This is a genomic window from Stenotrophomonas sp. HMSC10F06 (genome assembly GCF_001807865.1).
GTDB lineage: Bacteria > Pseudomonadota > Gammaproteobacteria > Xanthomonadales > Xanthomonadaceae > Stenotrophomonas > Stenotrophomonas bentonitica_A.
This window is the reverse complement of the sequence record NZ_KV791279.1, coordinates 56,348-111,416: the sequence shown is the minus strand read 5'-3', so window position 1 is coordinate 111,416 and position 55,069 is coordinate 56,348. Positions and strand designations below refer to the sequence as shown.

The 55,069-nt window shown below is 66.6% G+C and carries 53 protein-coding genes (2 of these 53 cut by a window edge); 22 read left to right on the top strand and 31 right to left on the bottom strand.

From position 1 onward, the window contains the following. Both HMPREF3113_RS09935 and HMPREF3113_RS09930 read right to left on the bottom strand, forming a co-directional pair. Positions 1–545: the 5' portion of a hypothetical protein gene (locus tag HMPREF3113_RS09935; RefSeq protein ID WP_070471939.1), read on the bottom strand. The gene continues 187 nt to the left of window position 1, outside the view; 545 of the gene's 732 nt are visible here — the first part of the coding sequence; it begins with the start codon at positions 543–545; the stop codon falls past the left edge of the window. Between the two features lie 94 nt (positions 546–639). Beyond that, positions 640–1,686, bottom strand: coding sequence for an MBL fold metallo-hydrolase (locus tag HMPREF3113_RS09930; RefSeq protein WP_217628702.1), 1,047 nt, complete (start codon positions 1,684–1,686; stop codon positions 640–642). A 131-nt stretch (positions 1,687–1,817) separates the two neighbouring features. Here HMPREF3113_RS09930 and HMPREF3113_RS09925 point away from each other — a divergent pair, with 131 nt between their 5' ends. After that, positions 1,818–2,438 carry a TetR/AcrR family transcriptional regulator gene (locus HMPREF3113_RS09925; RefSeq protein WP_070471935.1) on the top strand — a complete coding sequence of 207 codons (621 nt, stop codon included), beginning with the start codon at positions 1,818–1,820 and terminating at the stop codon, positions 2,436–2,438. 71 nt (positions 2,439–2,509) lie between these two features. On the opposite strand, the gene HMPREF3113_RS09920 is transcribed toward HMPREF3113_RS09925, so the two are convergent. The 3 genes from HMPREF3113_RS09920 to ubiE all read right to left on the bottom strand — a co-directional run bounded on the left by HMPREF3113_RS09920 (position 2,510) and on the right by ubiE (position 6,230). Continuing rightward, on the bottom strand, positions 2,510–4,450 hold the full coding sequence (locus HMPREF3113_RS09920; RefSeq protein ID WP_070471933.1) for a M1 family metallopeptidase: 1,941 nt from the start codon (positions 4,448–4,450) through the stop codon (positions 2,510–2,512). An 83-nt stretch (positions 4,451–4,533) separates the two neighbouring features. After that, positions 4,534–5,400 carry a GGDEF domain-containing protein gene (locus HMPREF3113_RS09915; RefSeq protein WP_019186051.1) on the bottom strand — a complete coding sequence of 289 codons (867 nt, stop codon included), beginning with the start codon at positions 5,398–5,400 and terminating at the stop codon, positions 4,534–4,536. 68 nt (positions 5,401–5,468) lie between these two features. Beyond that, complete coding sequence (gene ubiE, locus HMPREF3113_RS09910; RefSeq protein WP_070471930.1) at positions 5,469–6,230, bottom strand: bifunctional demethylmenaquinone methyltransferase/2-methoxy-6-polyprenyl-1,4-benzoquinol methylase UbiE; 762 nt, start codon at positions 6,228–6,230, stop codon at positions 5,469–5,471. Positions 6,231–6,309: 79 nt separating this feature from the next. On the opposite strand from ubiE, the gene HMPREF3113_RS09905 reads away from it, so the two are divergent. The 4 genes from HMPREF3113_RS09905 (at position 6,310) to HMPREF3113_RS09890 (ending at position 8,066) form a co-directional block, all read left to right on the top strand. After that, complete coding sequence (locus HMPREF3113_RS09905) at positions 6,310–6,762, top strand: nucleoside deaminase (RefSeq protein WP_019186053.1); 453 nt, start codon at positions 6,310–6,312, stop codon at positions 6,760–6,762. Between the two features lie 254 nt (positions 6,763–7,016). Beyond that, positions 7,017–7,295, top strand: a complete 279-nt coding sequence (locus HMPREF3113_RS18360; RefSeq protein WP_083298761.1) for a hypothetical protein — start codon at positions 7,017–7,019, stop codon at positions 7,293–7,295. Between the two features lie 62 nt (positions 7,296–7,357). Then, entirely contained in the window at positions 7,358–7,690 is a 333-nt protein-coding gene (locus HMPREF3113_RS09895) for a hypothetical protein (RefSeq protein WP_019186055.1), read from the top strand. Between the two features lie 76 nt (positions 7,691–7,766). Further along, positions 7,767–8,066: a low affinity iron permease family protein gene (locus tag HMPREF3113_RS09890; RefSeq protein ID WP_070471926.1), complete on the top strand. Its 300-nt coding sequence runs from the start codon at positions 7,767–7,769 to the stop codon at positions 8,064–8,066. Between the two features lie 39 nt (positions 8,067–8,105). Here HMPREF3113_RS09890 and HMPREF3113_RS09885 read toward each other — a convergent pair whose 3' ends face one another. The 3 genes from HMPREF3113_RS09885 to smeD are packed head-to-tail and all read right to left on the bottom strand — an operon-like array spanning position 8,106 to position 13,836. Next, positions 8,106–9,506 carry an efflux transporter outer membrane subunit gene (locus HMPREF3113_RS09885; RefSeq protein WP_139146337.1) on the bottom strand — a complete coding sequence of 467 codons (1,401 nt, stop codon included), beginning with the start codon at positions 9,504–9,506 and terminating at the stop codon, positions 8,106–8,108. Beyond that, positions 9,499–12,645 (bottom strand): multidrug efflux RND transporter permease subunit SmeE, encoded by a 3,147-nt coding sequence (gene smeE / locus HMPREF3113_RS09880; protein ID WP_070471923.1) that lies wholly within the window; start codon positions 12,643–12,645, stop codon positions 9,499–9,501. Before smeE ends, HMPREF3113_RS09885 begins: the two co-directional genes overlap by 8 nt. Positions 12,646–12,657: 12 nt before the next feature. Beyond that, positions 12,658–13,836, bottom strand: coding sequence for a multidrug efflux RND transporter periplasmic adaptor subunit SmeD (gene smeD, locus HMPREF3113_RS09875; RefSeq protein ID WP_070471921.1), 1,179 nt, complete (start codon positions 13,834–13,836; stop codon positions 12,658–12,660). 231 nt (positions 13,837–14,067) lie between these two features. Between smeD and HMPREF3113_RS09870 the strand changes: the two genes are divergently transcribed. Beyond that, a complete protein-coding gene (locus HMPREF3113_RS09870; protein ID WP_070471919.1) occupies positions 14,068–14,736 on the top strand; it encodes a TetR family transcriptional regulator in 669 nt (222 codons plus the stop codon). Between the two features lie 61 nt (positions 14,737–14,797). On the opposite strand, the gene hslU is transcribed toward HMPREF3113_RS09870, so the two are convergent. From hslU to HMPREF3113_RS09835, 7 genes are all read right to left on the bottom strand, one after another. Further along, a complete protein-coding gene (gene hslU / locus HMPREF3113_RS09865; RefSeq protein ID WP_019183677.1) occupies positions 14,798–16,171 on the bottom strand; it encodes an ATP-dependent protease ATPase subunit HslU in 1,374 nt (457 codons plus the stop codon). A 60-nt stretch (positions 16,172–16,231) separates the two neighbouring features. Then, positions 16,232–16,783: an ATP-dependent protease subunit HslV gene (gene hslV / locus HMPREF3113_RS09860; RefSeq protein ID WP_019183676.1), complete on the bottom strand. Its 552-nt coding sequence runs from the start codon at positions 16,781–16,783 to the stop codon at positions 16,232–16,234. Positions 16,784–16,874: 91 nt separating this feature from the next. After that, entirely contained in the window at positions 16,875–17,765 is an 891-nt protein-coding gene (xerC, locus tag HMPREF3113_RS09855) for a tyrosine recombinase XerC (protein WP_019183675.1), read from the bottom strand. A gap of 22 nt (positions 17,766–17,787) precedes the next feature. After that, the gene (locus tag HMPREF3113_RS09850) at positions 17,788–18,465 is read right to left on the bottom strand and encodes a DUF484 family protein (RefSeq protein ID WP_019183674.1); all 678 of its coding nucleotides are present in this window, start codon (positions 18,463–18,465) and stop codon (positions 17,788–17,790) included. Continuing rightward, entirely contained in the window at positions 18,462–19,316 is an 855-nt protein-coding gene (gene dapF / locus HMPREF3113_RS09845; protein WP_070471917.1) for a diaminopimelate epimerase, read from the bottom strand. Before dapF ends, HMPREF3113_RS09850 begins: the two co-directional genes overlap by 4 nt. Next, entirely contained in the window at positions 19,309–19,554 is a 246-nt protein-coding gene (locus HMPREF3113_RS09840) for an LPS translocon maturation chaperone LptM (RefSeq protein WP_019183672.1), read from the bottom strand. The genes dapF and HMPREF3113_RS09840 overlap by 8 nt, the downstream gene beginning before the upstream one ends. 232 nt (positions 19,555–19,786) lie before the next feature. Beyond that, complete coding sequence (locus tag HMPREF3113_RS09835) at positions 19,787–21,904, bottom strand: S9 family peptidase (RefSeq protein WP_070471915.1); 2,118 nt, start codon at positions 21,902–21,904, stop codon at positions 19,787–19,789. Positions 21,905–22,015: 111 nt separating this feature from the next. On the opposite strand from HMPREF3113_RS09835, the gene HMPREF3113_RS09830 reads away from it, so the two are divergent. Further along, positions 22,016–23,212 carry a pyridoxal phosphate-dependent aminotransferase gene (locus HMPREF3113_RS09830; RefSeq protein WP_019183670.1) on the top strand — a complete coding sequence of 399 codons (1,197 nt, stop codon included), beginning with the start codon at positions 22,016–22,018 and terminating at the stop codon, positions 23,210–23,212. A 167-nt stretch (positions 23,213–23,379) separates the two neighbouring features. On the opposite strand, the gene HMPREF3113_RS09825 is transcribed toward HMPREF3113_RS09830, so the two are convergent. After that, the gene (locus HMPREF3113_RS09825; RefSeq protein WP_070471911.1) at positions 23,380–25,476 is read right to left on the bottom strand and encodes a prolyl oligopeptidase family serine peptidase; all 2,097 of its coding nucleotides are present in this window, start codon (positions 25,474–25,476) and stop codon (positions 23,380–23,382) included. A gap of 34 nt (positions 25,477–25,510) precedes the next feature. Beyond that, positions 25,511–25,837, bottom strand: a complete 327-nt coding sequence (locus HMPREF3113_RS09820; RefSeq protein WP_083279926.1) for a hypothetical protein — start codon at positions 25,835–25,837, stop codon at positions 25,511–25,513. A gap of 205 nt (positions 25,838–26,042) precedes the next feature. On the opposite strand from HMPREF3113_RS09820, the gene HMPREF3113_RS09815 reads away from it, so the two are divergent. After that, entirely contained in the window at positions 26,043–26,654 is a 612-nt protein-coding gene (locus HMPREF3113_RS09815) for a lipocalin family protein (protein WP_019183667.1), read from the top strand. A gap of 9 nt (positions 26,655–26,663) precedes the next feature. Here HMPREF3113_RS09815 and HMPREF3113_RS09810 read toward each other — a convergent pair whose 3' ends face one another. The 5 genes from HMPREF3113_RS09810 to HMPREF3113_RS09790 form a co-directional block, all read right to left on the bottom strand. Continuing rightward, complete coding sequence (locus HMPREF3113_RS09810) at positions 26,664–26,966, bottom strand: HigA family addiction module antitoxin (RefSeq protein ID WP_019183666.1); 303 nt, start codon at positions 26,964–26,966, stop codon at positions 26,664–26,666. A 10-nt stretch (positions 26,967–26,976) separates the two neighbouring features. Then, the gene (locus tag HMPREF3113_RS09805; RefSeq protein WP_070471909.1) at positions 26,977–27,255 is read right to left on the bottom strand and encodes a type II toxin-antitoxin system RelE/ParE family toxin; all 279 of its coding nucleotides are present in this window, start codon (positions 27,253–27,255) and stop codon (positions 26,977–26,979) included. A 189-nt stretch (positions 27,256–27,444) separates the two neighbouring features. Beyond that, positions 27,445–28,134 carry a methionine ABC transporter permease gene (locus HMPREF3113_RS09800; protein ID WP_019183664.1) on the bottom strand — a complete coding sequence of 230 codons (690 nt, stop codon included), beginning with the start codon at positions 28,132–28,134 and terminating at the stop codon, positions 27,445–27,447. Continuing rightward, the gene (locus HMPREF3113_RS09795; RefSeq protein ID WP_070471907.1) at positions 28,131–29,138 is read right to left on the bottom strand and encodes a methionine ABC transporter ATP-binding protein; all 1,008 of its coding nucleotides are present in this window, start codon (positions 29,136–29,138) and stop codon (positions 28,131–28,133) included. The genes HMPREF3113_RS09800 and HMPREF3113_RS09795 overlap by 4 nt, the downstream gene beginning before the upstream one ends. Positions 29,139–29,282: 144 nt before the next feature. Then, a complete protein-coding gene (locus tag HMPREF3113_RS09790; protein WP_070471905.1) occupies positions 29,283–30,179 on the bottom strand; it encodes a DMT family transporter in 897 nt (298 codons plus the stop codon). Positions 30,180–30,256: 77 nt separating this feature from the next. Between HMPREF3113_RS09790 and HMPREF3113_RS09785 the strand changes: the two genes are divergently transcribed. Further along, on the top strand, positions 30,257–30,739 hold the full coding sequence (locus tag HMPREF3113_RS09785) for a YajQ family cyclic di-GMP-binding protein (protein WP_046273152.1): 483 nt from the start codon (positions 30,257–30,259) through the stop codon (positions 30,737–30,739). 204 nt (positions 30,740–30,943) lie between these two features. Here HMPREF3113_RS09785 and HMPREF3113_RS09780 read toward each other — a convergent pair whose 3' ends face one another. The 3 genes from HMPREF3113_RS09780 to HMPREF3113_RS09770 all read right to left on the bottom strand — a co-directional run bounded on the left by HMPREF3113_RS09780 (position 30,944) and on the right by HMPREF3113_RS09770 (position 34,729). After that, positions 30,944–32,035, bottom strand: a complete 1,092-nt coding sequence (locus HMPREF3113_RS09780) for a helix-turn-helix domain-containing protein (RefSeq protein ID WP_070471904.1) — start codon at positions 32,033–32,035, stop codon at positions 30,944–30,946. An 88-nt stretch (positions 32,036–32,123) separates the two neighbouring features. Next, positions 32,124–33,251, bottom strand: a complete 1,128-nt coding sequence (locus tag HMPREF3113_RS09775) for an NAD(P)-dependent alcohol dehydrogenase (protein ID WP_070471903.1) — start codon at positions 33,249–33,251, stop codon at positions 32,124–32,126. Positions 33,252–33,265: 14 nt separating this feature from the next. Further along, positions 33,266–34,729 carry a benzaldehyde dehydrogenase gene (locus HMPREF3113_RS09770; protein WP_175440345.1) on the bottom strand — a complete coding sequence of 488 codons (1,464 nt, stop codon included), beginning with the start codon at positions 34,727–34,729 and terminating at the stop codon, positions 33,266–33,268. A gap of 210 nt (positions 34,730–34,939) precedes the next feature. Between HMPREF3113_RS09770 and HMPREF3113_RS09765 the strand changes: the two genes are divergently transcribed. Then, complete coding sequence (locus tag HMPREF3113_RS09765) at positions 34,940–35,518, top strand: DUF1415 domain-containing protein (protein ID WP_026069847.1); 579 nt, start codon at positions 34,940–34,942, stop codon at positions 35,516–35,518. Further along, positions 35,509–36,309, top strand: a complete 801-nt coding sequence (locus tag HMPREF3113_RS09760) for an SDR family oxidoreductase (RefSeq protein WP_070471901.1) — start codon at positions 35,509–35,511, stop codon at positions 36,307–36,309. The genes HMPREF3113_RS09765 and HMPREF3113_RS09760 overlap by 10 nt, the downstream gene beginning before the upstream one ends. Positions 36,310–36,436: 127 nt before the next feature. Here the strand turns inward: HMPREF3113_RS09760 and HMPREF3113_RS09755 are convergent, their stop codons facing one another. Continuing rightward, positions 36,437–38,470 carry a M3 family metallopeptidase gene (locus HMPREF3113_RS09755; RefSeq protein ID WP_070471900.1) on the bottom strand — a complete coding sequence of 678 codons (2,034 nt, stop codon included), beginning with the start codon at positions 38,468–38,470 and terminating at the stop codon, positions 36,437–36,439. Between the two features lie 118 nt (positions 38,471–38,588). Beyond that, entirely contained in the window at positions 38,589–39,701 is a 1,113-nt protein-coding gene (locus HMPREF3113_RS09750; protein ID WP_070471899.1) for a PLP-dependent cysteine synthase family protein, read from the bottom strand. A gap of 111 nt (positions 39,702–39,812) precedes the next feature. Here HMPREF3113_RS09750 and gloA point away from each other — a divergent pair, with 111 nt between their 5' ends. Further along, on the top strand, positions 39,813–40,340 hold the full coding sequence (gene gloA, locus HMPREF3113_RS09745; RefSeq protein WP_070471898.1) for a lactoylglutathione lyase: 528 nt from the start codon (positions 39,813–39,815) through the stop codon (positions 40,338–40,340). A 48-nt stretch (positions 40,341–40,388) separates the two neighbouring features. Here gloA and HMPREF3113_RS18355 read toward each other — a convergent pair whose 3' ends face one another. Next, on the bottom strand, positions 40,389–40,742 hold the full coding sequence (locus HMPREF3113_RS18355; protein ID WP_175440344.1) for a hypothetical protein: 354 nt from the start codon (positions 40,740–40,742) through the stop codon (positions 40,389–40,391). 193 nt (positions 40,743–40,935) lie between these two features. Between HMPREF3113_RS18355 and HMPREF3113_RS09735 the strand changes: the two genes are divergently transcribed. The 3 genes from HMPREF3113_RS09735 to HMPREF3113_RS09725 all read left to right on the top strand — a co-directional run bounded on the left by HMPREF3113_RS09735 (position 40,936) and on the right by HMPREF3113_RS09725 (position 44,199). Further along, positions 40,936–41,370 (top strand): VOC family protein, encoded by a 435-nt coding sequence (locus HMPREF3113_RS09735; protein WP_070471897.1) that lies wholly within the window; start codon positions 40,936–40,938, stop codon positions 41,368–41,370. Between the two features lie 74 nt (positions 41,371–41,444). Continuing rightward, positions 41,445–42,746, top strand: a complete 1,302-nt coding sequence (locus HMPREF3113_RS09730; RefSeq protein ID WP_070471896.1) for a putative DNA modification/repair radical SAM protein — start codon at positions 41,445–41,447, stop codon at positions 42,744–42,746. A gap of 1 nt (position 42,747) precedes the next feature. Next, a complete protein-coding gene (locus HMPREF3113_RS09725) occupies positions 42,748–44,199 on the top strand; it encodes a UdgX family uracil-DNA binding protein (RefSeq protein ID WP_070471895.1) in 1,452 nt (483 codons plus the stop codon). Positions 44,200–44,261: 62 nt separating this feature from the next. Here HMPREF3113_RS09725 and HMPREF3113_RS09720 read toward each other — a convergent pair whose 3' ends face one another. The 3 genes from HMPREF3113_RS09720 to glmS all read right to left on the bottom strand — a co-directional run bounded on the left by HMPREF3113_RS09720 (position 44,262) and on the right by glmS (position 48,126). Continuing rightward, positions 44,262–44,693, bottom strand: a complete 432-nt coding sequence (locus HMPREF3113_RS09720) for a CBS domain-containing protein (RefSeq protein ID WP_070471894.1) — start codon at positions 44,691–44,693, stop codon at positions 44,262–44,264. A 554-nt stretch (positions 44,694–45,247) separates the two neighbouring features. Continuing rightward, positions 45,248–46,111 carry a Clp protease/crotonase-like domain-containing protein gene (locus HMPREF3113_RS18595; RefSeq protein ID WP_139146335.1) on the bottom strand — a complete coding sequence of 288 codons (864 nt, stop codon included), beginning with the start codon at positions 46,109–46,111 and terminating at the stop codon, positions 45,248–45,250. A 173-nt stretch (positions 46,112–46,284) separates the two neighbouring features. Further along, a complete protein-coding gene (gene glmS, locus HMPREF3113_RS09710; protein WP_070471892.1) occupies positions 46,285–48,126 on the bottom strand; it encodes a glutamine--fructose-6-phosphate transaminase (isomerizing) in 1,842 nt (613 codons plus the stop codon). Between the two features lie 203 nt (positions 48,127–48,329). On the opposite strand from glmS, the gene HMPREF3113_RS09705 reads away from it, so the two are divergent. From HMPREF3113_RS09705 to HMPREF3113_RS09675, 7 genes are all read left to right on the top strand, one after another. Continuing rightward, positions 48,330–49,595: an efflux RND transporter periplasmic adaptor subunit gene (locus tag HMPREF3113_RS09705; RefSeq protein WP_019183646.1), complete on the top strand. Its 1,266-nt coding sequence runs from the start codon at positions 48,330–48,332 to the stop codon at positions 49,593–49,595. Positions 49,596–49,637: 42 nt separating this feature from the next. Continuing rightward, positions 49,638–50,363 (top strand): ABC transporter ATP-binding protein, encoded by a 726-nt coding sequence (locus HMPREF3113_RS09700; RefSeq protein WP_019183645.1) that lies wholly within the window; start codon positions 49,638–49,640, stop codon positions 50,361–50,363. 8 nt (positions 50,364–50,371) lie between these two features. Further along, positions 50,372–51,676 carry an ABC transporter permease gene (locus HMPREF3113_RS09695; RefSeq protein ID WP_019183644.1) on the top strand — a complete coding sequence of 435 codons (1,305 nt, stop codon included), beginning with the start codon at positions 50,372–50,374 and terminating at the stop codon, positions 51,674–51,676. A gap of 16 nt (positions 51,677–51,692) precedes the next feature. Then, positions 51,693–52,913, top strand: coding sequence for an ABC transporter permease (locus HMPREF3113_RS09690; RefSeq protein WP_070471891.1), 1,221 nt, complete (start codon positions 51,693–51,695; stop codon positions 52,911–52,913). Between the two features lie 31 nt (positions 52,914–52,944). Next, positions 52,945–53,352, top strand: a complete 408-nt coding sequence (locus HMPREF3113_RS09685; RefSeq protein ID WP_070471988.1) for a PDZ domain-containing protein — start codon at positions 52,945–52,947, stop codon at positions 53,350–53,352. Between the two features lie 79 nt (positions 53,353–53,431). Next, positions 53,432–54,772, top strand: coding sequence for a sigma-54-dependent transcriptional regulator (locus HMPREF3113_RS09680; protein WP_019183641.1), 1,341 nt, complete (start codon positions 53,432–53,434; stop codon positions 54,770–54,772). Continuing rightward, positions 54,769–55,069: the beginning of a sensor histidine kinase gene (locus HMPREF3113_RS09675; RefSeq protein WP_070471890.1), read on the top strand. 1,067 nt of this gene lie beyond the right edge of the window; only the first 301 of its 1,368 coding nucleotides appear in the window; the start codon lies at positions 54,769–54,771; the stop codon falls past the right edge of the window. The genes HMPREF3113_RS09680 and HMPREF3113_RS09675 overlap by 4 nt, the downstream gene beginning before the upstream one ends.

Below are 55,069 nucleotides of genomic sequence, written 5' to 3'. Positions count from 1 at the left end.
GCCATCGAGACCGGCTTGCCGTCATCGACGGTCACCTTGACCTGGCATTTCGGGCAGCGGAAATCGCCGGCCTGCAGCACCAGGTAGGCATGCCGCTTCCACTCGGGATGATCGCGGAATACCAGCTGCACCGGCTTGGCGCCGCTGCCATCCACGTCCACGCGTTCCTTGCTGTAGATCTGCGCAGAGGACTGGATGCCCTTGGTACCGACCGGGATCTGGTTGTACTGCCACAGGGCCTGCAGCCGGCGCGTTTCGCGCGCGGCCTCGGCCTTGGCCTTGACCTCGGCGTAGCCCGGTTCGATCCGCGCGGCGACATCGGTGTCCTTGTACTGGTCCAGCAGCGAGCCACCGTGGATGCGGGCACGCTCCCAATCCTGCGCGGCGACGGCCATGTCGTACTGCTTGGCCACGCCTTCGGCCTTTTCTTCCTGCTGCGCCTTGGCGGCGGCCGCGGCGGCCTGCTGCGCCTGGCGTTCGGCTTCGGGGTTGCTGCAGGCGGCCAGCGCGAAGGCGCAGGCTGCTACCAGGATCAGTCGTTTCATCGCGTGCTCCCTGTTGGTCGATGGCGCACAAGGCGCCTGCGCCTACTTTATCGCCAAGCGGAGCATGCCGGCGTCGCCGCGATGGCGGCCTGCCTTACTTTGCGGTCGGCTGTCCTTCGCGCCACCAATGGGTGGACGGTGCCGGTGCGCGGATATCCAGGCGTTCTCCCATGTGTGGCGCGGTCAGCGGCACGCCCTGCGCCTGCGCCAGCGCGGTGATGCGCTCGAAGGGTTCGGTCCACGGGTGCAGCGCGAGGTCGAAGGTGCCGTTGTGGATCGGCATCAGCACCTTGCCACGCACATCCAGATGCGCCTGCAGGCTCTGCTCGGGCTGCATATGCACGTCCGGCCAATCCGCGCCGTAGGCACCGGTTTCAATCATGGTCAGGTCGAACGGGCCGTAGCGTTCGCCGATCCGGGCGAAGCCGTCGAAGTAGCCGGTGTCGCCGCTGAAGAAGATCCGGGTCTGACCCGTATCGATCACCCACGAGGCCCACAGCGTGCGGTTGCCGTCGGCCAGGGTGCGCCCGGAGAAGTGCTGGGCCGGCGTCGCGACGATCTTCAGGCCTTCCACGCGGGTGTCCTGCCACCAGTCCAGCTGCACGACCTTCGCCGCCGGCACGCCCCATGCGATCAGGCGGTCGCCCACGCCCAGCGCGGTGACGAAGTGCTGCACCTTGGGCGCGAGCGCGAGGATGGCATCGTGGTCGAGGTGATCGTAGTGGTCGTGGGAGATGATCACGCCGGTGATGGGCGGCAGTTCGGCGATGGTGAGCGGCGGCGCATGGAAGCGCTTGGGGCCCATGAACGACATCGGCGAGGCACGTTCGGCGAAGACCGGGTCGGTCAGCCAGAAATGGCCGTCCAGCTTCATCAGCATCGTCGAGTGACCCAGCCGCCACAGGCTGTCGTCCGGCGCATCGAGCAGGGCCTGGCGGGTCAGGGCCTGCACCGGGATCGGCGCCAACGGGCTGGCGTCGGCCGGCTTGTTGAACAGGAAGCGCCACATCACCCCGGCCGTGCGGAAGAAGCCGAGATCGGTCTTGCCGGTGGGGTTGTGGAAGCGCCCGTCGCCGAACTGGGGCGACTGGTCATAGGCGGCCGCCGGGCGGGCACCGCAGGTCAACAGGCCAATGGACATGGCGATCAACACCGTCAGAAGGAGGAGGATGCGAGGCAGGCGACGTTTCATGCGGGGCGTGCCCAGAAAAGTACACCGGCGAGTTTACTTGCCTTTTTCGAAAAGTAAACTGAACGGTGTAAAATGGCCGCATGAGCCCCTCCGACCGCCCCACCCGCCTGACCGACCGCAAGCGTGCGGCCATCCTGGAGGCAGCGGTGGCCGAGTTCCGCGCGTTCGGTTTCGCCGGCACCAGCATGGATCGCATCGCGGCCACGGCCGAGGTGTCCAAGCGCACCGTCTACAACCACTTCGCCAGCAAGGACGAGTTGTTCACCGCCATCCTGTGGCAGCTGTTCGAGGCCAGCCAGGCGCTGGCTGTCGTGCCCTACGACCCGGCACGGCCGCTGCGCGATCAACTGTTGCTGTTCGCGGCGCGCAAGATGCACCTGCTGGACGACCCCGGCTTCATCGATCTGTCCCGGGTCGCGATGGCCGAACTGGTCCATGCCCCCGAGCGCGCGCGCGCGATGATGGACAAGCTGGCCGAGAAGGAAGAAGGCCTGACCGGCTGGATCCGCGCGGCCCAGGCCGATGGCCGGCTGCGCACGGACATGCCGCCGGCCGAGGCCGCGCACCAGTTGCAGGCGATGCTCAAGGCCTTTGCGTTCTGGCCGCAGATCACCTTCGGGCAGCCACCGCTCACGCCGGCACAGCAGCAGCAGGTGATGCACGACTGCGTGGACATGTTCCTGGCGGTCCGCGCGGTGTGAGCGCCGGCGCCCAGGCATAAAAAAACGGCGGGTTTCCCCGCCGTTTTTCGTTCAACCGATGCGTCTGGCGATTACGGCTTGGCCGTGCCCGCCTCGGCCTTTTCCAGCATGTCCTGCACCGAGCCCGTGGTGATCGGGTGGTAGCCCGGCTTGGCCTTGGCGAAGGCGGCCTTGGCGAAGGCCAGGCCTTCCGGTGTCTTCACCAGTTCGGCGTAGATCGGCATGATCAGCTTGCGACGGCCGACGCGCTCGATGAACGCACCGGCGGCTTCGTTCGCTTCGCTGTAGCCGCTGCGGATCGTCAACGGATACCAGCGCATCGCGATCTCGCCGTTGGCGGTACCGGTGAAGTGGTAGGCCTTGTCCAGCGCGGCCAGCTTCTCCACCGGCAGGGTCTTGCCCAGGCCGTCAATGAAGTGCACCCATTCCTGGGTGCCCCACTCGCCGGTGATCTGCGCGTTGGGCAGCGTGTTGCTGCCCTGCCAGGCGATGCGGGCGGTATCGACGATGGAGAAGTTGCGCGAGCGGGCCTTGGTCGCGAACGACGGAATGCCCGGCTCGTCCAGCCATGCCTTCAGCTCGGCGTCGCTGACGGCGCCGGGCTTCTTGGACAGCAGGTTCTTCTTCAGGTACTCGACGAACTGGTCGGTGTTCGCGCTCTGGAAGGCATGGTCATCGAACCAGCCCCGCAGGAACGGATCGAAGGTTTCGCGGCCGAAGCGCTGTTCCAGGAACTGCAGGAACCAGGCGCCCTTGACGTAGGCGACCTGGCTCAATGCCTCGTCCGGGTCACGCTCGCTCAGCGGCGGCAGGGCGAGGGCCTGGTCGGCCGCGCTCATGTCCTTCACTTCGGCGAGCAGATCGTTCTGGTCGATCTCGCGCTCCATCTCGGCCATTTCCTGGCCGTACAGCGCCTCGGTGATGCGGCCCTGCACGTAGGTGGTGAAGCCCTCGTTGAGCCAGATGTCCTTCCAGCTGGCGTTGGTCACCAGGTTGCCCGACCAGCTGTGTGCCAGTTCGTGGGCCACCAGCGAGACCAGCGACTTGTCGCCGACGATCACGGTCGGGGTAGCGAAGGTCAGGCGCGGGTTTTCCATGCCACCGAACGGGAACGACGGCGGCAGCACCAGCATGTCGTAGCGGCCCCAACGGTATTCGCCGTAGAGCTTCTCGGCAGCGCCGATCATCTTCTCGGTGTCTTCGAACTCCTTGGCGGCCTTGCCGACCATGGTCGGTTCGGCCCACACGCCGGAGCGGCCGGAGATCGGCTCGAACACCAGGTCGCCGGCGGCGATGGCCAGCAGGTAGGACGGGATCGGCTGCGGCATCTTGAAGGTGTAATCACCATCACGCGCGGCCTTGGGATCGTTGTCGGCGCTCATCAGCACCATCACGTCCGGGCGCGAGGTGACATGCGCGCTGTAGGTGAAGCGCACGCTCGGCGTGTCCTGCAGCGGCACCCAGGAACGGGCGTGGATGGCCTGGGACTGGCTGAACATGAAGGGCAGCTTCTTGCCCTCTGTCATCGACGGCTCCAGCCACTGCAGGCCCGAGGCGGTCGGTGCGGTGTGATAGGTGATCACGACCTTGGCCGGCTGATCCGGCGTCTCGATGCTCAGCTTGCTGCCGAACACCTTGTCGGCCGGTGCCAGCACGAACGGCAGCGGTGCAGCCTTGCCGTCGGCGGCGATCGCCTCGACCTTCTCCACGGTCAGCTCGCGGGTGTCCAGCACCAGCTGCTTGGCGGCCTTGTCCTTCCACTCCAGCGTGTAGGTCGCGGTGCCGCCGATCTGCTTGCTGTCGAAGTCCAGCTTCAGGTCCAGCGCGATGTCCTTGACGACGACCTTGTCCGGCTCGGCGTAGGAGCTTTCATCGTGGCTGCGGCTGTCGGCTTTCATGGCAGTGCTCGCCGGGGCGTTGGCAGTGGGATCGACGGTCGGAGCCGCCGGTTCTTTGGAGCAGCCGGACGCCAGGGCGACGGCCAGGGGAATCAACAGGAACGGAGATCGCATGAATCGGGACCGATCAGGGTGAAACGACCAGTTTACCCCCTGTCTCCGGCGCCCGCGCAGGCCATGCGTGGCTGTTCGCGCATTCAGTCCTCGGCGCGCAGCAGCCGCCCGCCCCCGGCGTACTTGGCCCGGTACATGGCCGCATCGGCGCGCCGGTAGGCCTCGCGCAGGTCATCACCGGGGCGATACCGGGCGGCGCCGGCACTGGCTTTGACCGGCGGCTCGCCAGCGCGCGCCGGTGCCGCCAGCTGTGCGAGCCAGCGGGTGACCCGCTCGCCGGCCTCGTTGCTGTCGGCGTGTACCGCCAGCAGGAACTCATCGCCGCCCCAGCGCCCGATCCAGTCCGGGCCGCGCAGCCACAGCCGCGCGGTCTCCACCAGCCGCACCAGCACCTGGTCCCCGGCCAGGTGGCCGTGGGCGTCGTTGATCGGCTTGAGGTTGTCCAGGTCGACCACGAACAGGGTCAGCGGGCGGGCCTGTGCGCTCGCCCACGCTGCCGAATCGGCCAGCGCCTGTTCGCAGCCGCGCCGGTTCAGGGCCTGGGTCAGCGGATCGAGCAGCACACTGCGACGCAGATCACGCAGGCCGGCGTCCACGCCATGCAGGTTGCGGTTGATGCTGCGCAGCAGCCGGCCGATCTCGTCATGGCCGAGGTCGGGCAGGTGCGGCAGGCGCTGCTCGTCGTAGTAGGCCTCCAGCGCATCGGCCGCCTGCCGCAGCGGCGCCATCAGGCGGTACAGCGCCATCATCGCGATCGCGGTGCCGAGCAGCGTGGCCAGGAGCACCACGCCGACCACGGTCCACATCACCCCGCGCGCGTAGTGGCCCGTCGCAGCCATCCACAGCAGCAGGACCAGCAGCGGGACGTGCAGGCCGAGGAACACCACCGCCATCAGCTTGGCGGTGAATGAGCGGGGAAATACGCGGGCAAGCCCGCGGTACAGGCGCATGGCAGGCCCTCTTCGACAGCCTGCCTGCAGTGTGGCCGAGCCCCCTCAGCGGGAACCGGACCGCTGTCTCAAAGTTTGTAGCCGGAGTGAATCGAAACGATGCCGCCGGTCAGGTTCTTGTAATGGCAGCGCTCGAAACCGGCCTCGGCCATCATGGTTTTGAGCTGCTCCTGCGGCGGATGCTTGCGGATGCTCTCGGCCAGGTACTGGTAGCTGTCGCCATCACGCGCGAACAGCTGGCCCAGCTTGGGCAGGATCTTGAACGAGTGGAAATCGTAGATCGGCTTGAACCAGTCGGCGGTGACTTCCGAGAACTCCAGCACGCGCGCCTGGCCGCCCACCTTGAGCACGCGATGCATCTCGCGCAGGCCGGCTTCCTTGTCGGTGACGTTGCGCAGCCCGAAGGCGATCGTGACCAGATCGAAGCTCGCATCCGGGAACGGCAGCGCCTCGGCGTTGCACTGCACGTAGTTCAGGCCTGCGACCAGGCCGCGGTTGGTCAGCCGGTCACGGCCGACGGAGAGCATGCCGGCGTTGATATCGCCCAGCACCACTTCACCCTCGTCACCCACCCGCTCCTTGATCAGCGCGGCGATATCGCCGGTGCCGCCGGCCAGATCCAGCACGCGGTCGCCCGGCTTCACCTGCGCGGTGGCCACGTAGTAGCGCTTCCACGCCCGGTGGATGCCCAGGCTCATCAGATCGTTCATCAGGTCGTAGCTGCGCGCGACCGAGGTGAACACTTCGCCCACCAGCTTCTGCTTGTCCTTCGCAGCGACATCGCGGAAGCCGAAATGGGTGGTGCCAGTCTTGTAGGGGGATTCGCTCATGGGGACGATTATCGCACCGCCGGCGCCGTTGCGGCAGGCCGCCCACTATCATGGGGGCCTTCACGTTCCTGGATTGCGCATGATCACCACCCCCGACTACGCCGCCCTGCTCGAAACCGCCATCGCCGAAGCCCGCCAGGGCCTGGCCGAAGGCGGCATCCCGATCGGCGCCGCGCTGTACCACAACGACGGCCGCCTGCTCGGCTGCGGCCACAACCGCCGCGTCCAGGAAGGCGACCCCTCGGTGCACGGCGAAACCGATGCCTTCCGCAAGGCCGGCCGCCAGCGCCGCTACCAGGACACCATCATGGTCACCACCCTGGCCCCGTGCTGGTACTGCAGCGGGCTGGTGCGCCAGTTCAACATCGGCACCGTGGTGGTGGGCGAGTCGGTCACCTTCCAGGGCGGCATCGAGTGGCTGCGCGAGAACGGGGTCAAGGTGATCGACATGCAGAGCCAGGCATGCATCGACCTGCTTGGCGGCTTCATCAGCGCCCATCCCGAGGTCTGGAACGAAGACATCGGCGAGTAAGCGCCGCCGCTTCCGCGCGCATATGCGTGGAAGATGCCCGCGCGGGGCCGAACGGTGGCGCGCGGGCACGGCTACGTTCTGAATGCTTCAGTGAGCAGGCCGGGCCGCAGGGCCCTGTGCCGTGGGTGTCTGCGCGTGATGCCCTCACGCACCGACGACGGTCGCCGGACACGGCGAACACGCCGCACTAACAACCGCGCTGCATGAACGGCTTAAGGTGGTTGCACAGGGGGCACCATCGTCGAGGAGACGTCATGCATGCCCGAACCCGCCGCACCTCCTCCGTCGAACCCGAGCTGACCGATGCCTGGGAACGACTGCAGGTGCACTACGCACGCCACCAAAACGCCGCGCCTTTCTGGGATGCCTACCAGGCGATACAGGATGAGTTGACGCGGTCCCATCCCCAGCAACGTGTCGCCGTCTGCAACCGGCTGGCGACGCTGGCCGAGCGGCTCGGCGTGGTCCACCACGCTCATCTGCTGCGCGATCAACGTGGCGAAAGCCGCCACACCAGCTCCACATCGCCATGACACCGCTTGCACCGCGCTCTACGCCATCATCCAGATTCCCTTCTTCCCAAACTGAAGTGACCATGTCCTCCGCCCAGATCTCCATCCCTGCCGTCATCGATGTCGACGCCGAAGTCAGCTACTGGCGCCAGCGTCATGCCGACGGCAACCTCGGGACGGGCTCGTTCGGCCATTACGTGCCGTGGATCAAATTCGCCTGCGACTCGCTGATCACGCAACCGCGTGCCAGCGATGAGCAGCGCGATGAAATGTTCCAGACCCACTACGCGCTGCAGATCATGCCGCGCCTGTCCGAAGAACAGGCACGCCAGTTCGTCGACCAGTGCTGGGAACACGTCTACCATGCCGGCCGCCAGGACCTGTCCTCGCGTCCGCGGTTGCATGCTCGGGTCTGACCCGCCCCGGCTGCACAGCGCCTGCACGGCGCCCCACCAATGATGCAGGCACCTCGGACCCGGTCTGCCGTGCCTCATGAAACTGCGCAGCCTCTTCATCCTGGTCGCCAAGAAGGCGTCCTGTGCGGCGGGAACGCCGTGGACCTTCCTGGCGGCGGTCACTCAGAACGCGGATACCGCCGCGATCCAGATCAAGCTTGATGGGCTGATCCGCGCCACCAAGGGCGCCAACAACGAACTGCTCGATCTGGAAGAGCTGGACGAAGAGCGCCTGGAAGAGATCCGCCGCGAGTACGAACGCATGGCACGCGAGGCGGGCAATGCGCTGGACCGCGCGCGGCGCTGCCACGGCGATGGCCGCGCCGACTACCCATGACGGGCGCGGGTGCGGCCGGCCGGACGCACCCGCGCAGACTTACCCGCGCTCGTGCCAGCCGCCACCGAGCACCTTGTACAACGCTACCTGGTTGGACTGCTGCGCCAACTGCGTGCTGACCAGCGACTGCCGCGCGGTGTAGGCGGTACGCCGTGCGTCCAGCAAGGTCAGGAAGCTGTCCAGGCCGGCGTCGTAACGCGCCTGGGACAATCGCTGCGCCTGCTCCGCCGCGGCGACCAGCGCCTGCTGCGAAGACAACTGCGCATCCAGGCTCTCGTTGAGCGCCAGCGCATCGGCCGCCTCGCGGAACCCGGACTGGATCGCCTTCTCGTACTGCGCCAGTGCGATATCGCGATCGGCGGTGGCCATGCCCAGATTCGCGCGCAGCTTGCCGCCCTGGAAGATCGGCAGGTTGAGCTTGGGAATGAAACTCCACACGCGCGTGCCGCTGTCGAACAGACCCGACAGCTCCGAGGAGGCCGAACCGATGTTGCCGGTCAGGCTGATCGACGGGAAGAACGCCGCGCGCGCGGCACCAATGTTGGCGTTGGCCGAGAGCAGCACGTGCTCGGCGGCCATCACGTCCGGCCGACGCAGCAGCACATCGCCCGGCATGCCGGCCGGCAGCGGCCGCACACTGGCCACATCGGTCACCTCGGCCTGCGGCAGCAGGGCGGCATCGACCGGCCCGCCGGCCAGCAGCACCAGTGCATTGCGGTCCTGGGCGACCTGGCCGGCAAAGCGCGCCACATCCGTGCGCGCGGTTTCCACCAGGGTGCGGGTCTGGCTGAGTTCCAGCGCCGAGGCGCCGCCAAGCTGACGGCGTGCCTCGGTCAGGCGCAGCGAATCTTCGTACGTCGCCAGCGTCGCCTGGGCGATCCGCAGCTGTTCGCTGTCCGCGCCCAGGGTCAGCCACGCGTTGGCCACCTCGGCCACCAGCGACAGCTGCGCGCTGCGACGGTTGGCCGCTTCGGCGAAGTACTGCTGCAGCGCGGCCTGGCTGAGGTTGCGCACGCGGCCGAACAGATCCAGCTCGAACTCCACCACGCCGAGGTTGGCACTGAACTGCTCGGTCACCGGCGCATCACCGCCGCTGCGGGTCATCTGCCCCTGCACGCCGATCGCCGGCACGCGGTCGGCGCGCTGGATGCGGTACTGCGCCCGGGCACGCTCGACGTTGAGCACGGCCACGCGCAGGTCGCGGTTGTTCTCCAGCGACTGGCTGATCACTGCCTGCAGGCGCGGGTCGACGAAGAAGTCGCGCCAGCCGATGTCGGCCACTTCCATCGGTGCAGCGGTCACTGCCCCCGTGGTAGCCGTTGCCGGCCACTGCGAGGGAATCGCCGGGGCGACTTCGGTGCTGCGCGGCTCCAGCGTCGAGCAGCCGGACAGCACCAGGCTCACGGCCAGCGCCAGGCTGGCCATCATGGGCTTACGCATCGGAACCTCCAGCGTTCTTGCCGTACTTCTTGCGATTGAACACGCGCTGCACCACCACGAAGAACAGCGGGATGAAGAACACACCCAGCAGGGTGCCGACCACCATGCCGCCGAGCACGCCGGTGCCGATAGCCTGCTGCGCACCAGAGCCGGCACCGGAGGCGATAGCCAGCGGCAGCACGCCCAGACCGAAGGCCAGCGAGGTCATGATGATCGGGCGCAGACGGTCGCGCACGGCATGCATCGTCGCTTCGATCAGGCCGGCGCCCTTCTCCAGGTTCTCCTTGGCGAACTCCACGATCAGGATCGCGTTCTTGCTGGTCAGGCCCACCGTGGTCAGCATCGCCACCTGGAAGTAGATGTCGCGCTCCATGCCGCGGAAGGTGTTGGCCAGCACCGCGCCGAGGATGCCCAGCGGCGCCACCAGCAGCACCGAGGTCGGCACGCTCCAGCTTTCATACAGCGCGGCCAGGCACAGGAACACGATCAGCAGCGACAGCGTGTACAGCAGTGGCGTCTGCGAACCGGCCTGGCGTTCCTGGTAGGACAGCGCGGTCCACTCGATGTCGAAACCGGCCGGCAGCTGCTTGGCGAGCTTCTCCACTTCGTTCATCGCATCGCCCGAGGCCACGCCCGGAGCGGGCTCGCCCTGAATCTCCATCGCGGAGACGCCGTTGTAGCGCTCCAGGCGCGGCGAGCCGTAATCCCAACGCTGGCTGGCGAAGGCCGAGAACGGCACCATCTCACCGGCGGTGTTCTTCACCGACCACAGGTTGAAGTCTTCCGGGTTCATGCGGAACGGCGCATCGGACTGCACGTACACGCGCTTGACCCGGCCACGGTCGATGAAGTCATCGATGTAGCTGCTGCCCCATGCCGCCGCCAGCGTCGTGTTGACCGCCTCCAGCGACAGGCCCAGCGCGCTGGCCTTGCCGACATCGATATCGATGCGCAGCTGCGGGGTGTCTTCCTGCCCGTTCGGGCGCACGTTGGCCAGCAGCTTGCTCTGCCCGGCCATGCCGAGCAGCTGGTTGCGTGCATCCAGCAAAGCCTGGTGACCGGCACCGCTGGTGTCCTTCAGGAAGAAGGTATAGCCCGAGCCGATGCCCAGCTCCGGCATCGCCGGCGGCGGGAAGGCGAAGATGAAGGCGTCCTTGATCCCGCCCAGCGCGGCCATGGCACGTCCGGTGATCGGCATCGCACCCTGGTCGGCATCACGGTCCTTCCAGTCCTTGAGCTTGACGAAGGCCATGCCCGCGTTCTGGCCCATGCCGGCGAAGCTGAAGCCCTGTACGGAGAAGATCGACTCGATCGCGTCGGCCTCGTTCTCCATGAAGTGCTTTTCAAGCTTGTCGATCGATTCCAGGGTACGTTCCTGGGTGGCGCCGACCGGGGTCTGCACCAGCGCCATCAGGATGCCCTGGTCTTCATTGGGCAGGAACGAACTGGGCAGGCGCATGAACAGCAGGCCCATCACCAGCGCGAGCGCGGCGAACACGCCCATGAAACGCCACGGACGGCCGAGGATGCCGCGCACGCCACGCTGATACTTCGCGCTGGAGTTGTCGAAGCCGCGGTTGAACGCGTTGAAGAAACGGCCCGACCAGCCCTTGTGGGCCACGTGGTGCTCGCCCTTCTTGAGCGGCTTGAGCATGGTGGCGCACAGCGCCGGGGTCAGCACGATGGCGACCAGCACCGACAGCGCCATCGCCGAGACGATCGTGGCCGAGAACTGGCGGTAGATGACGCCGGTGGCACCGCTCATGAAGGCCATCGGCACGAACACCGCCGACAGCACCAGGCCGATGCCGACCAGCGCGCCGGTGATCTGGCTCATCGATTTGCGCGTGGCTTCCAGCGGCGAGAGGCCTTCCTCGGACATGATCCGCTCGACGTTCTCCACCACCACGATCGCGTCATCGACCAGCAGGCCGATCGCCAGCACCATCGCGAACATGGTCAACATGTTCACCGAGAAGCCCAGCGCGGCCAGGATGCCGAACGTGCCCAGCAGCACCACCGGCACCGCGATCGTCGGGATCAGGGTCGCGCGGAAGTTCTGCAGGAACAGGTACATCACCAGGAACACCAGCACGATGGCTTCGATCAGGGTCTTGATGACGCCCTTGATCGAGACCTGCACGAACGGGGTGGTGTCATACGGCACCACCGCCTTCAGGCCGGCCGGGAAGTTCGGGGCCATTTCATCCAGGGTGGCACGCACGCCGTTGGCGGTGGCCAGCGCGTTGGCGCCGGTGGCCAGGGTGATCGCGATACCTGAAGACGGCTTGCCGTTGTAGCGGGTCACGAAGTCGTACGACTCGGCCCCCAGCTCCACGCGGGCCACGTCGGCCAGGCGCAGTTCGGCACCGTCCTGCGCGCTGCGCACGATGATGTTGCGGAACTGCTCCGGGGTCTGCAGGCGGTCCTGCGCGTTGATGGTGGCGTTGAGCTGCTGGCCCTTGATCGACGGCGCACCGCCAAGCTGGCCGATGGCGACCTGCGCGTTCTGCGCGGTGATCGCCGCGATCACTTCGGCGGTGGACAGCTTGTAGGTGTGCAGCTTGTTGGGGTCCAGCCAGATGCGCATGGCGTACTTGCCACCGAACACCTGGATGTTGCCCACGCCGGGCACGCGGCTCAGCGGATCGACGATGTTGGAGCCGACGTAATCGGAGATGTCGTTGGCATCCATGCTGCCGTCTTCAGACACGAAGCCGAGCACCTGCAGGAAGCCGCTGCTCGACTTGGCCACGTTGATGCCCTGGCGCTGCACTTCCTGCGGCAGCAGCGGCATGGCCAGCTGCAGCTTGTTCTGCACCTGCACCTGGGCGATGTCCGGGTCGGTGCCGCTCTGGAAGGTCAGCGTGATCGTGGCCTGGCCATTGGAGGAACTGTTGGAGGAGAAATAGATCAGGCCGTCCAGGCCCTTCATGTTCTGCTCGATGATCTGCGTCACCGAGTCCTCGACTACCTTGGCCGATGCACCCGGGTAGCTGGCGCTGATCTCGACGGCCGGCGGTGCCACTTCCGGGTACATCGAGACCGGCAGCTTGAGCACCGCCAGGCCACCGGCGAGCATGATGATGATCGCAATCACCCACGCGAAGATGGGGCGATCAATGAAAAAACGTGCCATGGAATTCTCCGGTTACTGCTGGGCGGCGGGAGCCGCCGGCGCGGCGGCCGGCTTGGCCGGGGCCGCGCCCATTTCGGTGGCCTGCACGGGCATGCCCGGCTGGATCTTCTGCAGGCCTTCGACGATGACCTTGTCACCGGCCTTCAGCCCGTCCTCCACCAGCCACTTGTCGCCGAGCGAGCGGCTCACCTTGACCTGCCGCACTTCGACCTTGTCGTCCTTGCCGACCACCATGGCGCTGGTATCGCCCTTGGGATCGCGGGCAATGCCCTGCATCGGCACCAGGATCGCGTTCTCGCGCACGCCGCTGCCGACCTGCGCACGCACGTACATGCCCGGCATCAGCACCTGGTCCGGGTTCTCGACCTTGACCCGCAGCGCGTAGCTGCCGGTGGTCGGGTCCACGCTGACTTCGGAGAATTCCAGGGTGCCCTTGTGGTCGAACTCGGTGCCGTCGTCGAGCAGGATCGTCACCGGCAGGGTCTGGTTGTCCTGCAGGCGGCCGCTGGCCAGCTCGCGGCGCAGCTGCAGCAGCTCGCTGGCGGACTGGGTCAGATCGACATAGATCGGGTTCAACTGCTGCACGGTGGCCAGCGCTTCGGCCTGGCCGGCGCTGACCAGCGCGCCCTGGGTGACCGAGGACTTGCCGATGCGGCCGCTGATCGGCGCGGTGATGCGGGCATAGCCCAGCGTCACGTTGGCCGCATCCAGCGCGGCACGCGCAGCGCCGACATCGGCCTCGGCCTGCTTGAGCGCGGCGATCGCGTTCTCGTTGTCCTGGGTGCTGACCGCTTCGACCTTGGCCAGCTCGCCGATGCGCCTGGCGCTCAGGCGTGCGGCATTGGCGGTGGCTTCGGCGCGCGCCAGCTGGGCGCGGGCGCTGTTGGCCTGGGCCCGGTAGCTGGCGTCATCAAGCTGGTACAGCGGCTGCCCCGCGGTGACCAGGCCCCCTTCGGTGAACAGCCGCTTGGCCACGATGCCGTTGACCTGCGGGCGCACTTCGGCCACCAGGAACGCGTTGGTCCGGCCAGGCAGTTCGCGCGTCAGGCCGACCTGCTCGGCTTTCAGGGTGGCCACGGTGACCTGGCCAGGCCCGCCCTGTGGACCCTCCTGCTCACCACCGCCACAGGCGGACACGGTCAGGGCGATCGCGAGGGAAAGCGCGAGAAGACGGTACGGGGTTCTGGACATGGCGGTAGGGGCTCGCAGACGGAAAAGGGCGCGCCTGCAGCCCAACTTCCGATAAAAGCGAAGAATGACGACAAACAGGCAGCAAATGACGGCAAATATCCGAAACGAGACCCGCCGGCATTCGCGGGCAGTCCTCGCTGAGGATCAGTGGGGCGCAAATATACATACATGCATGTTTGTTTGTAAAGCGGTACAATTCAGGCCGGTTTCATCCAGCAACTGCACAGCGCAATGGCCAGAAAAACCAAAGAAGAGGCGCAGGCCACCCGCGAGGGCATCCTCGATGCGGCCCAGGTCTGTTTCCATGAATACGGGGTCGCCGGCACCAGCCTGGCGATGATCGGCGCGCGCGCCGGATTTACCCGCGGCGCGGTGTACTGGCACTTCAAGAACAAGGCCGAAGTGCTGACCGCGATGATCGACCGCGAGCGCGTGCCGTTCATCGAGCGCATGCGCCGCACCACCTCGGCCAAGCGCAACACGCCGATCCTGGACCTGCGCTCGGCGCTGCTGGTCTCCTTCCGCGAACTGGCCGAAGACGAACGCCTGCGCAACATGATGGAAATCATGCTGCGCAACGATCTGTCGGTGGAAAGCCAGGCGATGCAGGCGCTGCAGCTGGAGGCATCGCGTGAGGAGCTGGGCATTTTCGCGGCCGCGTTCCAGCGCGCGCGGGAGTTGGGACAGCTGCGCGAGGGGGTAGACGTGGACACGGTGGCGCGCATCGTGAGCACCAGCCTGACCGGCGTGCTGTATAGCGCGATGCTGGAACCGGAGCTGTTCGAGATTCAGCGCGATGGCGCGCAGACGCTGGATGCGATCCTCAGCGCATTCGTGCAGCCAGGTGTATTCACCCCGGGCGCCCCGCCCACCGCCCTGCCAACCGACGACGACGCCTGAGCAAAAAAACGGCGACACCGCAGTGCCGCCGTTCTTCCTACCACCCGATCGTTGCGTGCCGTTACAGGATGTAGCGGCTCAGGTCAGGATCCTGCACCAGCTCGCCCAGATGCGCATCGACATAGGCCTGGTCGATGCTGATGGTCTCGCCATCGCGATCCGGCGCTTCATAGCTCAGCGTATCCAGCAGGCGCTCCAGCACGGTGTGCAGGCGGCGCGCGCCGATGTTTTCCTGGCGCTCGTTGACCTGGAACGCGATCTCGGCCAGGCGGTCGACCGCATCGACGGTGAACTTCATCGAGACGCCCTCGGTCTGCAGCAGCGCTTCATACTGCTTGGTCAGCGCAGCCTTGGGCTCGGTGAGGATGCGCACGAAGTCCTGCTTGCTCAGCGCACCCAGCTCCACGCGGATCGGGAAACGACCCTGCAGCTCCGGGATCAGATCGCTGGGCTTGGCCAGGTGGAACGCACCGGAGGCGATGAACAGGATGTGGTCGGTCTTGATCGTGCCGTACTTGGTGGAGACGTTGGAGCCTTCCACCAGCGGCAGCAGATCGCGCTGCACACCCTCGCGCGACACATCGCCACCACCGACGTTGTCACCGCGCTTGGCGACCTTGTCGATCTCGTCGATGAACACGATGCCGTGCTGCTCGCAGGCCTCGATCGCCGCGCTGCGGATGTCGTCTTCGTTGACCAGCTTGCCGGCCTCCTCCTCGACCAGCAGCGGGCGCGCCGCCTTGATCGACAGCGTGCGCTTCTGCGCCTTCGCGCCGCCCATGCTGGAGAACATCTGGCGCAGCTGCTGGCCCATTTCCTCCATGCCCGGCGGGGTCATGATGTCCATGCTCACGTTGGCCGACACTTCCAGCTCGATCTCTCGCTCGTCCAGCTCACCGTTGCGCAGCATGCGGCGGAACTTGATGCGGGTCTCGTTGTCCTGCGCGGACGGCTCATTGCGCGCGGCTTCGGCGTCGAAGCCGATGCCGGTGCTGCGGCGCGGCAGCAGCGCATCCAGGATGCGGTCTTCGGCGCGTTCTTCGGCCTGCGTGCGCACGCGCACCTTGGCCTGCTCGCGGTACAGCTTGACCGCGGTGTCGGCCAGGTCGCGGATGATCTGCTCCACATCCTTGCCGACATAGCCGACCTCGGTGAAGCGGGTCGCTTCGACCTTGACGAACGGTGCATTGGCCAGCGTGGCCAGGCGACGCGCGATCTCGGTCTTGCCGACGCCGGTCGGGCCGATCATCAGGATGTTCTTGGGCATCACTTCGTTGCGCAGCTCGGTCGGCAGCTGCATGCGGCGCCAGCGGTTGCGCAGCGCGATGGCGACCGCACGCTTGGCGTCGTGCTGGCCGACGATGTGCCGGTCCAGTTCCTGCACGATTTCGCGCGGGGTCATGGTGGCGGAAGAAACTTCAATCTTGTGCGGCATGGGTGTGCTCACGGATGAATTGGGTTTTTCGAGGTTGCCGGCCAGCGGCCGGCACTATGCTTACAGTTCCTCGACCACCACGTTGCGATTGGTGTAGATGCAGATGTCGCCGGCGATGTTGATCGACTCGGTGGCGATCGTGCGGGCATCCAGTTCGGTGTGCGCCATCAGCGCGCGGGCGGCCGACAGGGCGTAGGAGCCACCGGACCCGATCGCGATGATGCCGTCTTCAGGCTCGATCACATCACCGGTGCCGCTGATGATCAGCGAGGTGTCCTTGTCGGCGACGGCGAGCAATGCCTCAAGCTTGCCCAGGCGGCGCTCGGTGCGCCAATCCTTGGCCAGTTCCACCGCAGCGCGCTGCAGCTGGCCATGCTTTTCCAGCTTGGCCTCGAACAGCTCGAACAGGGTGAAGGCATCGGCGGCGGCACCGGCGAAACCGGCCAGCACCTGGCCCTCGCGACCCAGGCGGCGCACCTTGCGGGCGTTGCCCTTCATCACCGTGTGGCCAAGCGTGACCTGGCCATCGCCGGCGACGGCGACATGCCCATTGCGGCGCACCGAGATGATGGTGGTGGCATGAAATACGTTGGGGTTCTGACTGGGGTCCATGGAGCCTCCGGGGTGACAAAGACTGAGGTGGGGTCTCTGCCCGACGCTTCAACCCGCCCTGCCCTGCGCCCGGATGCCGCAGCGGATCGATTCAGCTTTCGTTGCCGCTCTTGCGCCGCTTGGCGCGCGGGTGGGCCGCATCGTAGACCTTGGCCAGGTGCTGGAAATCCAGGTGGGTGTAGATCTGCGTGGTGGCGATGTCGGCGTGACCGAGCAGCTCCTGCACGCCGCGCAGATCACCGGAGGATTCCAGGATGTGGCTGGCGAAGCTGTGCCGCAGCATGTGCGGGTGCACGTGCTTGAACAGGCCCTGGCGCTGGGCCAGTTGGCGGATGCGGATCTGCACGGCGCGCTGGGTGATCGGCCCGCCCTTGCGCCCGGGGAACACCGGCGCGGTCGCCGCGCCGCCGCTCTCGGCCCGCCAGCCCTGCAGCGCGGTGCGTGCATGCGAGCCGAACGGCACCCGGCGCTCGCGGTTGCCCTTGCCCAGCACGTTGACCAGGCCGGTATCGAAATCCAGGTCGCGCCAGATCAGCGCGCACAGCTCGCTCAGGCGCAGCCCGGAGGAATAGAACAGCTCCAGCAGCGCGCGATCGCGCAGGCCGAGCGGTGCATCGGTGGGCAGTTCGACCAGTTGCACGGCTTCATCGGCATCGAGCACCTGCGGCAGCTTGCGCGGCGCCTTGGGGGCTTTCAGGCCGGTGGCCGGGTTGGCCGCGATGCGATGGTGCTTGAGCAGCCACGCGTAGAAGCTGCGGCACGCCGAGAGCCGGCGCTGCAGCGAGGTGGGCGACAGGCCACGCCGGTGTTCGGCCGCGATGAACTGGCGCAGCTGCGCGCTGTCGAGCGTGTCGATGATGGCGCCCTGCCCGTCCGACCACGCCGCCAGGGCGTCCAGGTCGCGACGATAGGCATCCAGCGTGTGCGCCGACATGCGGCGCTCCACCTGCAGATGCGACAGGAAGTCCTGCGCGGTACTCACGACGGCTCCGCTCAAGGGAATGTCAGGGCGACGGGAAACGCTGCAGGGCCACGACCAGCGACTCGCCCATCATGCGCAGGAACAACGTGCCCATGCCGGGGTAGAACCGGTTGCCGTCGTGGCTGCCCACCGCGATCAGGCCGACGCCCGGCAGCGGCAGCAGCGCGCTGGACTGCACTTCCTCGGCACGCCCCGCGTACAGCACGGTATTTTTTTCCGGCTGCAGGCGGCCACAGATCGGCTCGCCGTCTTTCAGGCAATCGCGGAACACCCCCAGCAACGGGCTGCTCTCCTCGATCACCTGCAGCCACGGCGCCTGCTCCAGCCCCGCAACCGGGTGCAGCACGATCAGCCGGACCAGATCGCCAGCAAAATCTTCTTCCAGCGAGGCGGCCATCGCCCGCAGGGTATCGGCCGCCGAGTCCTGTTTCATCAGTGCCAGGGTGAGCTGGTGCGTGCGGACCGCCAAGCGCTCGTTGATCTGCGCATTGGCGGCCAGATCGGCCAGCCGCCGCGACAGCTCACGGTTCTTGTCGCGCAGCACTTCCAGCTGGTAGCTGGCCAGCGACGCGGTGGGACCGTCATCACGCGGCACCACCAGGGTCAGGGCCAGGTCCGGGAACTGTTTCAGGAAGGTCGGATGCCGGCGCAGCCAGGCGGCTACTTCGTGCGATCCGATTTTCTCGGCGGTGTCGCTCATGCGTTCCACTCTCCATCAAAGACGAAGGCTGCGGGTCCGGACATCACGATCTGTGCATCATCGGCCGGCCAGCGGATGCGCAGATCGCCACCCGGAAGCGACATCGTGGCATCGCGCTGCAGGCGACCGCGCTGCATCATCACCACGGCCGCGGCGCACGCGCCGCTGCCGCACGCCAGGGTTTCGCCGGCACCGCGCTCGTACACGCGCAGGCGCGCATGCTGCGGGCCGAGCACCTGCACGAAGCCGACGTTGACCGACTTCGGGAACGAGGCGTGCTGCTGCAGCAACGGACCCAGGCGTTCGACCGGGGCGGCATCGACCAGGCCCACTTCGATGACCGCGTGCGGATTGCCCATCGACACCGCGCCGAAACGCACCGTGTCCCCCTGCAGCGGCAAGAGATACTCCTCGCGGGCGCGGGCGAAGCCGATCAGCGGCACGTTCTCCGGCTCGAAACGCGGCACGCCCATGGCCACCGCGTACTGGTCTTCACCCAGGCGCTCAACCGCGTGCGTGGTGACCGGGCTGTCGATCGCGAACGTGGTGCCAGTGGCCGCACCATCGCGCACCAGCCAGGCAGCGACGCAGCGCGCGCCGTTGCCACACTGCTCCGAACGGCTGCCGTCGGCATTCCAGATCCGGTAGGAGGCCACCGAGCCCTCGGCCTTGGGCGGTTCGATGGTCAGGATCTGGTCGCAACCCACGCCGGTATGGCGATCGGCCAGGCGCGCGGCCAGTGCGGCATCCGGCGGTACGCTGCCATCGCGCAGGTCCAACACCACGAAATCATTGCCGGCGCCATGCATCTTGGTGAAACGCAGCGCCGCGGACGTGCTTGCCTTACTCATTCCCGTCATTGGCCTTCAGCGCCGGGGCTTCAACGGGATCGGGAACCACCGGGGAATCGGTATCGGCATCGGCGGCCGGCGGCGTGGCGTCGTCGGCGGCCGGTTCGACCAGTTGTTCTTCGACCGGGACCGGCTTCTGCGGCAGGACCAGCGGGCCCTTGTTGCCACAGGCCGACAGCACCAGCAGCGCCGAGGCAGCCAGCGTCAGGGAGATGAGGGTACGGGGGGATGTCTTCATGCCCTGAGTATAGCCGCGCACTTTGGGCGCTTGGGTGCTGGCTGGATGAACAGGCCGCGCAGAAATCGCGCCCCTGGAAGCCCCCCGGCAGTGCCGGCGCTGGCCGGCAGCCCCGCCTCCTGCTGGGCCCAGGCGGTGCCGGCCAGCAGCCGGCACTACCGGAGCGGTTGACGATCCTTGGCCGGGCAGCAGCCATCGTCGTCCCTCGGCGGCCGGCGGCCGGCGGCTGCCATTACGGGGTCCGGGTCACGCCCAGCTGGTCGAGCACGAACGCATACGACTCGGCCAGCTCGTGATAGCGCTGGAAGCGGCCGGACTTTCCACCGTGGCCGGCTTCCATGTTGGTGCGGAAAACGATCGGGAAGTGACCGGTGTTGTCATCGCGCAGCTTGGCCACCCACTTGGCCGGCTCCCAGTACTGCACCTGCGAATCCCACAGCCCGGTGCCGACATACAGGGCCGGATAGGCCTGCTTGGCGACGTTGTCGTACGGCGAGTACTTCAGCATGTAGTCGTAGTACTCGCGCTGCTCGGGGTTGCCCCACTCGTCGTACTCGTTGGTCGTCAGCGGGATGCTGGCATCGAGCATGGTGGTGACCACATCCACGAACGGCACCTGGGCGACCATCACGCGGTAATCCTGCGGTGCCTGGTTGGCGACCGCGCCCATCAGCAGGCCACCGGCGCTGCCACCGGAGCCGGCGACGCGGTCCTTGGCCGCATAGCCCTGGCGGACCAGCTCACGGGTGACATCGACGAAATCGTTGAAGGTGTTCTGCTTCTTGAGCAGCTTGCCGTCCTCATACCACGCACGGCCCATTTCCTGGCCGCCGCGGATGTGGGCGATGGCATACACCACGCCGCGATCCAGCAGGCTGACCACGGTCTGGTTGAAGCCCGGATCCATCGACATGCCGTAGCTGCCGTAGGCGTACTGGTACAGCGCGCCGGTGCCGTCCTTCTTGAAACCGTTGCGGTAGACCAGCGACACCGGCACCTTGACGCCATCGCGGGCCGTCACCCATACACGCTCGGTGGTGTACTGCGACGGGTCATAGCCGATCACCGGCTGCTGCTTGAGCTGGCGACGCTCACCGGTGACGGTGTTGAGCTCGTAGGTGGTGGTCGGGGTGGTGAGCGAGGTGTAGGCGTACCGCAGCCACGGCGTATCGTGTTCGCTGTTGGCGGCCAGCCCCATCGAATAGGCCGGCTCGTCGGCCTTGACGTAGTCCTGGCGGCCATCCGGGAACAGCAGGCGCACGCGCTCCAGCCCATTGGAGCGCTCGGCGATCGCGGTGAAGCCATCGAACAGCTCGAAGCCTTCGATCAGCACCGCATCATCGTGCGCGACCCAGTCTTTCCACTGGCTGCGCGTGGTGGCATCACTGGGTGCGGTGACGATCTTGAAGTTCTTCGCATCAGCATCGTTGGTGCGGATCACCCAGCGGCCGTTGAAGTGGTCGGCGTCGTATTCCACGTCGCGTGCACGCGGTGCCAGCACCTTGAATGCCTGCGGATCGGCGGCCGGGGCGTAGCGCGTTTCCGAGCTGACCGTGCTGTGCAGTTCGATGGTCAGGAAACGATCATCGCGGGTGCGGCCGACGCCCATGTAGAAGCTGTCGTCCTTCTCTTCGTAGACCAGCACGTCACTGCTCGCCGGGGTGCCCAGCACGTGTTTTTTCACGCGCACGGTGAGCAGCGTCTCCGGATCGTTCTCGACGTAGAACAGGGTGCGGTTGTCATCGGCCCAGACCACGTTGGGCGAGACGTTCTCGATACGGTCCGGCAGCACTTCACCGGTGCGCAGGTCCTTGAAGCGGATCACGTACTGGCGGCGGCCCACATCATCTTCGGCCCAGGCCAGCAGATGGTTGTCCTGGCTGACATCGGCATCGCCCACGTTGAAGTAGCCCTTGCCCTCGGCCATCGTGTTGATGTCGAGCAGGATTTCTTCCGGCGCCTCCATGCTGCCCTTGCGGCGTGCCTGGATCGGGTAGTCCTTGCCGGTTTCAAAGCGGGTGTAATACCAGTAGCCGCGGTCACGCGAGGGCACGCTGGCATCGTCCTGCTTGATGCGGGCGACGATCTCCTTGTACAGCGTGTCTTCCAGCGGCTTGAGCGGCGCCACGACCTGGTCGGTATAGGCATTCTCCGCGTTCAGGTACGCCAGCATTTTCCTGTCTTCGCGCTTGTCGTCACGCAGCCAGTAGTAATCATCGCTGCGGGTCGCGCCAAAGGGAGCCTTCACCGTGTGCGGGTGCTTCTCGGCGTCGGGCGGGGTCAGCGCGGGGGCGGCGTGCACGTTGGAGGTCATGAGGCTGGCAACCAGTAAACAAAGGGCGGGTTTCACGAGATAAGGCTCCTGGCGGGGGAATGCAATGGCGTCCGTGTCCGTGCAGTCTGTGCCGCCGGGTGGGCCAGCAGCAAGCCTGTCGTTGGTCACTGCGCCTATCATCAGGCCATGGACACTTCCCGCACGCCCCCGACCGGCACCGGCTACAGCCGCCGCAGCCAGGAAATCGAACCCTTCCACGTGATGTCGCTGCTGGCCCGCGCGCAGGCGCTGGAGCAGGCCGGCCACGATGTGATCCACCTGGAGATCGGCGAGCCGGACTTCACCACCGCCGCCCCGATCGTGCGCGCCGGCCAGGCGGCACTGGCGGCCGGGCACACGCGCTATACCGCCGCCCGCGGGCTGCCCGCGCTGCGCGAGGCGATTGCCGGGTTCTACCAGGATCGCTACCAGGTGCAGATCGACCCCCAGCGGATCCTGGTCACCCCGGGTGGCTCGGGCGCATTGCTGCTGGCCAGCAGCCTGCTGGTCGATCCCGGCAAGCACTGGTTGCTGGCCGATCCGGGCTATCCGTGCAACCGGCACTTCCTGCGCCTGGTGGAAGGGGCCGCGCAGCTGGTACCGGTCGGCCCGGAAACGGCGTACCAGCTCACGCCGGAACTGGTGGCACGGCAATGGAATGCCGAGAGTGTCGGCGCCCTGGTCGCCTCTCCGGCCAACCCGACCGGAACCGTGCTTTCCGCTGCGCAGCTGGACGCGCTGTCGCAGTCACTGAAGTCGCGCGGCGGGCACCTGGTGGTGGATGAGATCTACCACGGCCTCACCTACGGGATGGACGCGGCCAGCGTGCTGCAGGTCGACGATGACGCCTTCGTGCTCAACAGCTTCTCCAAGTATTACGGGATGACCGGCTGGCGACTGGGCTGGCTGGTCGCGCCGCCGCAGGCGGTGAAGGAGCTGGAGAAGCTGGCGCAGAATCTGTACATCAGCGCCTCCAGCATCGCCCAGCATGCGGCGCTGGCATGTTTCGAGCCGGAGTCGATCGCGATTTTCGAGCAGCGCCGCGCGGCATTCCGCGAGCGCCGCGATTACCTGCTGCCGGCGCTGCGGGCGCTCGGCTTCCGGATCGAAGTGGAACCGGAAGGCGCGTTCTATCTCTACGCCGACGTGAGTGCGTTCACCGGGGATGCGCAGGCCTTCTGTGCGCATTTCCTGGAAACCGAGCATGTCGCGTTCACCCCGGGCCTGGACTTCGGGCACCACCGCGCCAACGCGCACGTGCGGCTGGCCTACACGCAGGAAGTGCCACGCCTGGAAGAGGCGGTGCGGCGGATCGCGCGTGGGCTGGAGACGTGGGTGCGTTGAGCGACCCCTGAAAAAAAACGCCACGCATCGCTGCGTGGCGCTGAAAATGGGGTGGAGCCAACCTGACGCCCCACCACCCGGAGTCCGCTCCAGGGGGCTACAACGTCTGCGGCAGGCTCACTCCCTGCCGGCTGCTCGACTGCCCCTGGCCGTCGAGCAACCCGAGCTTACTTGGAGAGCTGCTCCCACAGGAAGCTGTAGGCCAAAGCCGACATGTGCGCGGCCTGCGCGTTGTTCGCCGCGCCGCCGTGGCCACCTTCGATGTTCTCGTAGTAGGTCACGTCCTTGCCGGCGTCGATCATCATGGCCGCCATCTTGCGGGCGTGTGCCGGATGCACGCGGTCATCGCGCGTGGAGGTGGTGAACAGCACCGGCGGGTACGTCTTCTTCGCATCGAACAGGTGGTACGGCGAGAAGGTCTTGATGAACTCCCAATCGGCCGTGTCCGGATTGCCGTATTCGGCCATCCACGAGGCGCCGGCCAGCAGGTGGCTGTAGCGCTTCATGTCCAGCAGTGGCACCTGGATCACCACCGCCCCGAACAGTTCCGGGTACTGGGTCAGCATGTTGCCGGTGAGCAGGCCGCCGTTGCTGCCGCCCTGCACGCCCAGGTGCTTGGCCGAGGTGATCTTGCGGCTGGCCAGGTCGCGGGCGACCGCGGCCATGTCTTCATAGGCCTTGTGCCGGTTCTGCTTGAGCGCCGCCTGGTGCCAGCGCGGGCCGTACTCGCCACCGCCACGGATGTTGGCGACCACGTACACGCCGCCCTTCTCCAGCCATGCGCGGCCCATGCCACCGGAGTAGGACGGGGTCAGCGAGATCTCGAAGCCGCCATAGCCGTACAGCAGGGTCGGGTTGGAACCGTCCAGCTTCATGTCCTTGCGGTGCACCACGAAGTACGGCACGCGGGTGCCGTCCTTGCTGGTGGCGAAGTGCTGCTCGATCACCTTGCCATCGGCATCGAAGAACGCCGGCATGGTCTTGAGCACTTCAGGCTGCTTGCCGATCTCGGCGATGGCCAGGGTGGTCGGGGTCAGGTAATCGGTGACGGTCATCCACACCGCATCGCTGTCGTCGGCATCCACCGCGCTGACAGCCACGGTGCCGAACGACGGCGAGCCGGTGAAGGCACTCGTCTTCCAGCCACTGTCGGTGGGGGTCAGCACGCTCAGGCGGCTCTTGACGTCGTCCAGCACGTTCAGGACCAGGTGGTTCTTCGTCCAGCTGGTGCCGGCCAGCGAGGTGGTGTCGGTCGGTGCGAACAGCACGTCGAAGTCGCGCTTGCCGGCGAGGTAATCGTCCAGCCTGGTGGCCAGCAGCGCGCCGGCGGCGTAGGTCTTGCCGCCCACGGTCCACGGCTCGCGCAGCTCCAGGGTAAGCCACTGCTTGCGCAGGCCCTTCTCCGCCGAGTTCGGCGCATCGATCCTGGTCAGCGTGCCGTCGTCGGCGCGCAGGAAGATCTCGTTGTTGTAGAAGGCCAGCGTTCGGCTGACCAGGTTGCGCTCGTAACCGGGGGTATCGTCGTGCATGGCCGCGATGTACATGTCATCGGGCTTGCCTTCATAGACCACCGAAGCCGAAGCCATCGGCGTGCCACGCTTCCACAGCTTGGCCACCCGCGGGTAACCGGAAGTGGTCATCGTGCCGGTGCCGAAATCGGTGTAGACGAAGACCGTGTCGCGGTCGATCCAGTTCAGGCCACCTTTGGACTCGGGGCGGAAGAAACCGTCCTTGATCCAGGCCTTGTTGGCCAGGTCGAACTCGCGGGTGACGTCGGCGTCGGCGCCGCCGCGCGAGAGCGCGATCAGGCAGCGCGAATAGTCCGGGCGCAGGCAGTCGGCGCCGTGCCAGACCCAGTTTTCGCCCTCGGCCTTGTTCAGCGCATCCAGATCCAGCACGGTTTCCCACTGCGGCGAGGCCTTGCGGTACTCGGCCAGCGTGGTGCGGCGCCACAGGCCGCGCTCGTGCTGCTTGTCCTTCCAGAAGTTGTAGTAGTAATCGCCGATCTTCTGTACGCCGGGAATCTTGGCGTCCGAATCGAGCACCTCGCGGATGCTGGTCTCCATCTGCTTGAACGCCGGGGTCGAGGCCAGGCGGCCTTCGGACGTGGCGTTCTGCGCTTTGACCCAGGCCAGCGGCTTGTCGCCGGTGACATCTTCAAGCCAGGCGTACTTGTCCGCGGGGGCGTCAGCGGCCATGGCGGTTCCCGCCGCGCTGGCGGAGATCAGACCTGCCACCAGGCAGGCGGAAGCGAATCGTGACATTGCAGCTCCAGGCATTCATAGCCTTGGGACGCTATCACACCGTCTGGCTGCGGCTCACGTGTCGAAGGTCAGGCCGGGCCGGTCGCGGCAGCGGGCGACCGCGGCGCCGCGCCTGCGGCCCACGACGGCGGCGGGCGGTCCGGGTGAGCAGGCCCGGTAGCGGCAGGCGGAAGCGATGCAGGCTCCACCAGGCCACCAGGGGCATGCCGACCAGCCACAGCGGCAGCCAGCCGACCCACTCGCTGTGGCCCCGTGCGGCGGGCCAGACCAGGACCAGGGCGACCCCGGCCAGGGCGGCCTGCCTGACGCAGCGCAGCACGCGCGGATCGGGACGGTCGGACGAACGCGGGGAAGACGACAGGGTCATGACACAGCTCCGTGCGAAAGTGATGCGTCACCTTGCCGCGCGGCCATCTCACCGGCTGCGACCTTGTCGGTCGGCCGCGGCAGCAAGGACCTCCGGCGCCGAGGCTGCATGAATCGGTCACGCAACCGCCGCGCCGCCATTGACGTTCTCTGCTGTCCCACCCACCATGCCCCTGCCAGCCACTGGAGCCACCCGCCGCATGTCTTCGAACCGCCCGCTTCGCGCTGTCCTGTTGGTCTCCTCGCTGGCGTTGCTGTCAGCCTGTGCGTTCCGTCATGAGACCAAACCGGACCCCGCGCCGACGCCGGTCGCGGTCGACAGCGCCGCGGCGCCGATCGACCTGCAGCGGTTCATGGGCACCTGGTACGTGATCGGCCGCGTGCCGAACCCGATCGAGCGCGGCCACGTCGCCAGCGTCAATGAGTTCCGCCTGCGCGGAGACCAGAAGGTGTCGATCAGATACCGCTACCGCGACGGCTTCTCCGAACCGCAGCAGGAACTGACCGTCCGCGCCTCGGTGGACGAGAAGAGCGGCAACCACAACTGGCGCACCTGGTTCTACAAGATCGTGCCGACCCACACCCGCGTGCTGGAAGTCGCGCCGGACTATTCGTGGGCGATGCTGGGTTACCCGGGCCGCGAGATGGCCTGGATCTTCGCGCGCCAGCCGGACATGGACAAGGAGCTCTACAAAGAGCTCGCCACCCGCCTGCGTGACGATTACGGGGTCAACACCGACAAGCTCAAGCGCGTGCCGCAGCACCCCGAGCAGGTGGACCGGCTGGGCTTTGAAGTGCCGAACGTCCGGTAAGGGCGGCGCTCAGGCCGCCTCGCGCGGCTGCACCCTGCGCTCGATTTCCTGACGGGTCGGCAGCGTCTTCAGATCGTACTCGGCCTGGAGGGCCAGCCACGACGCGGCGTCCCCGCCGAAATGACGCGCCAGGCGCACTGCGGTATCGGCCGTTACGCCACGGGTTTCATGCACGATGGCGTGCAATCGCGTCGGCGGCACATCCAAGGCCCGTGCCAGCGCAGTAATGCTCAGCTGCAACGGCAGCAGAAACTCCTCGCGCAGGATTTCGCCCGGATGGACGGCCCTGAGGTTGTTGATGGGGCGGCTCATGGATGGCACCTCAGTGGTAATCGACGATCTCGACATCACGCGGACCGTTGTCGGTCCAGACAAAACACAACCGCCACTGCGCGTTGATGCGGATGCTGTGTTGCCCGCGTCGATCACCGCACAGCGCTTCGAGCCGATTTGCGGGCGGGCTGCGCAGGAACTGCAGGGTCTGTGCAGCATCCAGCATCTGCAGCTTGCGCTCGGCCAGTGACTGGAACGCACGGAATTGGCGCGGGCATCGCCCCGCAAACAGCGCGAGCGTGTGGCGGCATCGGAAGGACTGAATCATTCCGCACAGCGTATTACGCCAAACGGAATATAACACAGCTCCCCGTCACGCAATGGTGCGTTGGTCGATCACCTGATCAATCGAATCAGCGCGTGCTGCCGCCCCGGCACTCCCTTGGGCGGCACGACCTGAGGCCATGCCCGGTCGCCGCTGGGCATGGCGTACCGACCAACGGTCGGTACCTACCGGTTACTTCCGGCTGTAGTGCGAGACCAGCCGGTCGCCGATCATCTGCAGAATCTGCACCAGCACCAGCAGCAGCACCACGGTGACCAGGGCCACGTCGGTGTGCGAGCGCTGGTAGCCATCGCGGAACGCCAGGTCGCCCAGGCCGCCCGAGCCGATCGCACCGCCCATCGCGGTGAAGCCGATCAGCGCAATCACCGTGACGGTGGCACCGGCGATCAGGCCCGGCCGCGCTTCGGGCAGCAGCACCCGGGTGACCAGCTGCCAGGTGGTGGCGCCCATCGCCTGGGTCGCCTCGATCACGCCGCGGTCCACTTCACGCAGCGCGGTCTCGACCAGACGTGCATAGAACGGCGCTGCGCCGATCACCAGCGGCACGATCGCGCCACGGACGCCCAGCGAGGTGCCCATCATCCACAGCGTGAGCGGGATCAGCACGATCATCAGGATGATGAAGGGCACCGAGCGCAGCAGGTTCACCAGCAGCGCGAGCGAACCGTACAGCACCGGCTTGCGGTGCAGCTGCGGCGAGCCGGTCAGGAACAGCAGCACGCCCAGCGGCAGGCCGATCAGCAGCGTCAGCGGCAGCGAGCCGCCGAGCATCAGCAGGGTATCCAGCGTGGCCTGGCCGATATCGGCCCATTTGCCGGCGTCGAGGTGGCGGAAGAACCCGCCTGCGGTGGCCAGGATCATCGGCGCAGCTCCTCAAGATGGACACCGGCGGCAACGAAGCCCGCCTGGGCGGCCTGTACGTCGCCCCCGACCAGCGACACGGTCAGCTGCCCATACGGGGTGTCCTTGATCCGGTCGATACGGCCGGACAGGATGTTGTAGTCCACGCCGGTCTCGCGCGCGATGCGCCCCAGCAGCGGTTCATAGGTATCGGCGCCGAGGAAGGTCAGGCGCACGATGCGACCGGCCACCGCCTCGAAATCCTTGTGCAGCTCGCCCTCGTCGACCTGTTCGGACTCGCTGACGAAGCGGCGGGTGGTCGGGTGCTGCGGGTGCAGGAACACCTCGGTGACCGGGCCGGTTTCGACCAGGTGGCCGGCATCGAGTACGGCGACGCGGTCGCAGACACGGCGGATCACGTCCATCTCGTGGGTGATCAGCACGATGGTCAGGCCCAGCTCGCGGTTGATCCTGCCCAGCAGCTTGAGCACCGAGGCGGTGGTCTGCGGGTCCAGCGCGCTGGTGGCCTCATCGCACAGCAGGATCTGCGGGCGGGTGGCCAGCGCGCGGGCGATGCCGACGCGCTGCTTCTGGCCGCCGGAAAGCTGCGCCGGGTACTTGTTGGCGTGCGCTTCCAGGCCGACCGTGTGCAGCAGTTCGTCCACGCGTGCGTCGATCTCCGCGCGCGGCGTGCCGGCCAGCTCCAGCGGGAAGGCGACATTGGCCGCCACGGTGCGCGAGGACAGCAGGTTGAAGTGCTGGAAGATCATGCCGATCTTCCGGCGCAGCACGCGCAACCCCTCGGCGTCGAGCGCGGTGACGTCTTCGCCATTGATCAGCAGGCGGCCACCGGTGGGTTCCTCCAGCCGGTTGATCAGGCGGATCAGGGTCGATTTGCCCGCGCCGGAATGGCCGATGATGCCGAACACTTCGCCGGCCTCGATGATCAGGTCCAGCGGCTGCAGCGCGGCAATCGCGCGGCCGCCGACGGCATAGGATTTGTGCAGGCGCTGGAACTCGATCACTTCGCGGTCAACCGGGGCATCGACGGGAGGGGGCGTGCAGCCTACCAGCGCGGGGCGGCCCTGGCCCGTGCGGTTGCGCGGAATGATATTCCGTTTGGTTCTAAGGGAACGTGATCCGGTCGGCCTGGCGGGCGCCTGCCGGGCTCAGGGATGATCCAGCGGCTTGGGCGGCTCGACCCGGCGGACCCGCTCGCGGTGAAGCAGGTACAGGCCCGAGGCCACGATGATGGCTGCGCCCAGCCAGGTCACCTGGTCGGGCAGCACGCCCCAGAACAACAGGTCCCAGCCGATCACCCAGACCAGCCCGGTGTATTCCAGCGGCGCGATCATCGACGCTTCGCCCAGCTGGAAGGCCCGGGTCAGGGCGACCTGCCCCCCTGCCCCGGCCAGGCCCATGCCCGCGATCAGGACCGCGTGGCCCAACTGCAGCGGCTGCCAGTCCGGGATCGCGAGCAGGCCGGCGCCGACGGCCATGATCACCAGGAACCACACCACCATCGACTGCGGGGTATCGGTCCGGGTCAGCATGCTGACCGTGATCGCGGCCAGCGCATAGGCGGTGGCCGCGAGCAGCACCATCAGGCCGGGGAAGGAGATGATCCCGCCAACGCCGGGGCGCAGCACCACCAGCACGCCGATCAGGCCGATGCCGATGGCGATCCAGCGGCGCGGGCCGACGTGCTCGCCGAGCAGCGGTACCGAGAGCGCGGCGATCAGCAGCGGGGCGACGAAGTAGATGGTGTAGGCGGTGGACAGCGGCAGGCTGCGCAGCGCGTAGACGAAGCAGCCGATCATCGCCATGCCGAGCACGCCGCGCAGCAGGTGCAGGCCCCAGCGCCTGGGCACCAGCGAGCGCGGGCCGGCCGTGGCCAGCACCCAGACCAGCACGAACGGCAGCGACGCCGCGCCGCGCAGGAAGGTCACCTGCAGGGTGGGATAGCTGGCCGACAGCTGCTTCATGCCGGCATCCATCAGCGAGAAGCAGGCCACGGCCATGAGCATCCAGGCGACGGCGCGGGTGGGGGAGCGTTGCGTGTTCATGACCCATTATCGCCGGGTTGGCCGGGCCGTCCATGGTGGGTTGGTAGAATGGGGTATTCACCCGCTGGAGTTTTCCGATGCCCTCTTTTGACGTTGTTTCCGAAGTCGACACCCACGAGCTGACCAACGCGGTCGATCAGGCCAACCGCGAGTTGTCCACGCGCTTCGATTTCAAGGGGGTGGACGCCAAGTTCGTGCTGGAGGACGGCGTGATCAACCAGTCCGCGCCGAGCGATTTCCAGTTGCAGCAGATGACGGACATCCTGCGCCAGCGCTTGATCGCGCGGAAGATCGATGCGGCGTGCCTGGAGTTCGGGGATATCGAGACGAATCTGGCCGGTGCGCGGCAGAAGATCACGGTCAAGCAGGGCATCGAGCAGAAGGTGGCCAAGAAGATCGCGGCGAAGATCAAGGAGGCCAAGTTGAAGGTGGACAGCCAGATCAATGGCGACAAGCTGCGGGTGACGGGCAAGAAGCGCGATGATCTGCAGGATGCGATGGCGCTGCTGCGGAAGGAGACCTTCGAGGTTCCGCTGCAGTTCGATAATTTCCGCGATTGATCTTGGCCGAAGGGCTGTAGCGAAGAGCGCTGGCGATTCATTGCTGGTGTGCTGCGTCGGCGGATGGGCGGGCAAAGCGGTCGTGCCCGCCGCTTCCGGCGACCAGGCGATATCCCATCGGTAGTGCCGGCCGCTGGCCGGCAACCTCGTTGCGCAGATCGAAAAGATGCGGCTTCCGGCGTGTGTACCGCCGGGCGCGGGTCACTACGCGCGAATCAGCTTGTACAGGGTGGTGCGTGAGATGCCGAGCTGGCGCGCGGCGGCGCTGACGTTGCCCTGGTGGGCGGCCACGGCGTCGCGGACGTGCTGTGTGTTCTGCGCACGCAGCGAGGCGTTGACGGGCTGTGCGGCGAGCTTGCGGCTGGCATGCGGTGCGAGTGGTCCGCGCAGGTACTGGACATGCACGGCCGTGTCTTCGTCCAGGCGGACGCGGTGGGCCGGGCCGGTCTGCAGGAGGCGGCGGCGCTGATGGACGCTGGCGCCGGCAAAGAGGCCGTCGAGGGTGAGGACCGGCAAGGGTCCGCGGCGCGGGAGTCCGAACAGGCGGCGGGCGACGCGATTGGCGGCGCGGACATGCCCGTCTTCTTCGATGGCCAGCAGACCCTGCAGCGGTGAGTGCAGCCAGCGTGCGTCGTGCTGGACGGCCAGCAGATGACAGGGGCGGTGGTCCTGCATCAGCCGGTTTTCGGCCGAGAGGGCGGCCTGGCGGAAGTAGCCGTGCAGCAGCTCGGCATCGCGCTCGCCGGTGCCGGTGATGTCCAGGGCCCCCCGCAATTCACCATCCAGCCCATGCAGGGGCACGCTCAGGCAGAACACGGTGGCGAAGCGATCCAGGTAGTGTTCGTTGCCGCGCACAAGCGCGGGCGCGTCTTCGGCCAGGCTGCAGGCCGGTGCCGTGGTGCCGATGTCGATCTCGCGCAGGCGGCGGCCGATCTGGATCGGGCGCAGCACCGGCACGTCGGCCAGGCCATGTTCGCGCTGGGCGACGACCAGGCCGTCGGCGTTGACGCAGAACAGGGTCCATTGGCGGCCACCGAAGGCGGCCCAGAGATGGTCCATGTCCTCGCGCACACAGCGTGCGAGGCGGCGGTCGGCCGGGTCGTCCAGGCGGGTGGCGCCCGCGGCAAGGGGCGCGTAGTACGGCGCCTGCCGCGGCTGTACGCCGGCCTGGCGCGAACGCTCCCAGGAGCGCAGTACCGGCGGGCTGACCACGCTGTCCATCAGCGCGCCGCCCTCGGCAAAGCGCTGACGGGCGGCGGCCAATACCTGCTGCTGTTCCAGAACCATCGCGGCCATCGGTCGATCTCCACCTCGGACCGACAGGCTACTCCGGCAAAGCTGACTGCTGCGTCGTCGCAGGCACGCATGCCTGCGACGGAGCGTTTCACCCGCCGATGGTCAGGATCGGCTTGAGCGTGACGCCGCGGGTGCTGTCCTCGGCGGCCTGGTTGATCTGGTCCAGCGGGTAGAACTTCACCAGTTTGTCGAACGGGAAGCGGCCCTGCTGGTACAGCTGCACCAGCTGCGGGATGAACACCTTCGGCACGCTGTCGCCTTCAACGATGCCGCGGATGCTGCGCCCGCCCAGCAGCAGGTTGTTGACGTCGAACTCGGCCTTGGTGCCCAGCTTCGGCGCGCCGACCACGCCGATCACGCCCAGCCCCCCAAGCGCCTCGATGCCCTGGGCCAGCACGTCCGGGCGCCCGGTGGATTCCAGGGCGAAGTTGGCCCCGCCGCCGGTGATCTCGCGCACGGCGTCGACGACGTCGGCCTCGCGGCTGTTGATCACATGGGTGGCGCCGAGTTCCTTCGCCAGTTCCAGGCGCGACGGCACCACATCGATGGCGATGATCGTGGTCGCACCGGCCACGCGCGCGGCCATCACCGCGCTCAGGCCGACCGCGCCGGCACCGAAGCTGGCGAAGCTGCTGCCGGCGGTCACCTTGAGCGAGTTGATCACCGCACCGGCGCCGGTCTGGATGCCGCAGCCGAGCGGGCCGAGCAGTTCGATCGGCGCATCGTCGGGCACCTTGATCGCGTTGTTCTCGCGGCTCAGGGCGTAGGTGGCGAACGAAGACTGTGCGAAGAAGTGATCGTGCAGCGGCTTGCCGTCCGGGTCCTGGATCGCGGTGGAACCGTCCCGTGCACCGCCACCGAAGTTCAGGCCGAAGAAGTCCTTGCAGTACGCGCCGTGGCCGCCGCTGCAGGGATTGCAGTGGCCGCAGGCGCCGTAGGTCAGCACGACATGGTCACCGACCTTGAGGTCTTTCACGCCCGGGCCGAGTGCTTCAACGATGCCCGCACCTTCATGGCCGAGCACCGCCGGCAGCGGCACGGGATAGTACTGGTCGCGCACGATCAGGTCGGTATGGCACAGGCCGGTGGCGACTACGCGCACCAGCACTTCATCGTCCTGCGGCCCACGGATGCGCGCCTTCTCGATCGTGAAAGGCTGTTCTTTTTCGCGCACCACGGCCACGGTGATGTCGCGCAGTTCTGCTGTTGCGGTCATGAGGGTCTCCTGGATCAGATCGGGTAGGCGGGCGCTTCGCCCTTGACGGTCATCCACTGCCACTGGGTGAACTCGTCGATGTTGGACGGGCCGCCGATGCTGGTGCCATTGCCGGAGGCGCCGACGCCACCGAACGGATTGATCACCTCATCGTTCACGGTCTGGTCGTTGATGTGCAGCAGGCCGGTGCGCAACCGTTCGCCCAGCTTCAGTGCGCGGCCGACATTACTCGACACGATCGCCATCGACAGGCCGTACTCGCTGTCGTTGGCCAGCTCCACCGCCTCATCATCGGTATCGAAGGGCACGACCACCGCGACCGGTGCGAAGATCTCTTCGTGGAAGGCCGGGTTGTCGCGGCCCACATCGCTGAGCACGGTCGGTTCGAAGAACAGGTCCTTGTACCCACCGCCGGTCGCGAGCGTGGCACCAGCCGCCTGCGCTTCGGCAACGATGCGCGCGGCATGGTCACGCTGCTGGGCGTTGATCAGCGGCCCGATCGCCACCTCCCCATCGGCCGGATTGCCGACCTTGAGCGACTTGGCCTTGGCCACCAGCTTTTCCAGGAACCGCGCATGGATGCTGCGCTGGACCAGCACGCGGCCGGTGGCCATGCAGATCTGGCCCTGGTGCAGGTAGACGCCCCACGCGGTGTTGGCGATGGCCAGGTCCATGTCGGCATCGTCGAGCACGATCAGCGAGTTCTTGCCGCCCAGTTCCAGCGATACCTTCTTCAGGTGCTTGCCGGCCGCTTCGCCGACCTTGCGCCCCGCGCCGGTGGAGCCGGTGAACTGGATCATCGCGATGTTCGGGTCACTGGTCAGCGCCGCACCGGCGGCGCCATCGCCCGGCAGCACGTGCAGCAGGCCTGCCGGCAGCCCGGCCAGTTCGAACAGGCGCGCGATCACGAAGCCACCGCACACGGCGGTGCGCGGATCGGGCTTGAGCACCACCGCGTTGCCCAGCGCCAAGGCCGGGGCCACGGCACGCATGGCCAGGTACAGCGGGAAGTTGAACGGCGAGATCACGCCGACCACGCCGAGTGGGCGGCGGCGCGCCAGATTCAAACGGCCCGGTTCGGACGGCAGCACCTCGCCGATGCTGCGCGAGGGCAGTGCCGCGGCCTCATGCAGCGCCTTGGTGTTCACCTTGGCCTCGAAACCGGCCTTGAGCTGGGTGGAGCCGCTTTCGCGGACCAGCCACTGCACGATCTCGTCGTTGTGTTCTTCGGCCAACTGCGCCGCGCGGCGCAGCACCTGCGCGCGGGTGTCATACGGGGCGCTGGCCCAGTCGCGCTGCGCCTTGGCGGCGGTGGCGACGGCGCGCGCGATCTGTGCCGGGTCGGCCATCGCGATCTCGCCCAGGCGCTCGCCGGTCGCCGGCTCGACCACGTGCTGGGTGCCTGCACCCGCGGCCCACTGGCCATCGAACAGCTTGCCGGACCACGTGGCCGTCGGCAGGAATGCGTGTGTTGCCATCACTGAGAACTCCTTGCGTCGTGTACCCGGCCATTGGATACCCGCAGCCGGCCACTGCCTATTGGCCGCTGGATGGATTACTGCAAGTGATTGCCGGATAAGGAATTTCCAGCATGACCGGTGTCCAGTTAATGGACAGTGGAGCCGATCGGGCGTCCACTTCACCGGCGCGCCGTACAATCAACGGCCCCGCCAGCGACCCCGCCCGCCATGAACGATGCATTCCTCACCGCCACCCGCGACCCCATTGCCGAGACCCGGAAATGGCTGGAGCAGATCGTGATCGGCCTGAACCTGTGCCCGTTCGCCAAGGCGGTGTACGTGAAGGACCAGGTGCGGTTCGTGCTCAGTGATGCGACCACGCCGGAGGCGCTGGTCGAGGAACTGGCCGAAGAGCTGATCCTGCTGCGCGACACGCCCGCCGAGCAGATCGACACCACCCTGATCGTGCACCCGGACGTGCTGACCGATTTCCTGGAGTACAACGACTTCCTCGACAACGCCGATGCAGCGATCGAGGCACTGGATCTGCAGGGCATCCTGCAGGTGGCCAGCTTCCATCCGCAGTACCAGTTCGCCGGCGTGGCCCCGGATGACGTGAGCAATTACACCAACCGCGCGCCCTACCCGACTCTGCACCTGCTGCGCGAAGACAGCGTCGAGCGCGCGGTCGCGGCCTTCCCGGATCCGGACGTGATCGTGGAGCGCAACATCGAGACGCTGGACAAACTCGGCATCGAAGGCTGGACGCGCCTGCTGGGCCGCAACGAGATGCCGCCGTGTCACTGACCCCGACCCTCCTCGACTGGCCGGCACAGCCGCTGCGCGACCGCGTGGTGGTGATCACCGGGGGTGCGCAGGGCGTGGGGCGCGGCATCGCGCAATCGGTGCTCGGCGCGGGCGGCAGCGTGATGATCGCCGACCTGGATGCAGATGCCGGCAAGGCCTGCCTGAAGGAATGGGCATTGCCGGAGCGCGCGGCGTTCCAACGCGCGGACGTGGCCAGCGAACGCAGCGTGCAGGCGCTGATGAAGGCGACGCTGAAGCGCTTCGGGCGCATGGATGGCCTGGTCAACAATGCCGGCATTGCCAGTGCGCATGGCACGCCCCTGGCCCAGATGCCGCTGGCCGAGTGGCAACGCCGCCTCTCCAGCCTGCATGGCGCCTTCCTGTGCAGCAAGCATGCCCTGCCCGCCCTGCGCGAGCATGCCGGGGCGATCATCAACATCGCCTCCACGCGTGCCTGGCAGTCCGAACCGGACAGTGAAGCCTACGCCGCGGCCAAGGGCGGGCTGGTCGCCTTCACCCATGCATTGGCGTTGAGCGAAGGGCCGGCCGTGCGGGTCAACAGCATCAGCCCCGGCTGGATCACCACCGATGCCTGGCAGGCGCCCTCACGGCGGCGCACGCCAACGCTCTCCCGTCGCGATCATGCGCAGCACCCGGTCGGCCGCGTTGGCCAGCCGCCGGACATCGGCGCACTGGCGGTCTTCCTGCTCTCGGACCTGGCCGGCTTCATCACCGGCCAGGACCACATCGTCGACGGCGGCATGAGCCGGAAAATGATCTACGCCGAATGAGCCATGTGCCGTCCGATCCCGCTGCCCGGTAGTGCCGGCCGCTGGCCGGCTCCTCACCTTGCATGACACCCCGCCCCTGGCGACAGGATGCAGAGCCGGCCAGCGGCCGGCACTACCGTAACCGGGGTCACACCATCCCGTTATGCCGCAGCAGCGCGTCCACTGTCGGCGCGCGGCCACGGAAGGCGGCGAAGTTCTCGGCCGCACTGCGGCTGCCGCCCCGTGAGAGCACTTCATCGCGGAAGCGCTGGCCGGTCTCGGTCACTTTGTCCGGGGCCTCCTCGAACGCGGCGTAGGCATCGGCGCTGAGCACCTCGGCCCATTTGTAGCTGTAGTAGCCGGCCGCATAGCCACCGGCAAAAATGTGGCTGAACTGGTTGGGGAAGCGATTCCACGCCGGCGGCCGGTTGACGGCCACTTCATCGCGGACGCGTTCCAACAGCGCCTGCACGCTGTCCTGGGTCGGATCGAACTCGCTGTGCAGCTGCATGTCGAACAGCGCGAATTCCAGCTGGCGCACGGTGAACATGCCGCTCTGGAAATTGCGTGCGGCCAGCATGCGATCGAACAGCGCACGCGGCAGCGGCTCGCCGGTGGCCACGTGTGCGGTCATCGCCTGCACGCGGTCCCATTCCCAGCAGAAGTTCTCCATGAACTGGCTCGGCAGTTCCACCGCGTCCCACTCCACGCCGTTGATGCCGGCCACGCCCAGCTCACCGATGCGGGTCAACAACTGATGCAGGCCGTGCCCCATCTCATGGAACAGCGTGGTGACATCGCTGTGGCTGAAGGTGGCCGGCTGCCCTTGTGCACCCTTGCCGAAGTTGCAGACCAGGTACACCAGCGGCGTCTGCACGCCGGCGGCGGTCTCGCGGCGGTTGCGGCAATCGTCCATCCACGCGCCACCGCGCTTGCCTTCGCGCGCGTACAGATCCAGATAGAACTGGCCGACCAGCGCGCCCTGCGCATCGACCACGCGGAAGAAGCGCACATCCGGATGCCACACCGGCGCGCTGTCCGGCTGCACCGCCAGGCCATACAGGCTGCGGATCACACTGAACAGGCCGTCCAGCACCTTCGGCTCGGTGAAGTACTGCTTCACGTCCTGCTCGGAATAGCTGTAACGCGCCTGTTTCAGTTTCTCCGCGGCAAACGCCAGGTCCCACGCCTCCAGCGCGGCCATGCCCAGCTCGTCGCGCGCGAAGGCCTCCAGCTCGGCACGGTCGCGCTGCGCGTACGGCTTGGCACGCGCGGCAAGATCACGCAGGAAGCCCAGTACCTGCGGCGCATCCTCGGCCATCTTGGTGGCGATCGAGTACTCGGCGTAGTTGGCAAAGCCCAGCAGCGTGGCCAGCTCCGCGCGCAGCGCCAGTACGCGATCGATGTTGCCGCTGTTGTCCAGCGTGGCATCGCCGAATTCAGACGCGCGGATCGCATTGGCGCGGTACAGCGCTTCGCGCAGCGGGCGATGTTCGGCGTAGGTCTGCACCGGGATGTAGCACGGCATCTGCAGGGTCAGCTTCCAGCCGGCCAGGCCCTCCTTCTCCGCGGCAGCGCGGGCCGCGGCGATCACATCGTCCGGCAGGCCGGCGAGCTCGGCGGGGTCCTGCACGTGCAGCGACCAGGCATCGGTCGCATCGAGCACGTTCTGCGAGAACGTCGCCGACAGCGCGGACAGCTCCTCGCGGATCGCGCTGTACCGCGCCTTGCCGGCGTCATCGAGTTCAGCACCGCCCAAGCGGAAATCGCGCAGCGCGTTCTCCAGCACTTTGCGGCGTGCCGCGTCGTACTGCGCCGCTTCGGGCGCGTCGGCCAGGGCACGGTACTGCTGGTAGAGCGCCAGGTTCTGGCCCAGCGCGCTGCCGAAGCGCGTCACCTTGGGCAGGTTGGCGTTGTAGGCCTCGCGCAGCGCCGGGGTGTTGACCACGGCCTGCAGGTGGCCCACCTGGCCCCACGCGCGCCACAGGCGCTCGGTGGCGTCATCCAGCGGCTCGGCGAAGCTCGCCCAGGTGACCGGGGAGACCGTTTCGGCGGTTTTCACCGCGGCTTCGGCGTCGGCCAGCAGGGCATCGATTGCCGGGGCGATGTGCTCGGGCTGGATCGCATCGAAACGCGGCAGGCCGGAAAAATCGAGCAGAGGATTGGTGGGGGTCACAGGCATCTCCAGACAACGGGGCCGCTGCAGCGGCATCGCCCCACGATATGGCATTGCCCCCCACCCCACACAAGCCCCCGGGGTACGCCGATGGGCCCGGTTCACGCCCGCCCGGGCGCCCCGCTCAGTACAGCGCTTCCAGCGAGACGCACGGCAGCACCGGCAGCCCCTTGCCCGCCACCGCGGCCGCAAGCACCGCATCGGCGCCGTCCACGTCGATGGCCTGTTTAGGGTACCACTCCGGGTTGTAGTAGCTGTGTGCGTAGCGGTCACCGCTGTCACACAGGATGGTCACGATCGAGCCGCTGCGGCCCGCATCGCGCATCAGCTGCGCGGCCTGCAGCACGCCGATGAAGTTGGTGCCGGTGGAGCCGCCCACACGGCGCCCCAGTTGGCGGCTGACGTGGCGCATCGCGGCCAGGCTCAGCGCATCGGGCACTTTGACCATCGCATCGACGCTGGTCGGAATGAAGCTCGATTCCACCCGCGGCCGGCCGATGCCTTCCACCCGCGAACCGCCGCTGCAGGTCAGCTCACGCCAGGGCTGCCCTGCCAGCGCAGCGCAGTAGCCATCATAGAACACGGAGATTTCCGGGTCCGCGCACAGGATGCGCGTGTCATGGCGGCGGTAGCTCACGTAGCGGCCCAGCGTGGCCGCCGTGCCGCCGGTGCCCGGGCTGCACACGATCCACTCGGGTACCGGATGCGGCTCCTCGGCCATCTGCTTGAAGATTGATTCGGCGATATTGTTGTTGGCACGCCAGTCGGTCGCGCGCTCGGCGTACGTGAACTGGTCCATGAAATGGCCGCCGGTTTCGCGGGCCAGCGTTTCCGAATCGGCGTTCAGGTCGCAGGCGCGCTCCACCAGATGGCAGCGGCCCCCGTGGAACTCGATCGCCGCGATTTTCTCGGGCGAGGTGGAGGCCGGCATCACCGCGATGAAGGGCAGGCCCAGCAACCGGGCGAAATAGGCTTCGGACACCGCCGTGGAGCCACTGGAGGCTTCGATCACCGGGCGGCCTTCACGCAGCCAGCCGTTGGTCAGCGCGTACAGGAACAGCGAACGCGCCAGACGATGCTTCAGGCTGCCGGTGGGATGGCTGGATTCGTCTTTGAAATACAGGTCGATGCCATCAAACCCCGGCAGGTCCATCGGGATCAGGTGGGTATCGGCCGAACGGTTGAAATCGGCTTCGATCTTGCGGATGGCGGACGCCACCCATTCACGCTGAGACATGATGAACGCTGGTCAGGGAGACACACCATTCTACCCGCCACCCCGCCCGGCCGGGACCGGTAAAATGACGCATCCGCCGCACCGATGCGGCCCTGCCCCCAGGATGCCCCCATGAGCCTCGCCGCCTTCCAGAACCAGCCCGGTGTCGCCGCCCAGCCGCCGGCCGAAACCACCGGTTTCGTGTTCAACCACACCATGCTGCGCGTGAAGGATGCGGCCGCCTCGCTGGATTTCTACACCCGCGTGCTCGGCTTCCGCCTGATCGATCTGCGCCATTTCCCGGAAGCCGACTTCAGCCTGTACTTCCTGGCCCTGCTGCCGGCCGGCACGCAGATTCCCGAGGGTGACGAGGCCCGCCGCGTGTGGATGGCCGGCATCCCCGGCGTGCTGGAGCTGACCCACAACCACGGCACCGAGACCCAGGCCGGCGCGGTGTATCACGACGGCAACAGCGACCCGCGTGGCTTCGGCCACATCTGCGTGTCCGTGCCGGACATCCAGGCCGCCTGCAAGCGCTTCGATCAGCTGCACGTTCCCTACCAGAAGCGCCTGGAAGACGGCCGCATGAAGCACCTGGCCTTCATCAAGGACCCGGATGGCTACTGGGTGGAGATCATCTCCAACACCCCGATCGCCTGACCCCTGCCTCTGCACGACGCGCCGGCCGCTACCGGCGCGTCGTGGGCGTCATGGCTGGACCTGGAACTCGAAGGCCGCATGGAACGGCGCCTTCGGTGGCACGAACAGCGTTTTCCCAGCGAACCCTGCATCGACACAGCGTGCGACCGTTTCGTCGCCTTCGCGCCAGGTCCGCAGCACCTTGCCCTGTGCATCCAGTTGCAGCACCACCGTGAACGGCGCCAGCGTCTCCGGCGCGGGGGTCGGCATGCACCGCGCGAAACTCTCACCGCCCACCCGGCTCATGCTGTCCAGCATCTGCGTGTACGCCGCCGGCGCCAGGCTGGCTTCATCACGCTGCGCCAGTGCGCGTACCTGTGCATAACCGGCGTCGCCTGCGACCGCCTGGGCTATCATCACCATCCACAGCATCGTTGCCTCCTCCGCCTGCGCGTTCATGACGCCAGCGCGCAGCGTAGGTCAGCGGGCGGGCCGGCGGAAGGGCCGTGGCCGACAGGTCTCCACGCGTGGTCAGCAAGGTCGACGCAGCGACAAAGCTGCAGGCACCCTCCAGTGGTATATCTGCGCCCCGTCCCACCCACCCAACGGAGCCGGTATGGAAACGATGGAACTTCACCGCGGCCGCCTGATCGACCACCTGCAGCTGGTGGTCAAGGATCTTGCCGCCAGCCGCCGGTTCTACCCGGCCGTGCTCGACACGATCGGCATCCCGATTGCCGGTGAAGGCGACACCTATTTCTGGGCCGATGAGCTGTTCATTTCCACGGCGGACAGTGAAGCCGCGCTGGGCCAACTCACCGGCCGCCATCATCTCGCCTTCCAGGCCCGCGACCGCGCGACCGTGGACGCCTTCCACCAGGCTGCATTGGCCAACGGCGGCAAGGACAATGGTGCGCCGGGCCAACGCCCTTACCATCCGGGGTACTACGCGGCCTTCGCGCTGGATCCGGATGGCAACAACATCGAGGTGGTGTTCCATGGCCCCGCGACGTACAGCGCCGAATCGGTGAAGGTGACCTTCGACGGCTGAGCTGGAATCTGAATTCTTCAGGCATGGGCAGATCCGTCTCACTGGATGAGACCGCACCCCGGTACGGTCCTTCCATGGAGACGATCCGCAAACTGGCCATCCTTGCCGATGCCGCGAAATACGATGCGTCCTGCGCCTCCAGCGGCGCGGGCAAGCGCGATTCGCGCACGTCCGGCGGCATTGGCAGCACCGAGGGCATGGGCATCTGCCACAGCTACACGCCCGACGGCCGGTGTGTGTCGCTGTTGAAAATCCTGCTGACCAACTTCTGCATCTACGACTGCGCTTACTGCGTCAATCGCGTGTCGAGCAACGTGCAGCGGGCGCGCTTCAGCGTGGACGAAGTGGTCGCGCTGACGATGGATTTCTATAAACGCAATTACATCGAAGGCCTGTTCCTCTCCAGCGGCATCATCCGCAACGCCGACTACACCATGGAACGCATGGTGGAAGTGGCGCGGGTACTGCGCGAGGAACACCGGTTCGCCGGGTACATCCACCTCAAGACCATCCCCGAAGCATCGCCGGAGTTGCTGGCGGCCGCTGGTCGCCATGCCGATCGCTTGTCGATCAACATCGAGCTGCCCACCGAAGCCGGGCTGGCCAGTTTCGCGCCGGAGAAATCCCTGCCGTCGATCCGGGGCGCCATGGGTGAGCTGCGCTGGCAGATCGAGGAAGCCAAGGAGGCGCGCAAGTCCGATCCTCCAGGCGGCAATGCGGTCGCTGCACCGTCACCGGCCCCGCGCGGGCGGCGTGCGCGTGCCCCCCGCTTCGCGCCTGCCGGGCAGAGCACCCAGATGATCGTGGGGGCAGACGGTGCCAGCGACAATCAGATCCTCAGCGCGGCCGACAATCTGTACGGCAACTACCGGATGCGCCGCGTCTACTACTCCGCCTTCAGCCCCATTCCCGACGCCAGCAAGGCGCTGCCCCTGCAGGCTCCGCCGCTGGCACGGGAGCATCGCCTCTACCAGGCCGACTGGCTGCTGCGCTTCTACGGGTACGGTGTGGAGGAAATCACCGATACCACCCAGGGCGGCATGCTGGACCTGGACATCGACCCGAAGATGGCCTGGGCGATCCGCCACCCCGAGCGCTTCCCGGTCGATCTCAATATCGCGCCCAAGGAGCTGCTGCTGCGCGTACCTGGCCTTGGCGTGCGCAACGTCAAGCGGGTGCTGATGGCGCGGCGACATGGACGCCTGCGCGTGGCCGATGTGGCCCGCCTGCGTGCACCGATGAGCAAGCTGCTGCCGTTCGTGCAGTTGGCCGACCATCATCCGCGGCGCGCACTGGATGACCCGGCGGCGCTGCGGGCGCGGCTGGCGCCACCGCCGCGACAGGGCGCATTGTTCCCCGACGCTGCTGCCCACTGACATGTCACGCTGGAGTGTGCGTGTCGACCCGGCGTGGTCGTTGGATGCATGGCGCGCGGCCGCGCGCCTGGCCTTGCGCCATGCGGTGCGACCGGATCAGCTGGACTGGCTGCAGGATCAGGGGGCTTCATTGCTTGATGCCCCGCCACTGACCTCACTGGACGATGGCCAAGCGCCACTGGCCGAGCCGCAGATGTATGTCTCCAAAGCGTTTGTCGAGCTGGCCGCCATCTGCCTGTGCCATCGCGATCCGCAACGGATGTCGCTGCTCTACCGCATGCTCTGGCGTATCACCCATGGCGAGCGCAGTCTGCTCTCCAATCCCGCCGATCCTGACGTGCTGCGCGCCATGGCCCTGAGCCAGGCGGTACGTCGCGACTCCCACAAGATGAAGGCCTTCGTCCGCTTTCGTGAGGTACCCGGCGAGCAGGACGCCTTCATTGCCTGGTTCGAACCGGACCACCAGATCGTCGACCGCGTGGCACCGTTTTTCGCGCGTCGCTTCGCCGGCATGCGCTGGGCGATTCTTACACCGTACCGCAGCGTGCACTGGGACGGGCAACACCTGTCGTTCGGTCCGGGCGGCCGCCAGAGCGACGCGCCGGTGGAAGACGCGCGCGAAGAACTGTGGCGCACCTACTACGCCAACATCTTCAACCCGGCGCGGCTCAACACGCGGATGATGCAGCAGGAAATGCCGGCCAAATACTGGAAACACCTGCCCGAAGCATCCTTGCTGCCGCAACTGGTCCGTGATGCCGGTGACCGGGTGCAGGAGATGCACGACCGTGAAGCACAGGCCCCGCGACGGCGTATCCCCGAGGCCATCGCCTCAACCGCGCCAGTGACGGATACCCCACCTGCCACCCTGGATGCCCTGCGCGATGCCGCCGCTGCGTGCCGCCGCTGCCCGCTGTGGGAGCCGGCCACGCAGACCGTGTTCGGCGAAGGCCCGCAGGACGCACGGATCATGCTGGTCGGCGAGCAACCCGGCGACAGCGAAGACCTCAGCGGACACCCGTTCGTTGGCCCCGCCGGACAACTGCTGGATCGCGCCCTGCGCGACCTCGGCATTGATCGCCGCACGCTCTACATGACCAATGCGGTCAAACACTTCCGCTTTGAACGGCGTGGCAAGCGGCGCATCCACAGCAAGCCGCAGATCACCCACATCAACGCCTGCCGGCCGTGGCTGATGGGCGAGATCGAGAACGTGCGACCGCAGGTGATCGTCTGCCTGGGGGCGAGTGCAGCCACCGCGGTGTTCGGCGCCGGGTTCAACCTGATGGCCAACCACGGTCGCTGGCACTCCCTGGAGGACGGCACCCGCGCATTCGCGACGGTGCATCCGTCATGGGTGTTGCGGCAGCCGGCAGGTGAGCCACAGCAGGCAGCCTATCGGCTGCTGCTGTCCGACCTTCAGCAGCTGACCGGCCTTGAAGGCCGGCGTTGATTCTCCAGCGTGGGGTTGCCGGCCGGCGGCCGGCGTTACCCGTCAGCAGGACACGGGCAGTGTCAGTGCGCCGCCATGTAGATGTCCTGCAGCACCGCTTTTTCCAGCTCCAGTTCGCTGAGCAGATTCTTGACGATATCGCCCAGGCTCAGGATGCCGACCAGCTTGGCGTCTTCGGTCACCATCAGATGACGGTGACGCGAGTAGGTCATCAGCGCCATCGCCTGCTTGAGCGTCGCGTCCGGCCCGATCCCTTCCAATCCTGCCGACGGCAGCGTGGAAATCACCCGGCGCCCGGCCTGCGGGCCGTCGTCAGCCAGCGTGCGCACGATGTCCTTCTCGGAAATGATCCTGACCGGCATATCGTCTTTCATCACCACAAGGGCAGCGATCTTGTGCGCGCTCATCTTGTGGGCCGCTGCACCGATGGTGTCTTCCACATCGATGGTCACGATCGTTTCTTTCTTGGATTGCAGGAGTTCGCGGACGTTCATTCTTGTTTCCTGGTGCAGGTTACTGAAGTCGAGAGAGGCGCCTGATTGCAGCGAGGTCGGTGGCGATGCACCTGCCTCGGTCACTCGATTCTACGACCGCACCCGGGCCCAGGAGTTTGCAAATCTGGGACGGTTCGTCGTGGAAGCAATCGACGACCCTGAGAATGGCACCGCGAGTAAAACCGTCGCTGAATGCCGCCGCGGGGTGAGACTAAAGTTCCGGTGCCGGCGGCCGGGAGGAGCCACCCAGGGCCTGTTTTGCCGATCTAACACACCCCTCAACCCCACCCACGCAGCTATCCGCGAGATGGCTGTCCAGGGTGGAGGCACGAAAAGAGTGTCCGGAGCGTCCCCATCGTGTGATCAGCACCGTGACATCAGCCAGGTGTCAGATCAATTGGCCGCTCGAGTGCCCGTATGCGGCAGCATCTCCGAGCTTGAGAAAGATCAGGTGGACTTCACCCAAAGTGACATCAAAAACCGATGAACATGCAAGGATGCAAAAGATTACCAACGAGGTCGCCTGAAACGAGTCGCCTGACAGGAAGAACGCTTCACTGCCAATAGCAGGTCTCTCCATCGATCCCATACTTTTTCGTCAGTACATCCAACTCAGTACGTGTTTGAGGACCGTAGTCGTGGTCAACGGTAGCACCGTGAGCTGCCAGCTCTCTGCTGGAGAACACTATGCTCCGGACAGATTGCGTTCCGGGGCATCTCGCTGATGTCCCCTCGCGGTCTTGGTTGAGTTGCTCGATCCATTCAAAAAACTCAGGATCCACACCCGCCCTACGCAAAAGCTGGCCCTGTCGCGAGAGTGACGCGACAGTTCGTTCCTTGCCTTCTTCAGTCAAGTCGCGGCTATCCAGTATCGACCGATAGAGCCCTCCGTGAAACACCAAGAGAGTGTCTTTGAGAATCACCCTTCTTGACGCAGGCAGAAACACGTAATTGGCGCAGGAAGATCCACAGAATCCGAAAGCGTACACCGATGCACGCCGGCGCTGAATCGCTTCGCCCATTGTCATGCCAAGATCAACCCTTCCTCCTGCCGATCTGATGACTACGTCAGGGTGAGCGTCTTCCTGCAGAAGACTGATTTTCTCGACGAAGTCATTTACCGCATCGTCTGAAAGCGTGGGCATGTCGGCACACAAGGTGCTATCGCCAATCAGACGGACCTTTGCCCCATCTGCGGAAGTGCGCTTGGCCATCCAGTCCGCACACGCTTTTACCCCCTGCGGGAGCTCCGCCGCCTCATGCACTTCATCGCCAGAAGCACTAAAGACGGCAAGGAAAAGAAGAGAGACAGCAAGTCCAATGCAGGCTCTATTCGCGGCCATAACATGTTGCTCCACATTGGATAGCCTAATGAAGGTTTTCAGTCTATCAAGTGCAGACAGCTGACAAAGTGCCATGGCGCACAAACGTCAAGAACGCTACATCTTTGGAATCGAGCCCCCCCACGGGTAGCTGAGCAGATCACCGCGTGCCAAAACGCAGCTACGCATGGCGCCGGCCCACCGGTGACGCACGAAAAAAGGGGGCCTCGCGGCCCCCTCCATACGTCAACATCACACGAGCGAGCACATCACTCCACTGTCACGCTCTTGGCCAAATTGCGCGGCTTGTCCACGTCTGTCCCGCGGGCCAATGCGGTGTGGTACGCCAGCAGCTGCACCGGGATGGTATGCACCACCGCGCTCAGCGCGCCCACATGGCGCGGCGTGCGGATCACGTGTACGCCATCGGACTCGACGAAGTTGCTGTCCTGGTCGGCGAACACGAACAGTTCACCGCCGCGCGCACGCACTTCCTGCATATTGGATTTGACCTTCTCCAGCAGGCTGTCGTTCGGCGCGATCACCACCACCGGCATGTCCTCATCCACCAGCGCCAGCGGGCCATGCTTCAGCTCGCCGGCCGGATAGGCCTCGGCGTGGATGTACGAGATCTCCTTGAGCTTGAGCGCGCCTTCCAGTGCGATCGGGTAATGCAGGCCCCGGCCCAGGAACAGGGCGTTGGCCTTGCGTGCGAAGCGCTCGGCCCAGGCCGCAATCTGCGGCTCCAGGTTCAGCGCGTGCTGCACGCTGCCGGGCAGGAAACGCAGCTGTTCCAGGTAGTCCGCTTCCTGCGCGGCATCGATGCGGCCGTGCAGCTTGCCCAGCACCATGGTGAGCTGGAACAAGGCAGCCAGCTGGGTGGTGAACGCCTTGGTCGAGGCAACGCCGATCTCGGCACCGGCGCGGGTGTAGCAGACCAGTTCGCTGGCGCGCGGAATCGCGCTCTCGGGCACGTTGCAGATCGAGAGCGTGTGCAGGTGGCCGAGCGACTTGGCGTACTTGAGTGCTTCCATCGTATCCAGCGTTTCGCCGGACTGGGAGATGGTGACGATCAGGTGCTTCGGGTTTGCGTAGGCAGCGCGGTAACGGTACTCGCTGGCGATCTCCACGCTGCACGGCAGGCCGGCAATGGATTCAATCCAGTAACGCGCGGTCAGGCCGGCGTAGTAGCTGGTACCGCAGGCGAGGACCTGCACGCCTTCGATGCCCGACAGCACGGCCTCGGCGTTCTTGCCGAACAGCGTGGCCGGGAAGCCACCGGCATCGATCGCCGCTTCGATGGTGTCACCCAGCGCACGCGGCTGCTCGTGGATTTCCTTCTGCATGAAGTGGCGGTACGGGCCCAGTTCCAGCGAGGCCAGCGACACATCGGACAGATGCACATCGCGCACGATCGGCTGGTTGTGCTCGTCGTAGACCTGCACGCTGTCGCGGCGGATGTCGGCCGTGTCGCCTTCTTCCAGGAAGATCACCTTGCGGGTGGCCTGGATGATCGCCGAGACATCGGAGGCCACGAAGTTCTCGCCTTCGCCCACGCCCACCAGTAGCGGACACCCCATGCGGGCGCAGACGAAATGGTCCGGCTCGGCACGGCTCATCACCGCCAGCGCATAGGCGCCGGTCAGTTCCTTGACCGTGCGCTGCAGCGCCGACAGCAGGCTGTCGCCTTCCTTGAGGTGATGGTGCATCAGGTGCGCGATCACTTCGGTGTCGGTCTGCGACTCGAAGGTGTAGCCCAGCGCGCGCAGCTTCTCGCGCTGCTCTTCATGGTTCTCGATGATGCCGTTGTGCACCAGCGCCACACCGTGACTGATGTGCGGGTGTGCATTGGCCTCGGTCACGCCCCCGTGGGTCGCCCAGCGGGTGTGGCCGATGCCGAGCAGCGACTGGAAGCCTTCGCTCGCGGCAGCCTTCTCCATTTCCGCCACCCGGCCGGTGCGGCGCACACGTCGGACATCGGGTTCGGCGGCGGTGGTATCGATCACAGCGATGCCGGAGGAATCGTAGCCCCGGTATTCCAGTCGCTTCAATCCTTCGATGAGTACCGGTACCACGTCGCGATGGGCGATCGCTCCCACAATGCCGCACATAGATTCAGATCCCTGCTGGTAAGCCTCGCATTCTAGCGTGGCGGCCCCGGCGGCTTGGGCGCTGTCGGCTTAACGAAAGTGTCCGGTCAGGTGTCCGCGGACACATGGACACCGGCCCAATTTTGCAAGCTGTTGTTTCCAAAGGGCTAAAAGTTGGCACGGAGTCTGCTTGGTACTCCACAACCCAACCGCGAACGAGCCCGATGATCCGCGACACTTCCGCCCAGGACCAGACCCTTTCTTCGCACGCCGCGCCCGCCCCGTGGAAGCGCTGGCTGTGGCCGGCGGTCGCCGCGCTGGTCGTGCTGGTGGCGATCGGCTTCGCCGCCCGTGCCTGGCTGGGGGCCAGCCGCTCCTACGACAGCGCCCGTGTCCGCATCGCTGAGGTCACCCGAGGCGACATGGTGCGCGACATCGCCGCCGACGGCCGCGTGATCGCCGCCAACAACCCGGTGCTGTATGCGATCTCCGCCGGCAACGTGAACCTGAAGGTCGTGGCCGGTGATGTGGTCAAGCAGGGCCAGGAACTGGCCGTGATCGACAGCCCCGAGCTGCGCAGCAAGCTGGCCCAGGAACAGGCCACGCTGGCCGGCCTGCAGGCCGAGGCAAGCCGCGCGACTCTGGATGCGACCCTGGCGCGCGCCACCGCGCAGAAGGACACCGACCAGGCCGTGATCGAACGCCAGGCCGCGGTGCGTGACCTGGAACGTTACAAGCGCGGCTTCGATGGTGGCGCGGTGCCGCAGGTGGACGTGGCCAAGGCCGAGGACACCGTCAAGAAGAGCGACATCCAGCTCGAGCACGCCCGCAAGGACGCCATGCTCAAGGCCCAGGGCGCCGATCTGGATGCGCGCAACAAGCGCCTGCTGGCTGATCGCCAGCGCGCGGTGGTGACCGAAGTGGAGCGCCAGGTCGACGCGCTCACGCTGCGTGCGCCCTTCGATGGCCAGGTCGGCCAGGTGCAGGCGACCCAGCACACCAACGTGGTCGCCAATGCGCCGATCCTGGGCGTGGTCGATCTGTCGCGCTTCGAGATCGAGATCAAGGTGCCGGAGAGCTTCGCCCGCGAGCTGACGATCGGCATGCCTGCGCAGCTGACCGGCGGCAGCGGCCAGTTCGCCGGCGAGATTTCCGCCGTCTCCCCGGAAGTGGTCGCCGGCGAGGTCAATGCCCGCATCCGCTTCGCCGACAAGCAGCCGCAGGGCCTGCGCCAGAGCCAGCGGATGCAGGCGCGCGTGCTGCTCGATACCCGCCGCAACGCACTCAAGATCGAACGTGGCCCGTTTGTCGAACAGGGCAACGGCTACGCCTATGTCATGGATGGCAGCCATGCCGTCCGTCGCCCGGTCAAGCTCGGCGTGAGCAGCCTGGGTGAAGTGGAAATCCTCTCTGGCCTGCAGCCCGGCGACCGCGTCGTGGTGTCCGGAAGCGATCTGTTCGGCGATGCCGAGCGTGTCTCCATCAACTGATTCAGTCCCTTTCGATCTTCTCGACCCTCAAAGGAAACAGCCATGCTTGAAATGCGCTCGGTCGCCAAAGTCTTCCGCACCGAACAGGTGGAAACCCATGCCCTGCGGTCGCTGGACCTGCACGTCCGCGAAGGCGAGTTCGTTGCCGTGACCGGTCCGTCCGGTTCGGGCAAGACCACCTTCCTCAACATCGCCGGCCTGCTGGAGACCTTCACCAGCGGCACCTACCTGCTCGACGGCCAGGATGTCAGCCAGCTCGGCGATGATGCGCGCAGCCGCCTGCGCAACCAGAAGATCGGCTTCATCTTCCAGGGCTTCAACCTGATCTCCGATCTCAACCTGTTCGACAACGTCGATGTGCCGCTGCGCTACCGCGGCATGCCCGCGGCCGAGCGCAAGGAGCGCATCGAGCACGCGCTGGCCCAGGTCGGCCTGGGCTCGCGCATGAAGCACTACCCGGCCGAACTCTCGGGCGGCCAGCAGCAGCGCGCCGCGATCGCGCGTGCGCTGGCCGGCAGCCCGCGCCTGCTGCTGGCCGATGAACCGACCGGCAACCTGGACAGCCAGATGGCCCGCGGCGTGATGGAGCTGCTGGAAGAAATCAATGCCAAGGGCACCACGATCGTGATGGTGACCCACGATCCGGAACTGGCCGCCCGCGCCAAGCGCAACGTGCACATCGTCGATGGCCAGGTCACCGACCTGCTGCGCGACCCGGTGCTCGCCACGCCGCGCCCCGCGGTTGCCGCTGCCATCGCCAACGACTGAGGCCGGCCATGATCGCTTACTACTTCCGACTGGCCCTGCGCAGCTTCCGGCGCAACAAGGTGCTGACCGCGCTGATGGTGATCGCCATCGCGCTGGGCATCGGCGCCTCGATGACCACGCTGACCGTATTCCATGTGCTGTCCGGTGATCCGATCCCGCAGAAGAGCGACCGGCTGTTCAGCGTGCTGGTCGATCCACAGTCAGCGCTGGGCTATCAGCCTGGCGAAGAACCGGCCGACCAGTTGACCCGCTTCGATGCTGAGAAACTGCTGCGCGAGAAGCATGCCAAGCGGCAGGCGATGATGACCGGTGGCGGTGTGACCCTCGAGCCCGAGGGCAGCACGCTGCGTCCGTTCAACACCGATGCGCGGTATACCTCGAGCGATTTCTTCCCGATGTTCGACACGCCGTTCCTCTATGGCCAGGGCTGGAAGGAAACCGACGACGACGGGCGCGGTCGGGTCGCGGTGATTTCCAGCACGCTCAACCAGAAGCTGTTCCAGGGCGCCAACAGCGTCGGCAAGTCGGTCCGCCTCAACGGCAACACGATGACCGTCGTGGGCGTGCTGGGTGACTGGCATCCCAACCCGCACTTCTATGACCTGTATACCGGCCGCTACGGCGACAGCGAAGACGTCTACCTGCCCTTCTCCACGGCGATCGAGCTGAAGTTCGACCGCAACGGCAGCATCGACTGCTTCGGGCGCCGCAACGAGACCGACCCGACCGGTCCCAACGCCAGCTGCACCTGGATCCAGTACTGGGTGGAGCTGGAAAACCCCGGCCAGGCCGCGGAGTACCGTCGCTATCTGGAGAACTACTCCGACCAGCAGCGCGCCGCCGGTCGTTTCGAACGCCCCAACAACGTACGGCTGCGCAACGTCATGGAATGGCTGGATTTCAAGAAGGTCGTCCCCGGCGACGTGCGTCTGCAGTTGTGGTTGGCAATGGGCTTCCTGCTGGTCTGCCTGATCAATACGGTCGGTCTGCTGCTGGCCAAGTTCCTGCGTCGCAGCGGTGAGATCGGCGTGCGCCGGGCGCTGGGTGCCAGCCGCGGCCAGATCTTCCTGCAGTCGCTGATCGAGGCCGGCACCGTCGGTCTGGCCGGCGGCCTGCTGGGCCTGCTGCTGGCACTGCTCGGGCTGTACGCGGTGCGCCAGCAACCGGTGGACTACGCCAAGCTCGCCACCCTGGATGGGCAGATGCTGCTGATGACCTTCGCGTTGACCCTGGTCGCCAGCCTGCTGGCCGGTTTCCTGCCGGCGCTGCGCGCCATGCAGGTCGCGCCCGCCATCCAACTCAAATCGCAGTAAGGATCCGGAGCACACCATGGATATCCGTCCCATCCTCTCCACGCTCCGCCGGCATAAAACCGCCGCATCGCTGATCGTGCTCGAGATCGCCCTGACCTGCGCCATCGTCTGCAATGCGCTGTTCCTGATCGGGCAGCGCATCGAGAAGATCAACCAGCCCAGCGGCATCGCCGAGACCGAACTGATCGAAGTCCGCCTGGGCGGCATCGGTCCACAGGTCAACGCCGTGGCGCGCACCCGCGAGGACCTTGCCGCGCTGCAGGCGTTGCCGGGCGTCAAGAGTGCGGTCACCCTGAACCAGATCCCGTTCCGCAACAGTTCCTGGAATACGAGCGTGGGCCTGGTTCCCGACCAGGAGCGCCCGACGCTCAGCGCTTCGCAGTATTTCGGCCGCGAAGGCGCACTGGATACGTTGGGCGTGGAGCTGATCGCCGGTCGTGATTTCCAGCCCGATGAGTACCGGGACCTGGAAGTCGTCAAGAATGACGAAGCAGCCGCGGACGAGGGCTCGGCCGTCATCGTTACCCAGGCGATTGCGGACAAGATGTTCCCCGGCGGCGATGCACTGGGCAAGACGATCTATAGCGGCTCCATGCCGCTGCGCATCATCGGCATCGTCAAGGTACTCGCCCGCCCGACCGCTCGCGAAGGCGATTCACAGTTCTCGATGGTCCTGCCACTGCGCACTACCTATGACGAGGGCTTCTACCTGATCCGGGTCACCGATCCGAGCCGGCGCGACGAAGTGCTCAAGTCCGCGGTGGCGGCATTGGAGCGGGTGGATTCAAGCCGCTTGGTGCACGGCAAGTACACCTACGAGGAGCAGCGCAGGAAGTACTTCGCCAATGATCGCGCCATGGTCGGCCTGCTGATCACCGTGTGTGTGGCCCTGCTGGTGGTGACCGCACTGGGCATCGTCGGCCTGGCCAGCTTCTGGGTGCAGCAGCGCACCAAGCAGATCGGCATCCGCCGTGCGCTGGGCGCGACCCGCAGCCAGATCCTGCGGTACTTCCAGACCGAGAACTTCCTGCTGGCCACGGTCGGCATCGTGCTGGGCATGTTGATGGCCTACACGATCAACCTGTGGCTGATGAACAACTACGAGCTGCCGCGCATGCCCATCAGTTACCTGCCGATCGGTGCGGTGCTGCTGTGGCTGCTCGGCCAGATCGCTGTCTTCGGCCCGGCCCGTCGCGCCGCGGCCGTTCCCCCTGCCGTTGCCACCCGGAGTGCCTGAAATGCACCAGACCCATCCCCAGAGCAAACACATGACCAAGACCAAGACCAGCATCACGACCCTGTTGTTGTCCCTCCTGCTGGCCAGCGCACCTGCGCTGGCCGCCACCCAGACCGATACCGCACGCCTGGAGTGGCGTGACGCCGGCCACCATCTGGTGGTGGATGCCCAGGATGGCATCGTGCGCGTCACGACCACCGAGCCGAGCAGCTACTTCGGCGTGCGCAGCGGCGATCGGATCCTGCGCGTGGATGGCCAGCCCGTACGGCGCATGGCCGACCTCACCCATGCGCTGGTCGGCAACAAGGCCACCCGGGTTCCGGTCACCGTGCTGCGCAAGGGCAACCAGGTGACCGTCGATGTCGATACCGCCGCCTGGAGCGAGGTGCTGGCGGTACCGACCCCGCCGATTCCGCAGGCGCCCGGCACCGGCGGCTGAGGCCAGCCGCGCCGGGCCATCTGCCCGTTGGCCCGGCGCTCCGGTACTCTTGAACCCACTTCCGGTCCTTCGTTGCCGCATGCCCTCGATCCTGATCATTGACGACAACGCCAGCGTCGGCACCGCACTGAACGTGCTGTTCTCGCTGCACGACATCGACACCCTGCACGCGCTTTCCCCCGAACAGGGGTTGGCCCTGCTGGAGCAGCAGCCGGTGGACCTGGTGATCCAGGACATGAACTTCACCGAAGACACCACGTCGGGCGAGGAAGGCGAGGCGCTGTTCCAGCAGATCCGCGCACGCCATCCGGACCTGCCGGTGATCCTGCTGACCGCCTGGACCCACCTGAGCAGCGCGGTGGATCTGGTCAAGGCCGGCGCGGCGGACTACCTGGCCAAGCCCTGGGACGACCGCAAGCTGCTGGTCACGGTCAACAACCTGCTGGAACTGTCCGAGACCCGCCGCGAACTCGACCGCCGCCGCGACCGCGAACAGCGCGATCGCTCGGCGCTGGAGGCCCGGTACGATCTGCGCGGTGCGGTGGTGGCCGACCCGGCCAGCGAGCGCGTGGTCAGCCTGGCCTGCCAGGTGGCGCGCTCGGCACTGCCGGTGCTGATCACCGGCCCGAACGGCGCGGGCAAGGAGAAGATCGCCGAGATCATCCAAGCCAATTCGCTGGTCGCCAAGGGCCCGTTCGTCGCGCTCAACTGCGGCGCGATTCCGGCCGAGCTGATCGAGGCCGAGCTGTTCGGTGCCGAGGCCGGCGCCTACACCGGCGCCAACAAGGCACGCGAAGGCAAATTTGAAGCCGCCGACGGCGGCACCCTGTTCCTGGACGAGATCGGCAACCTTTCCTCCAGCGGGCAGATGAAACTGCTGCGCGTGCTCGAGACCGGGCGATTCGAGCGGCTGGGCTCCAACCGCGAGCGCCAGGTCAAAGTCCGCGTGATCAGTGCGACCAATGCCGACCTGCCGGCGATGATCCGCGACGGCCAGTTCCGCGAAGATCTGTTCTACCGCCTCAATACCGTCGAGCTGGCCCTGCCGCCACTGGCCGAACGCCCCGGTGACATCCTGCCCCTGGCCGAACGTTTCCTGGGCAGCGGCAAGCCGCTGTCCACCGCCGCCGCCACCGCCCTGCAGCGGCATCCCTGGCCGGGCAACGTGCGCGAACTGCGCAACGTGCTGCAGCGCGCCGAACTGCTGGCCAGCGGCCCCCGCATCGAGGCCGGTGACCTCAACCTGCCGCGTGCGGCTGCCCCGCGCGCGGCGAGCCCGACGGTGGACCCGGACCGCAGCCGGATCGAAACCGCGCTGGCCCACAACCACGGCATCATCGCCCAGACCGCTGCCGAACTCGGGCTCAGCCGCCAGGCGCTGTACCGGCGCATGGACCGCTACGGCATTCCACGCGAATGAAGCGGCGCTCGTTCACCTTCCGGCTGTTCCTGCGCCTGCTGCCGGTGCTGGCATTGGCGGCCGCCTTCCCGTGGTATCTGGCGTACTGGCTGGACCATGGCTGGGCGGTCACCACGATCTCGACCGTGGTGCTGATGGGCCTGATGTGGTGGAGCCTGAGCCGCGCGACCGCACCGATCCGCTCGCTGCTGCGCGCGCTGTCCGGCACGACCAGCAGCTACCGCGATGGCGAATACAACTTCGGCATCTACTGGCCCTCCAACGACGAACTCGGCGACCTGGTCCAGGCCCACCGCG

What these genes read in the sequence shown, in the direction of transcription:
- HMPREF3113_RS09930 (WP_217628702.1), bottom strand. Translation starts at nt 1,686, where the DNA reads ATGTCCATTGGCCTGTTGACCTGCGGTGCCCGCCCGGCGGCCGCCTAT.
- HMPREF3113_RS09925 (WP_070471935.1), top strand. Translation starts at nt 1,818, where the DNA reads ATGAGCCCCTCCGACCGCCCCACCCGCCTGACCGACCGCAAGCGTGCG.
- HMPREF3113_RS09920 (WP_070471933.1), bottom strand. Translation starts at nt 4,450, where the DNA reads ATGCGATCTCCGTTCCTGTTGATTCCCCTGGCCGTCGCCCTGGCGTCC.
- HMPREF3113_RS09915 (WP_019186051.1), bottom strand. Translation starts at nt 5,400, where the DNA reads ATGCGCCTGTACCGCGGGCTTGCCCGCGTATTTCCCCGCTCATTCACC.
- ubiE (WP_070471930.1), bottom strand. Translation starts at nt 6,230, where the DNA reads ATGAGCGAATCCCCCTACAAGACTGGCACCACCCATTTCGGCTTCCGC.
- HMPREF3113_RS09905 (WP_019186053.1), top strand. Translation starts at nt 6,310, where the DNA reads ATGATCACCACCCCCGACTACGCCGCCCTGCTCGAAACCGCCATCGCC.
- HMPREF3113_RS18360 (WP_083298761.1), top strand. Translation starts at nt 7,017, where the DNA reads ATGCATGCCCGAACCCGCCGCACCTCCTCCGTCGAACCCGAGCTGACC.
- HMPREF3113_RS09895 (WP_019186055.1), top strand. Translation starts at nt 7,358, where the DNA reads ATGTCCTCCGCCCAGATCTCCATCCCTGCCGTCATCGATGTCGACGCC.
- HMPREF3113_RS09890 (WP_070471926.1), top strand. Translation starts at nt 7,767, where the DNA reads ATGAAACTGCGCAGCCTCTTCATCCTGGTCGCCAAGAAGGCGTCCTGT.
- HMPREF3113_RS09885 (WP_139146337.1), bottom strand. Translation starts at nt 9,506, where the DNA reads ATGCGTAAGCCCATGATGGCCAGCCTGGCGCTGGCCGTGAGCCTGGTG.
- smeE (WP_070471923.1), bottom strand. Translation starts at nt 12,645, where the DNA reads ATGGCACGTTTTTTCATTGATCGCCCCATCTTCGCGTGGGTGATTGCG.
- smeD (WP_070471921.1), bottom strand. Translation starts at nt 13,836, where the DNA reads ATGTCCAGAACCCCGTACCGTCTTCTCGCGCTTTCCCTCGCGATCGCC.
- HMPREF3113_RS09870 (WP_070471919.1), top strand. Translation starts at nt 14,068, where the DNA reads ATGGCCAGAAAAACCAAAGAAGAGGCGCAGGCCACCCGCGAGGGCATC.
- hslU (WP_019183677.1), bottom strand. Translation starts at nt 16,171, where the DNA reads ATGCCGCACAAGATTGAAGTTTCTTCCGCCACCATGACCCCGCGCGAA.
- hslV (WP_019183676.1), bottom strand. Translation starts at nt 16,783, where the DNA reads ATGGACCCCAGTCAGAACCCCAACGTATTTCATGCCACCACCATCATC.
- HMPREF3113_RS09850 (WP_019183674.1), bottom strand. Translation starts at nt 18,465, where the DNA reads ATGAGCGACACCGCCGAGAAAATCGGATCGCACGAAGTAGCCGCCTGG.
- dapF (WP_070471917.1), bottom strand. Translation starts at nt 19,316, where the DNA reads ATGAGTAAGGCAAGCACGTCCGCGGCGCTGCGTTTCACCAAGATGCAT.
- HMPREF3113_RS09840 (WP_019183672.1), bottom strand. Translation starts at nt 19,554, where the DNA reads ATGAAGACATCCCCCCGTACCCTCATCTCCCTGACGCTGGCTGCCTCG.
- HMPREF3113_RS09830 (WP_019183670.1), top strand. Translation starts at nt 22,016, where the DNA reads ATGGACACTTCCCGCACGCCCCCGACCGGCACCGGCTACAGCCGCCGC.
- HMPREF3113_RS09825 (WP_070471911.1), bottom strand. Translation starts at nt 25,476, where the DNA reads ATGTCACGATTCGCTTCCGCCTGCCTGGTGGCAGGTCTGATCTCCGCC.
- HMPREF3113_RS09815 (WP_019183667.1), top strand. Translation starts at nt 26,043, where the DNA reads ATGTCTTCGAACCGCCCGCTTCGCGCTGTCCTGTTGGTCTCCTCGCTG.
- HMPREF3113_RS09810 (WP_019183666.1), bottom strand. Translation starts at nt 26,966, where the DNA reads ATGAGCCGCCCCATCAACAACCTCAGGGCCGTCCATCCGGGCGAAATC.
- HMPREF3113_RS09805 (WP_070471909.1), bottom strand. Translation starts at nt 27,255, where the DNA reads ATGATTCAGTCCTTCCGATGCCGCCACACGCTCGCGCTGTTTGCGGGG.
- HMPREF3113_RS09800 (WP_019183664.1), bottom strand. Translation starts at nt 28,134, where the DNA reads ATGATCCTGGCCACCGCAGGCGGGTTCTTCCGCCACCTCGACGCCGGC.
- HMPREF3113_RS09790 (WP_070471905.1), bottom strand. Translation starts at nt 30,179, where the DNA reads ATGAACACGCAACGCTCCCCCACCCGCGCCGTCGCCTGGATGCTCATG.
- HMPREF3113_RS09785 (WP_046273152.1), top strand. Translation starts at nt 30,257, where the DNA reads ATGCCCTCTTTTGACGTTGTTTCCGAAGTCGACACCCACGAGCTGACC.
- HMPREF3113_RS09780 (WP_070471904.1), bottom strand. Translation starts at nt 32,035, where the DNA reads ATGGCCGCGATGGTTCTGGAACAGCAGCAGGTATTGGCCGCCGCCCGT.
- HMPREF3113_RS09775 (WP_070471903.1), bottom strand. Translation starts at nt 33,251, where the DNA reads ATGACCGCAACAGCAGAACTGCGCGACATCACCGTGGCCGTGGTGCGC.
- HMPREF3113_RS09770 (WP_175440345.1), bottom strand. Translation starts at nt 34,729, where the DNA reads ATGGCAACACACGCATTCCTGCCGACGGCCACGTGGTCCGGCAAGCTG.
- HMPREF3113_RS09765 (WP_026069847.1), top strand. Translation starts at nt 34,940, where the DNA reads ATGAACGATGCATTCCTCACCGCCACCCGCGACCCCATTGCCGAGACC.
- HMPREF3113_RS09755 (WP_070471900.1), bottom strand. Translation starts at nt 38,470, where the DNA reads ATGCCTGTGACCCCCACCAATCCTCTGCTCGATTTTTCCGGCCTGCCG.
- HMPREF3113_RS09750 (WP_070471899.1), bottom strand. Translation starts at nt 39,701, where the DNA reads ATGTCTCAGCGTGAATGGGTGGCGTCCGCCATCCGCAAGATCGAAGCC.
- gloA (WP_070471898.1), top strand. Translation starts at nt 39,813, where the DNA reads ATGAGCCTCGCCGCCTTCCAGAACCAGCCCGGTGTCGCCGCCCAGCCG.
- HMPREF3113_RS18355 (WP_175440344.1), bottom strand. Translation starts at nt 40,742, where the DNA reads ATGGTGATGATAGCCCAGGCGGTCGCAGGCGACGCCGGTTATGCACAG.
- HMPREF3113_RS09735 (WP_070471897.1), top strand. Translation starts at nt 40,936, where the DNA reads ATGGAAACGATGGAACTTCACCGCGGCCGCCTGATCGACCACCTGCAG.
- HMPREF3113_RS09730 (WP_070471896.1), top strand. Translation starts at nt 41,445, where the DNA reads ATGGAGACGATCCGCAAACTGGCCATCCTTGCCGATGCCGCGAAATAC.
- HMPREF3113_RS09725 (WP_070471895.1), top strand. Translation starts at nt 42,748, where the DNA reads ATGTCACGCTGGAGTGTGCGTGTCGACCCGGCGTGGTCGTTGGATGCA.
- HMPREF3113_RS09720 (WP_070471894.1), bottom strand. Translation starts at nt 44,693, where the DNA reads ATGAACGTCCGCGAACTCCTGCAATCCAAGAAAGAAACGATCGTGACC.
- HMPREF3113_RS18595 (WP_139146335.1), bottom strand. Translation starts at nt 46,111, where the DNA reads ATGGCACTTTGTCAGCTGTCTGCACTTGATAGACTGAAAACCTTCATT.
- glmS (WP_070471892.1), bottom strand. Translation starts at nt 48,126, where the DNA reads ATGTGCGGCATTGTGGGAGCGATCGCCCATCGCGACGTGGTACCGGTA.
- HMPREF3113_RS09705 (WP_019183646.1), top strand. Translation starts at nt 48,330, where the DNA reads ATGATCCGCGACACTTCCGCCCAGGACCAGACCCTTTCTTCGCACGCC.
- HMPREF3113_RS09700 (WP_019183645.1), top strand. Translation starts at nt 49,638, where the DNA reads ATGCTTGAAATGCGCTCGGTCGCCAAAGTCTTCCGCACCGAACAGGTG.
- HMPREF3113_RS09695 (WP_019183644.1), top strand. Translation starts at nt 50,372, where the DNA reads ATGATCGCTTACTACTTCCGACTGGCCCTGCGCAGCTTCCGGCGCAAC.
- HMPREF3113_RS09690 (WP_070471891.1), top strand. Translation starts at nt 51,693, where the DNA reads ATGGATATCCGTCCCATCCTCTCCACGCTCCGCCGGCATAAAACCGCC.
- HMPREF3113_RS09685 (WP_070471988.1), top strand. Translation starts at nt 52,945, where the DNA reads ATGACCAAGACCAAGACCAGCATCACGACCCTGTTGTTGTCCCTCCTG.
- HMPREF3113_RS09680 (WP_019183641.1), top strand. Translation starts at nt 53,432, where the DNA reads ATGCCCTCGATCCTGATCATTGACGACAACGCCAGCGTCGGCACCGCA.